This is a genomic window from Marinomonas sp. A3A (genome assembly GCF_018336955.1).
Taxonomy (GTDB): Bacteria; Pseudomonadota; Gammaproteobacteria; order Pseudomonadales; family Marinomonadaceae; genus Marinomonas; species Marinomonas lutimaris.
In genome coordinates this window covers 3934365-3991907 of the sequence record NZ_CP025532.1, presented here as the reverse complement: position 1 = coordinate 3991907, position 57543 = coordinate 3934365, and the positions used below count along the sequence as shown (strand labels likewise).

Annotated in this window: 54 protein-coding genes and 1 other RNA gene (1 of these 55 cut by a window edge); 28 read left to right on the top strand and 27 right to left on the bottom strand. The window is 41.7% G+C overall.

The window, feature by feature from the left end; genetic code table 11:
• Positions 1–147 precede the first annotated feature (147 nt).
• A complete protein-coding gene (gene hslO / locus CYL31_RS18760; protein WP_212916655.1) occupies positions 148–1023 on the top strand; it encodes an Hsp33 family molecular chaperone HslO in 876 nt (291 codons plus the stop codon).
• 24 nt (positions 1024–1047) lie between these two features.
• On the opposite strand, the gene CYL31_RS18755 is transcribed toward hslO, so the two are convergent.
• Entirely contained in the window at positions 1048–1449 is a 402-nt protein-coding gene (locus tag CYL31_RS18755; protein WP_212916654.1) for a CBS domain-containing protein, read from the bottom strand.
• 342 nt (positions 1450–1791) lie between these two features.
• Here CYL31_RS18755 and mqo point away from each other — a divergent pair, with 342 nt between their 5' ends.
• Together mqo and CYL31_RS18745 are read left to right on the top strand one after the other, a co-directional pair.
• A complete protein-coding gene (mqo, locus tag CYL31_RS18750) occupies positions 1792–3342 on the top strand; it encodes a malate dehydrogenase (quinone) (RefSeq protein ID WP_430010744.1) in 1551 nt (516 codons plus the stop codon).
• A gap of 92 nt (positions 3343–3434) precedes the next feature.
• A complete protein-coding gene (locus tag CYL31_RS18745) occupies positions 3435–3707 on the top strand; it encodes a YfcL family protein (RefSeq protein WP_212916653.1) in 273 nt (90 codons plus the stop codon).
• Positions 3708–3803: 96 nt separating this feature from the next.
• On the opposite strand, the gene CYL31_RS18740 is transcribed toward CYL31_RS18745, so the two are convergent.
• Together CYL31_RS18740 and rho are read right to left on the bottom strand one after the other, a co-directional pair.
• Complete coding sequence (locus CYL31_RS18740) at positions 3804–4532, bottom strand: NAD(P)H-flavin reductase (RefSeq protein WP_212916652.1); 729 nt, start codon at positions 4530–4532, stop codon at positions 3804–3806.
• Between the two features lie 132 nt (positions 4533–4664).
• Positions 4665–5930 (bottom strand): transcription termination factor Rho, encoded by a 1266-nt coding sequence (gene rho / locus CYL31_RS18735; RefSeq protein WP_072842412.1) that lies wholly within the window; start codon positions 5928–5930, stop codon positions 4665–4667.
• A gap of 531 nt (positions 5931–6461) precedes the next feature.
• Between rho and CYL31_RS18730 the strand changes: the two genes are divergently transcribed.
• A complete protein-coding gene (locus CYL31_RS18730) occupies positions 6462–7979 on the top strand; it encodes a Ppx/GppA phosphatase family protein (RefSeq protein ID WP_212916651.1) in 1518 nt (505 codons plus the stop codon).
• Positions 7980–8001: 22 nt separating this feature from the next.
• Here the strand turns inward: CYL31_RS18730 and CYL31_RS18725 are convergent, their stop codons facing one another.
• Positions 8002–8292 (bottom strand): hypothetical protein, encoded by a 291-nt coding sequence (locus CYL31_RS18725; protein ID WP_212916650.1) that lies wholly within the window; start codon positions 8290–8292, stop codon positions 8002–8004.
• A 374-nt stretch (positions 8293–8666) separates the two neighbouring features.
• Here CYL31_RS18725 and CYL31_RS18720 point away from each other — a divergent pair, with 374 nt between their 5' ends.
• Together CYL31_RS18720 and amt are read left to right on the top strand one after the other, a co-directional pair.
• Complete coding sequence (locus tag CYL31_RS18720) at positions 8667–10694, top strand: hypothetical protein (protein WP_212916649.1); 2028 nt, start codon at positions 8667–8669, stop codon at positions 10692–10694.
• Positions 10695–10957: 263 nt separating this feature from the next.
• The gene (amt, locus tag CYL31_RS18715) at positions 10958–14014 is read left to right on the top strand and encodes an ammonium transporter (protein ID WP_212916648.1); all 3057 of its coding nucleotides are present in this window, start codon (positions 10958–10960) and stop codon (positions 14012–14014) included.
• Here amt and CYL31_RS18710 read toward each other — a convergent pair.
• The 10 genes from CYL31_RS18710 to CYL31_RS18665 all read right to left on the bottom strand — a co-directional run bounded on the left by CYL31_RS18710 (position 13989) and on the right by CYL31_RS18665 (position 23631).
• On the bottom strand, positions 13989–14366 hold the full coding sequence (locus tag CYL31_RS18710; protein WP_212916647.1) for a Na+/H+ antiporter subunit G: 378 nt from the start codon (positions 14364–14366) through the stop codon (positions 13989–13991). The two genes, amt and CYL31_RS18710, sit on opposite strands and share 26 nt — an antisense overlap.
• 9 nt (positions 14367–14375) lie before the next feature.
• Positions 14376–14645 (bottom strand): K+/H+ antiporter subunit F, encoded by a 270-nt coding sequence (locus CYL31_RS18705; protein ID WP_212916646.1) that lies wholly within the window; start codon positions 14643–14645, stop codon positions 14376–14378.
• Positions 14639–15124 carry a Na+/H+ antiporter subunit E gene (locus tag CYL31_RS18700; RefSeq protein WP_212916645.1) on the bottom strand — a complete coding sequence of 162 codons (486 nt, stop codon included), beginning with the start codon at positions 15122–15124 and terminating at the stop codon, positions 14639–14641. Before CYL31_RS18700 ends, CYL31_RS18705 begins: the two co-directional genes overlap by 7 nt.
• Positions 15121–16632, bottom strand: coding sequence for a monovalent cation/H+ antiporter subunit D (locus CYL31_RS18695; protein ID WP_212916644.1), 1512 nt, complete (start codon positions 16630–16632; stop codon positions 15121–15123). The genes CYL31_RS18700 and CYL31_RS18695 overlap by 4 nt, the downstream gene beginning before the upstream one ends.
• A complete protein-coding gene (locus CYL31_RS18690; protein WP_212916643.1) occupies positions 16633–16998 on the bottom strand; it encodes a Na+/H+ antiporter subunit C in 366 nt (121 codons plus the stop codon).
• Entirely contained in the window at positions 16998–19796 is a 2799-nt protein-coding gene (locus CYL31_RS18685) for a monovalent cation/H+ antiporter subunit A (protein ID WP_212916642.1), read from the bottom strand. The genes CYL31_RS18690 and CYL31_RS18685 overlap by 1 nt, the downstream gene beginning before the upstream one ends.
• Positions 19797–20107: 311 nt before the next feature.
• Positions 20108–20719: a Yip1 family protein gene (locus CYL31_RS18680; protein ID WP_212916641.1), complete on the bottom strand. Its 612-nt coding sequence runs from the start codon at positions 20717–20719 to the stop codon at positions 20108–20110.
• A gap of 270 nt (positions 20720–20989) precedes the next feature.
• Positions 20990–21637, bottom strand: coding sequence for a hypothetical protein (locus CYL31_RS18675; protein WP_212916640.1), 648 nt, complete (start codon positions 21635–21637; stop codon positions 20990–20992).
• 449 nt (positions 21638–22086) lie between these two features.
• Positions 22087–22596: a PBECR2 nuclease fold domain-containing protein gene (locus CYL31_RS18670; protein ID WP_212916639.1), complete on the bottom strand. Its 510-nt coding sequence runs from the start codon at positions 22594–22596 to the stop codon at positions 22087–22089.
• A 279-nt stretch (positions 22597–22875) separates the two neighbouring features.
• Positions 22876–23631: a hypothetical protein gene (locus CYL31_RS18665; RefSeq protein ID WP_212916638.1), complete on the bottom strand. Its 756-nt coding sequence runs from the start codon at positions 23629–23631 to the stop codon at positions 22876–22878.
• 499 nt (positions 23632–24130) lie between these two features.
• On the opposite strand from CYL31_RS18665, the gene CYL31_RS18660 reads away from it, so the two are divergent.
• From CYL31_RS18660 to CYL31_RS18650, 3 genes are all read left to right on the top strand, one after another.
• Positions 24131–25423, top strand: a complete 1293-nt coding sequence (locus CYL31_RS18660; RefSeq protein ID WP_212916637.1) for a tyrosine-type recombinase/integrase — start codon at positions 24131–24133, stop codon at positions 25421–25423.
• Positions 25424–25865: 442 nt separating this feature from the next.
• Entirely contained in the window at positions 25866–26201 is a 336-nt protein-coding gene (locus tag CYL31_RS18655; protein ID WP_212916636.1) for a nucleotide pyrophosphohydrolase, read from the top strand.
• 1 nt (position 26202) lies between these two features.
• Entirely contained in the window at positions 26203–27864 is a 1662-nt protein-coding gene (locus tag CYL31_RS18650; RefSeq protein ID WP_212916635.1) for a DNA/RNA helicase domain-containing protein, read from the top strand.
• 400 nt (positions 27865–28264) lie between these two features.
• Here CYL31_RS18650 and CYL31_RS18645 read toward each other — a convergent pair whose 3' ends face one another.
• Both CYL31_RS18645 and CYL31_RS18640 read right to left on the bottom strand, forming a co-directional pair.
• A complete protein-coding gene (locus CYL31_RS18645) occupies positions 28265–28942 on the bottom strand; it encodes an HNH endonuclease family protein (protein WP_249411628.1) in 678 nt (225 codons plus the stop codon).
• A gap of 137 nt (positions 28943–29079) precedes the next feature.
• On the bottom strand, positions 29080–29271 hold the full coding sequence (locus CYL31_RS18640) for a hypothetical protein (RefSeq protein WP_212916633.1): 192 nt from the start codon (positions 29269–29271) through the stop codon (positions 29080–29082).
• Between the two features lie 258 nt (positions 29272–29529).
• Here CYL31_RS18640 and CYL31_RS18635 point away from each other — a divergent pair, with 258 nt between their 5' ends.
• The 5 genes from CYL31_RS18635 to CYL31_RS18615 all read left to right on the top strand — a co-directional run bounded on the left by CYL31_RS18635 (position 29530) and on the right by CYL31_RS18615 (position 33282).
• Positions 29530–30291 carry an endonuclease/exonuclease/phosphatase family protein gene (locus tag CYL31_RS18635; protein ID WP_212916632.1) on the top strand — a complete coding sequence of 254 codons (762 nt, stop codon included), beginning with the start codon at positions 29530–29532 and terminating at the stop codon, positions 30289–30291.
• Between the two features lie 197 nt (positions 30292–30488).
• The gene (locus CYL31_RS18630; RefSeq protein ID WP_212916631.1) at positions 30489–31052 is read left to right on the top strand and encodes a recombinase family protein; all 564 of its coding nucleotides are present in this window, start codon (positions 30489–30491) and stop codon (positions 31050–31052) included.
• A gap of 131 nt (positions 31053–31183) precedes the next feature.
• A complete protein-coding gene (locus CYL31_RS18625; protein WP_212916630.1) occupies positions 31184–31684 on the top strand; it encodes a GNAT family N-acetyltransferase in 501 nt (166 codons plus the stop codon).
• 162 nt (positions 31685–31846) lie between these two features.
• Positions 31847–32683, top strand: a complete 837-nt coding sequence (locus CYL31_RS18620) for a ParB/RepB/Spo0J family partition protein (protein WP_212916629.1) — start codon at positions 31847–31849, stop codon at positions 32681–32683.
• Between the two features lie 122 nt (positions 32684–32805).
• On the top strand, positions 32806–33282 hold the full coding sequence (locus tag CYL31_RS18615; protein WP_212916628.1) for a hypothetical protein: 477 nt from the start codon (positions 32806–32808) through the stop codon (positions 33280–33282).
• A gap of 132 nt (positions 33283–33414) precedes the next feature.
• Here the strand turns inward: CYL31_RS18615 and ssrA are convergent.
• Positions 33415–33776, bottom strand: a transfer-messenger RNA (tmRNA) gene (gene ssrA / locus CYL31_RS18610).
• 113 nt (positions 33777–33889) lie between these two features.
• On the bottom strand, positions 33890–34369 hold the full coding sequence (gene smpB / locus CYL31_RS18605) for an SsrA-binding protein SmpB (protein WP_212916627.1): 480 nt from the start codon (positions 34367–34369) through the stop codon (positions 33890–33892).
• 181 nt (positions 34370–34550) lie between these two features.
• Here smpB and CYL31_RS18600 point away from each other — a divergent pair, with 181 nt between their 5' ends.
• The 3 genes from CYL31_RS18600 to CYL31_RS18590 are packed head-to-tail and all read left to right on the top strand — an operon-like array spanning position 34551 to position 36628.
• Positions 34551–35909: a sodium-dependent transporter gene (locus CYL31_RS18600; protein WP_212916626.1), complete on the top strand. Its 1359-nt coding sequence runs from the start codon at positions 34551–34553 to the stop codon at positions 35907–35909.
• Between the two features lies 1 nt (position 35910).
• Positions 35911–36342: a type II toxin-antitoxin system RatA family toxin gene (locus CYL31_RS18595; protein WP_212916625.1), complete on the top strand. Its 432-nt coding sequence runs from the start codon at positions 35911–35913 to the stop codon at positions 36340–36342.
• 1 nt (position 36343) lies between these two features.
• The gene (locus tag CYL31_RS18590; protein ID WP_212916624.1) at positions 36344–36628 is read left to right on the top strand and encodes an RnfH family protein; all 285 of its coding nucleotides are present in this window, start codon (positions 36344–36346) and stop codon (positions 36626–36628) included.
• Here CYL31_RS18590 and CYL31_RS18585 read toward each other — a convergent pair.
• Entirely contained in the window at positions 36625–36942 is a 318-nt protein-coding gene (locus CYL31_RS18585; RefSeq protein WP_212916623.1) for an outer membrane protein assembly factor BamE, read from the bottom strand. The two genes, CYL31_RS18590 and CYL31_RS18585, sit on opposite strands and share 4 nt — an antisense overlap.
• A 69-nt stretch (positions 36943–37011) precedes the next feature.
• On the opposite strand from CYL31_RS18585, the gene fur reads away from it, so the two are divergent.
• On the top strand, positions 37012–37422 hold the full coding sequence (fur, locus tag CYL31_RS18580; protein WP_012071629.1) for a ferric iron uptake transcriptional regulator: 411 nt from the start codon (positions 37012–37014) through the stop codon (positions 37420–37422).
• Positions 37423–37537: 115 nt separating this feature from the next.
• Here fur and recN read toward each other — a convergent pair whose 3' ends face one another.
• Positions 37538–39208, bottom strand: a complete 1671-nt coding sequence (recN, locus tag CYL31_RS18575) for a DNA repair protein RecN (protein ID WP_212916622.1) — start codon at positions 39206–39208, stop codon at positions 37538–37540.
• 185 nt (positions 39209–39393) lie between these two features.
• Between recN and grpE the strand changes: the two genes are divergently transcribed.
• The 3 genes from grpE to dnaJ all read left to right on the top strand — a co-directional run bounded on the left by grpE (position 39394) and on the right by dnaJ (position 43284).
• Positions 39394–39972 (top strand): nucleotide exchange factor GrpE, encoded by a 579-nt coding sequence (gene grpE, locus CYL31_RS18570; protein ID WP_212916621.1) that lies wholly within the window; start codon positions 39394–39396, stop codon positions 39970–39972.
• Positions 39973–40075: 103 nt separating this feature from the next.
• Positions 40076–41992, top strand: a complete 1917-nt coding sequence (gene dnaK / locus CYL31_RS18565; RefSeq protein WP_212916620.1) for a molecular chaperone DnaK — start codon at positions 40076–40078, stop codon at positions 41990–41992.
• 164 nt (positions 41993–42156) lie between these two features.
• Positions 42157–43284, top strand: a complete 1128-nt coding sequence (dnaJ, locus tag CYL31_RS18560; RefSeq protein WP_072840194.1) for a molecular chaperone DnaJ — start codon at positions 42157–42159, stop codon at positions 43282–43284.
• Between the two features lie 37 nt (positions 43285–43321).
• Here the strand turns inward: dnaJ and CYL31_RS18555 are convergent, their stop codons facing one another.
• Positions 43322–43933, bottom strand: coding sequence for a uridine kinase family protein (locus CYL31_RS18555; protein ID WP_212916619.1), 612 nt, complete (start codon positions 43931–43933; stop codon positions 43322–43324).
• Positions 43934–44059: 126 nt separating this feature from the next.
• Here CYL31_RS18555 and CYL31_RS18550 point away from each other — a divergent pair, with 126 nt between their 5' ends.
• From CYL31_RS18550 to CYL31_RS18535, 4 genes are all read left to right on the top strand, one after another.
• Entirely contained in the window at positions 44060–44620 is a 561-nt protein-coding gene (locus CYL31_RS18550) for a uridine kinase (RefSeq protein ID WP_212916618.1), read from the top strand.
• A gap of 34 nt (positions 44621–44654) precedes the next feature.
• Entirely contained in the window at positions 44655–44984 is a 330-nt protein-coding gene (locus CYL31_RS18545) for a DUF3392 family protein (protein ID WP_212916617.1), read from the top strand.
• Positions 44985–45246: 262 nt separating this feature from the next.
• Positions 45247–46626, top strand: coding sequence for a glyceraldehyde-3-phosphate dehydrogenase (locus tag CYL31_RS18540; protein ID WP_212916616.1), 1380 nt, complete (start codon positions 45247–45249; stop codon positions 46624–46626).
• A 542-nt stretch (positions 46627–47168) separates the two neighbouring features.
• Positions 47169–48110, top strand: coding sequence for a LysR substrate-binding domain-containing protein (locus tag CYL31_RS18535; protein WP_212916615.1), 942 nt, complete (start codon positions 47169–47171; stop codon positions 48108–48110).
• Positions 48111–48113: 3 nt separating this feature from the next.
• Here the strand turns inward: CYL31_RS18535 and CYL31_RS18530 are convergent, their stop codons facing one another.
• From CYL31_RS18530 to CYL31_RS18520, 3 genes are all read right to left on the bottom strand, one after another.
• Positions 48114–48884: a TSUP family transporter gene (locus CYL31_RS18530; RefSeq protein ID WP_212916614.1), complete on the bottom strand. Its 771-nt coding sequence runs from the start codon at positions 48882–48884 to the stop codon at positions 48114–48116.
• Positions 48885–49005: 121 nt separating this feature from the next.
• On the bottom strand, positions 49006–50493 hold the full coding sequence (gene glpD, locus CYL31_RS18525) for a glycerol-3-phosphate dehydrogenase (RefSeq protein ID WP_212916613.1): 1488 nt from the start codon (positions 50491–50493) through the stop codon (positions 49006–49008).
• Positions 50494–50688: 195 nt separating this feature from the next.
• A complete protein-coding gene (locus CYL31_RS18520; protein WP_212916612.1) occupies positions 50689–51459 on the bottom strand; it encodes a DeoR/GlpR family transcriptional regulator in 771 nt (256 codons plus the stop codon).
• A 170-nt stretch (positions 51460–51629) separates the two neighbouring features.
• On the opposite strand from CYL31_RS18520, the gene glpK reads away from it, so the two are divergent.
• Positions 51630–53114 carry a glycerol kinase GlpK gene (gene glpK, locus CYL31_RS18515; RefSeq protein ID WP_212916611.1) on the top strand — a complete coding sequence of 495 codons (1485 nt, stop codon included), beginning with the start codon at positions 51630–51632 and terminating at the stop codon, positions 53112–53114.
• A 92-nt stretch (positions 53115–53206) separates the two neighbouring features.
• A complete protein-coding gene (locus CYL31_RS18510) occupies positions 53207–53497 on the top strand; it encodes a hypothetical protein (RefSeq protein ID WP_212916610.1) in 291 nt (96 codons plus the stop codon).
• Positions 53498–53582: 85 nt separating this feature from the next.
• On the opposite strand, the gene CYL31_RS18505 is transcribed toward CYL31_RS18510, so the two are convergent.
• From CYL31_RS18505 to CYL31_RS18495, 3 genes are all read right to left on the bottom strand, one after another.
• Positions 53583–54098 carry a DUF501 domain-containing protein gene (locus tag CYL31_RS18505; RefSeq protein ID WP_212916609.1) on the bottom strand — a complete coding sequence of 172 codons (516 nt, stop codon included), beginning with the start codon at positions 54096–54098 and terminating at the stop codon, positions 53583–53585.
• A 37-nt stretch (positions 54099–54135) separates the two neighbouring features.
• Complete coding sequence (locus CYL31_RS18500; RefSeq protein ID WP_212916608.1) at positions 54136–54546, bottom strand: PilZ domain-containing protein; 411 nt, start codon at positions 54544–54546, stop codon at positions 54136–54138.
• Positions 54547–54758: 212 nt separating this feature from the next.
• Complete coding sequence (locus tag CYL31_RS18495) at positions 54759–56171, bottom strand: aminotransferase-like domain-containing protein (RefSeq protein ID WP_212916607.1); 1413 nt, start codon at positions 56169–56171, stop codon at positions 54759–54761.
• Positions 56172–56426: 255 nt separating this feature from the next.
• On the opposite strand from CYL31_RS18495, the gene CYL31_RS18490 reads away from it, so the two are divergent.
• Positions 56427–57543 carry the 5' portion of a methyl-accepting chemotaxis protein gene (locus tag CYL31_RS18490; RefSeq protein ID WP_212916606.1) on the top strand. 860 nt of this gene lie beyond the right edge of the window, so the window shows 1117 of its 1977 coding nt (coding positions 1–1117); the start codon lies at positions 56427–56429; the stop codon falls past the right edge of the window.

Genomic DNA, 57543 nt, shown 5'->3' with positions numbered 1-57543 from the left:
CGAAATAGCAAGCGTGCATATTCCCATTACATATCCCCAGTTAATGACGGTTTTAAAGTGGATGATTGATCAGCTCAAGGGTAAAATGGCTGTAATATTAATTTGAATTCTTTTAGTCAGGCTTTGAGCCTGAACAAGGTGTGCTTTGTGAACAATGTAACCATCAATGAAATACAGCGTTTTTCCTTTGATAATAGTAATGTTCGTGGTGAACGAGTGTTACTGAATGACGCTTATCAAGAAATCATCAAACGTAAAGAATACCCTCTAGCGCTTGAAAAACTTCTTGGTGAGTTTGTTGCTGCGATTGCGCTATTAAGAGACATCGTCAAAATAGATGGAGTATTGTCTATTCAAGCCAAAGGCAACGGCTTTCTGTCGACCTTGATGACGGAATGTGACGAGCAGCAAAACCTTCGTGGTATTGCTCAATGGGATGACAACCAAGAAGTGCCTGAGACTATTTCTTTAAAAGATGTGCTTAAAGGCGGTTACTTGGCAATTACTATCCAACCACGTAATGGTCAGCGTTATCAAGGTATTGTAGAAATTGTTGGTGATACTTTGTCTGAATGCCTTGAGCAGTACTTCTCTCAGTCTGAACAGTTACCAAGTCGCGTTTGGTTGGCGGCTAATGGTGCACAATGTGGTGGTTTGTTTTTGCAGCGTTTGCCAGAAGAGCAGGCAAAAGAAGGCGACGAAGATGCTTGGGAACGTTTGACTCATTTAGCTTCTACCGTGAAAGAAGATGAATTACTTGGCCTTGAAACAGGCGAGTTGCTGCATCGTTTGTACCACGAAGAAGAAGTTCGCTTGTACGATACAAAAGTAATGCAGTTTGGTTGTTCTTGTTCTCGTCAGCGTACTTTAGACGCTGTTATGTCTTTAGGCACTGAAGAGATTCGCGAGCTTCTTATCGAACAAGGTAGCGTGAAGGTCGACTGCCAGTTCTGTGCAGAAAAGTATGAATTTACTGAAGACGATTTGGTTGATTTACTGGGTGATCAAGCCAAAACCCATTAATTTAAAATACAATAGACGCTAAAACTAAAATGTGGCGTGATTGACAAGGTCACGCCACGAAATAATACCAATGACATGATCTTCGTCGTCCGTCACTGGAAGACAGGAAATGTCTACTCGTTTTAGCCAAGCAACAATGTCTTCAATAGGCGTTTCTGCTTTGACCGCAATCGGTTGTCGTGTCATTACTTGATGGGCAGCTCGGTTTAACGTATCTAAGTCTCTAGGTTGCTCTGAAACGCTATCAATAAAAGGGCTGATTAGGCGCAACAGATCCCTATCTGAAATGATGCCAACCAGTTTGCCTTTTTCAACTACTGGTAGGTGATGAAAACCATTCGTTTCCATGATTTGTCTGACATTAGGTAAGCGCTCATCCATTTCGACACAGATGACATTCTTCACCATGATATCTTGTGCTTTCATAGGCACACTCCCTCAGTACATAAAATATAGAATTTAGTATATTTATACTGAACATTATTTTTTTAATATAACAGCGAAATCGAAGCATGTTTTTTCTTAATGTTGTTAACATCGTCTTTCTTGTCGCTAAAGTCAATAAAATGAGCATTATCGTGAAAGTGAAAATGTGAATATATCTACATTCTTATACTAAGGTCTCAAGACATTATTTTTAAAATCCGTATAATTGATTTACACCTGCTCAGAATCCCTTATTAAGCTGATTTTCTATGTACTTTCGGCATACGAGCAAAGGCGTTCTGATGAGAGGGTGGAGAAAGTAAAGTCGTGTGTTCTGACATACTGCTGCTGGTCAAAAGCCCTTTTTCTGCATCACTCTCAAATTCACAATTGGCTATGACACGGCGAAATCATATGACCTCAAATTCTGTAGACGTTTTACTAGTCGGGGGTGGTGCCATGAGTACCACCCTAGGAGTGTTACTAAAGCAACTGGACCCTAGCATGACCATATTAATGGTTGAGCGTTTAGGGAGTATTGCAAAGGAAAGTACCGATGGCTGGAATAATGCTGGTACGGGCCATGCTGCATACTGCGAACTTAATTATACTTCTGAAAATACTGATGGCTCTGTCAATATTGATAAAGCTGTCACTATTAACGCTGCCTTTGAAATCAGTCTTCAGTTTTGGTCTTATCTTGTAAAACAAGGTTTGATGCCAGCGCCTCAGGAGTTTATTCATCGTGTGCCACATCAAAGTTTTGTATGGGGGCAGCGTAACGTCGACATGCTAAAAGCTCGCCATGCTGCAATGAGTGCACATCCTGCTTTTAGAGAAATGCAATATACGGAAGACCGTGAAAAAATGAGAGAATGGATGCCTCTTATTATGAATAACCGTAATGACAGTGAACCACTTGCTGCAACACGTGTTGAACATGGTGCTGATGTAAACTTTGGTGCTATTGCTCGTAATATGAGTAAGCATTTAGAAGGCTTGGACAACTTCGAGTTAAACCTTAATTGTGAAGTTAAAGATTTACAAAAACGATCTGACGGCCGCTGGGACGTTGAGATTGAGCAGAATGGCGCTCGCAAAACCATCGACGCAAAATTTGTCTTCCTAGGTGCCGGCGGTGGTGCTTTGCCTTTGTTGCAAAAAGCAGAAGTGCAGGAAGGCAAAGGTTTTGGTGGTTTCCCTGTTAGCGGTCAGTGGCTAGTGTGTGAAAAACCGGAATTGGTTGAACAGCATTTTGCCAAAGTCTATGGCGCTGCGCCTATTGGTGCACCACCTATGTCTGTACCGCACTTGGATACACGTATCATTGATGGCAAAAAAGCTATCTTGTTTGGTCCATTTGCTGGCTTTACGACGAAATTTCTAAAAACAGGTTCATTTTTTGATTTGCCGAAGAGTGTTCGCTTCGACAATATCAAACCAATGTTAAGCGTTGGTAAAAACAACATGGACCTGACTCGCTACTTGATTAGTGAAGTTATGCAATCTCATAAAGACCGCTGTAACTCATTGCGTCAGTTTTTTCCTGATGCAAAGGATGAAGATTGGGAGCTTGCGTACGCTGGGCAACGAGTTCAGATCATTAAGAAAGACGAGAAACTAGGCGGTAAGCTAGAATTCGGAACCGAAGCAATTACGACTCAAGATGGTTCTCTTGCCGCTTTGTTAGGTGCTTCTCCTGGAGCTTCAACAACAGTGAATACCATGATTGGTATTCTAGAACGTTGTTTCCCTGAGCGTGTCGAGTCGCCTGAATGGCAAGCGAAAATGAAAGAAATGGTGCCTTCTTACGGTGAATCATTGGTAGAAAATACCGACTTACTTCTTTCTATTCGAGCGAACACATTAGAGACTCTAAAATTAAAGCCTTAACGTAACTTACCTTGATAGAATACATTTTTCAAAAGCTGGGAATCCCCAGCTTTTTTGTAGATTAAATTAATACCACCATTGTGAGATTGAATATGACAATAACCTTTGCTGACCGCGCAGATCAGTTGTGTGACAGATTGCGAGACATGGAGCATCAAGCAGAAGAAGGTGATCAGCTATTTTACTGCGCTTATCTTCTAGGGCTTTTGGGCTTGCATAGTAGTACAGAAGGAGAAGGGCGAGAAGAGTTTGATCATGCTTTCACTGGAGTCTTACAAGATACACTGGAAGCCGAAGGCGTAACAGACGGTGATCAAGAAAACATTAAAGCATTGTGGGAAACAGTAATTTCCACAGCGGCTTAATAGTTTATTGCCTCTGCTTGAATAATAAAAAGGGAGCACCAAATAAGCTGGCTGCTCCCTTTTGCTATCCATCACTTTTTATATCAATAAATAGTATTAGAGTACTGGTTTATCTGGGTGTGGTGCATATGCAAAAACGTCAGAAAAGCAGTTTTCTTTGCTAAGACCTTTTAGTTCCAACTGGTCAAGCGTGCCATACACCATGCCAACAGATCCGCTGATAAAAGCTGCGCTTTTACTGAGATCTGGATGATCAGCTAAAACCGCTTCGTATAACCAGCCGCTTCGTCCGTGCCATTCATCGCCTTTCTCATTCACTATGACATCTAATGTAAAAGGTGTGTACTTGTGTGCTTCTTCTAGCCAGCCCTGAGCAAAGACATCTTCTGAGGTTCTTAGCCCCCAGTAGAATGACACATTACCAGTAAAATTTTGCTCGACCAAATGGCTGTACAGGCTTTTTATTTGAGCAAACCCCGTTCCACCAGCAATCAATAAGATATTTTCTGGATTAGAATCTAGAACGCCATTGGCAATATGACAGTCTCCACCTGGTGCTTTTATTGTAATGCTATTGTTGGACTTAATGTGTTCAACGACTTTACTGGCAAGAGATGCAGAATCTGAAACAAGAATATATAGTGTCAAAAATGGCAGCTCATGCGGTGCACTACCGATGGAATAAGGAACTTGCTCGCCTGTTGGTAGTGCCACCATTAGATATTGGCCAGCTTCAAATGTTAGATCATCTACCTTTAAGGTAATCTGATATACATTTTGGTTGATTGATTCAACAGCACTTACCGTCGCGGTAATTTCTTTCATTTAAACGACTCCAATATTAGTCACGCTCCCTAAAGATGGTAGCGGCGGAATTTGGTTGATTATGTAAGTAAAAAAAAGCCACTTCGTAAAGTGGCTTTTCTACCGCAGACTTCTCGCTGCAGAAGTATCTACTTATTTATTTTTGCCTTTCATTGACTCAAAGAACTCATCATTAGTTTGAGTTACTTTTAGACGGTCAATCAAAAATTCTGTTGCTGCAACGTCTTCCATCGGATTCAGTAGTTTACGAAGAATCCACATACGTTGTAGTTCATCTTCAGATGTCAGTAAGTCTTCACGGCGAGTACCTGAACGACGAATATTGATTGCAGGGAAAGTACGTTTCTCAGCAATTTTACGGTCTAGGTGCAATTCGGAGTTACCTGTACCTTTGAATTCTTCAAAGATAACTTCATCCATTTTAGAACCTGTATCAACAAGCGCCGTTGCGATAATAGTTAAGCTACCGCCTTCTTCGATGTTACGTGCCGCACCAAAGAAGCGTTTTGGGCGTTCTAGTGCGTTTGCATCCACACCACCAGTCAATACCTTGCCTGATGAAGGGATAACAGTGTTGTAGGCACGTGCCAAGCGTGTGATGGAATCCAATAGGATAACAACATCACGTTTATGCTCCACTAGACGTTTTGCTTTTTCGAGTACCATTTCAGCTACTTGAACGTGGCGAGTTGGTGGTTCATCGAATGTAGAGGCAACCACTTCTCCGCGAACGGTACGAGACATTTCGGTTACTTCTTCTGGACGTTCGTCAATCAGTAACACAATCAAATGACATTCTGGATTGTTACGAGTAATGGCATTGGCGATGTTTTGTAACATAAACGTCTTACCAGCTTTCGGCGGCGAAACAACCAATGCACGTTGACCTTTACCCATTGGGGCAACAAGGTCAATGATACGAGATGTCACGTCTTCAGTAGAGCCGTTACCAGCTTCCATCAATAGGCGTTCATCAGGGAATAAGGGTGTTAAGTTTTCAAAAAGAATTTTGTTACGAACGCTTTCTGGCTTGTCAAAGTTGATTTCGCTGACTTTTAGTAGAGCAAAGTAACGCTCGCCATCTTTTGGTGGACGAATTTTTCCGGCAATAGTATCGCCAGTACGTAAATTAAAGCGTCTGATTTGGCTTGGTGATACATAAATATCGTCTGGACCTGCTAAGTATGAGCAGTCAGGTGAACGAAGGAAGCCAAAGCCATCTTGTAGAATCTCTAAGATACCGTCGCCATAAATGTCTTCCCCACCTTTTGCATGACGCTTTAGGATTGAGAAAATAACATCTTGCTTGCGAGAACGAGCCATGTTTTCTAGGCCCATTTCTGCTGCGATTTCTAAAAGTTCGTGTACTGATTTCTGTTTTAAGTCGGTAAGGTTCATAAACGGGTTTTGTATTAGCTCATTTGAGGAAAATTGACGGAATTAGAGTTAATCAATTAGTAACAATAATTTGTGTCTGGAAGTATTTTACAATGTATCAGCTACTCGGCACCAAAAACACAGAACAAGATGGTTAAATTTTTGTTCAGGTTTAAACAAGCCCGGATAGGGCAAAAGCCAATACAGCGCGAAACAATTTGATTGGGATCTAAATGTGATCTGATTACTGATTTATCACTATCAAGACCATCCATACTATAGTTCGACTTAAAGGCGAGGTCTATAGTGAAACTCAGGAAAAAAACACTTTCTGGTAATTTTTTGATCAAACTCAGGCTTTTCGCGGCCTCAGCTAGGCGGTTTTTTTGAATTAAGTCATTAATAGGCCTTGCTTTTCATTAAAAGGCGCTAAATTTTATAAAAAATTCATCAAATACTTCGTTGTTTTTGGGGTTTTGTTGCCAATGACATCGATCAGTAACTGATATACTCTTGTCCTTATTAAGACTTCGGCATCATAAGGCTTTTTGAATGCAATCACTCTTTTTGCAACAATCTCATGACTTCCCATTTGAAAAAATTGCGGCCATAGACTTAGGCTCAAACAGCTTTCATATGGTTGTCGCCCAAGTTACTCATGGGCAGTTAAGAATCACTGGAGAGTTTGGAGAAAAGGTTCAGTTGGCCGCTGGTTTGGTTAATGGCCATTTGGATGAAGCTTCCCAACAGCGGGGCTTAGATTGTTTAGCACAGTTCGCGCAAGTCATCGAAGACATGCCGCCTGGCTCTGTTCGTGTTGTTGGTACCAATGCCTTAAGGGTTGCCAAAAATCGCTATGACTTCATCGGTAAAGCGATGGATATCATGAGTCATCCTGTTGAAATTATTGCGGGTCGAGAAGAAGCGCGTTTGATTTACGTGGGTGTATCCAGAACAATGGATCATGGCGATGCAAAACGTTTGGTGGTTGATATTGGTGGCGGCAGCACCGAGTTTATTATCGGTAAGCAGTTAGAGCCAATATTAACGGAAAGTCTTCACATGGGCTGTGTGAGTTTTAAACAGCGCTTTTTTGATGATGGTGTCATCAATAAGTCTAACTTTCAAAAAGCAGTCACTGCAGCTCGTCTAGAGTTACTTAGCATCCAAGACGATTACCTTGATGAAACATGGGATGTGGCGATTGGTTCGTCAGGTACAGTTAAAGCGGCTTTCAATATTGTTAAGGAAAATAATTGGAGTAAGAAGGGGGTTACGTTAAAAGCGCTGAAACAAATTCAAAAAGCGTTGTTTGCTGCAGGGCATGCTGACAATATCGATTTGCCTGGTCTAAAACCTGAGCGAAAAAGCACCTTTGCCGCTGGTATTGCCATATTGACTGCTGTATTTGAATGCTTTGATATTAAGCAAATGGATTTTTCGAACGGTGCATTAAGGGAAGGTGTTCTGTATGACATTATGGGGCGTTACGCTGAAACCGATATCCGTGAGCGTACCGTTAACTATATGTTGAACCAATATCATATCGATACAGAGCAGGCAAAACTCGTCACGCATACCGCATTATCTGCATTAGCCCAAGTGAAAGATGATTGGAATTTAAACAGTATTTCCAGCGAAGATTTATTGCGTTGGGCAGGTCTACTTCATGAGGTCGGGGCAGGTATTTCGCACAGCAGATATCATAAACATGGCGCTTACATTATCCGTGAATCGGACATGCCAGGCTTTTCTCAGCAAGAGCAACAAGCGTTGGCGAATTTAATTCTTCGTCATCGACGCAAGTTTACTCAGTCTTTAGATTACCGCTTTACGAAAAGTGATCAGCAGGACTTAGACCGCTTGTCTATTTTGCTAAGATTATCGATTTTATTGCACCACGACCGAAAAGAAGGCGACATGCCTATTTTTACTTTAAAAGCGGATAACAAAAGTCTTCATGCTGAGTTCTTACCTGAATGGTTAGATAGTAGACCTTTGACTTTGGCCAATCTCCAGAGAGAGGCTGAATCGCTCGTTTCCGATGGGTATACTCTTACTTTTAGCTGAGTGAAAAAAGCGCTGCTTTGGTTTAGGTTAGTTTATCAATAGATCTATACAAAGCAGCGACTTCTTCTCGCTGAAGCCCTGTTACTCGCGATAGTCGTCCAATACTGGACGAAATTTGCACAGACTCTTTCCCTTCATTGTCTTTTTCTTCCGATTTTTCTGGATCTAGTTGTGCGGTTAGTAGCTGTTTAGCACGATCTGACAGTTGAACTGGGTCTTGTTGCCGCGGTGAATCTTGGCGCACAGAAACATCCGCCGACGTTGTGACGCTAGGCAGATACAAAGGTTTGCTAGATACAGATGAGATCGACAAAACATCCACCTGAGATATGTTATTTGAGATACTTTATAGAATAGTACAAAAAATGATCTGTGTGTATGTTTCTTCTCAGTATTATCCACAACGCATCGTGAGTTCAGGAAATAACTTTTTATATCGCTAAATAGCCAGTTGATCTCTCTCAAGAGCGTTTCAAAGTAACCATTTTCCTATTTATTTTGTGCACGCATTCACCATATTAGTGTCATTGTTATGTAAGGATGATATTGTTTGCACAATGTCTATCAGCAATAAAATTAATTAAATAGTGCATTTAACAGGTGAACCTTCTGCTTTAATATCATGTTGTTTGGTTGATAACGTGAATGATTATCTGTTGTAGTTATTTGCTTCAAAAAGGATGCCGCATGAGCCAAGAAAATCTCCCAATAGAACATCTTTATTTTACTGAGACAAACCTAGAACAGATCTTAGAAAATTTGGACGTAGTTCGTAATCGAATACATCCACAAACGACAGACGAAGAAGGCGTAAATGAACAGGTGTTTCCATCTGTATGTCTAATTGGTTTGGGACGTTGTGGTTCTAATATCGCATTGGATGTCGCATCTCTAGTATACGATGCTAGAACAAATTATATGCGAGAAGTAGAAAACCAAGAAATACTAGATAGTGAGCATGAATTTCGACCTATGCGCTGGATTCGTAAGCATTTGCCACTCGAAAGTAAGGACGGATTTAAGCCAGTTTTTTTGATTGAGCCTATCGTTTTACTTGGTGATTTAGATAAAGATATTGAAGGAAGGATTCGTTTTTCTAATCAAGAAGGTAGAACGAAGTTTTTAGAAGAATACACCAAATTACAAATAATGGATTTATCTGAAGTCCATGCTGGTGGTGCGGGTAATGCTCCGATTTTAGGGCAATATCTCGCGAAAATTATTTTAAATAAAGATGCGACGACATTCCGTAACGAAAACTGGAAGCAGATGCATTCTTATTTGGTTGATTCTTGTGGCATTAAGGCCAATCAATCGCGCCTTTATTTTTATATTTTTAGTGCTGGTGGCGGTACCGGTTCTGGTATGGCGTCTGAGTTTGGTTTAGCACAACAATTCTCTTACCTAAGTAAAACCTTTGATTATCGTTCCGACCAGAGTCAAATGGCGGATAAACGTCATAGCTTTGTTTTTGAGCCTATTTTTACTTCTGGCATTTGTATTTTGCCGAACATCTCAGGGAAAAATGTTGAGATTTCGGAAGCATTACACATCAACGCTGGTCGTTTGCTGACCAAATACATTTCAGAAGAATGGAATTTCTCGTACAACGAAGAACGTGAAGACGACGAAGTACCTGCTGATGTGATGGAACGTATTCGCCCGTGGAATTCTATGATGTTGATATCCAACGATATTATGCGTTATGCAGAGGAAGAGAACGGCGGAGATTCTGATAACATTGATGTGAATACTATGGAGAAATACGCTAACCAGTATATTTCTCAGCAAATTTTTAACATCTTGACTGCACAAGCTGTCACAACAGATTATGACGAAGACTACTTCCGTCGTGCTGGCATCGATATTGCTGAAACTATTCGTTTGGACGCTAATGACTTATTTATGAGTTTAGCTGGCCCTGTTGCTGTGGCTTACGCCGAAAGCGTGGTGAACGAAGGGACACGTCAGGATAGTGTTGATATTGATGACTTGTTCTGTCGCTCAATTGAGTTACCACACTTTAATAACGACACATCCGCGATTGAAGGTGTCAGTGTGTTGCCTGTTGAATCGGATCGATACCGAGAAGCGATTAAGAACTATCGTAAAAGTGGTTATGATGCGACGGCATTGAACCATCTGCATTTCTTTAAGAACTGTTCGTCTATCGTTTCTATTATTTCATTGCCTAGAGACTACAAACTGTCTTTCACCGCATTGAATCGCTTAAAAATGCACTTGAACCGTTTATGTCCAAATACAACATTAAAGCGTTACGCGCTTGTTATTGGTGCATCAGCAAACTTGTCATTAACGACACTTATTGCTAAAAGCCCATGTTTAAGCGATGACTTTTTAACGCTAATGGTCGCTTATATGAAGCGTTGTTTTGCTCGTGATGATTACCGATACACGGATGAAATAGACAAAGCGATTATTAAAATGATTCAAGATGATGATTTTGATGACGCCTTGGTAGATAAGTTCTTTACGACTTATGAAAATCCAGCGAAAATTCTAGACACAAACTGGTATGCAATTAAACCTATGTACGAGAAAAAGTACCGTGAACTGATTGATAATAACCAACGTTTTGTCTCTATTAACGATATTCGTCTGGATATAAATAACGTTAAAAATGCGATCAAATATCTTCGTGAAATTTATCGTCATCGCATCAGCAAAACCAATGTTCTTACGCTAAATGGTTAATTTCGTTTAGAGAACCTACATACTGATGGTTGTTTGGAAAGGCTGCTCAATGAACATTTGAGTAGCCTTTTTTTGTCGTCCTGTTTTTTTATGATTTGGTATTTTCAATAGTTGGCTTAACTATTGAATGACTAAGTTAGCGCTTTTATTTTTGTTGCTTGTCTTTACGATTTTGTTCTTGTGCCCTTGTATGGTGTGCGTTATTTGCCCCACGTTATTTAGCATGAGTCTTTTTGGTGCGGTTTTAACTGTTTAGGATGTATATGGCAGAATACTATTGGTTGTTGGTGGCCTCTGCGTTTGTATTTATGATGCAAGCTGGCTTTTTGTGCTTAGAAAGTGGCCGTATCCGCAGTAAAAACAGCATTAACGTTGCCGCAAAAAACATATCTGATTTTATTATATCGACGACGTTATTTTGGTTGTTTGGCTTTGGCATCATGTTTGGTGACTCTGTTGCAGGGCTATTTGGCGCTAGCGATTTCTTTTTTGATGATCAGCACACGCCTTGGGAAATAAGCTTCTTTATTTTTCAGATGATGTTCTGTGGTACCGCTGCGACGCTCACTTCTGGAGCGGTTGCTGAGCGCATGACATTTATCGGCTATTTGGCGATTACTGTAGTATTAAGTGCGTTTATTTATCCGATTGTCGGGCATTGGGCTTGGTCTGGTGTTTATCCTTCAGCAGGGCCGCAGGGGTGGCTTGAAGTACTTGGCTTTATCGATTTCGCTGGCTCTACCGTAGTGCACTCTGTTGGTGGTTGGGTTGCATTGGCTGCGATTATCATTATAGGGCCTCGCATGGGGCGTTTTGAAGAAGGCATCCGTTTACCGCCGGGTAATAATCTCCCGTTATCTGCTCTAGGTACATTACTAATTTGGTTTGGTTGGATTGGCTTTAATGGTGGTAGCACATTAGCGCTAACGGATGCCGTGCCAATGATCATACTAAATACCTTTATTTCTGCTGCTTGGGGCGCTCTTATTGCCGCAGGTATTAATTATTTCCGTGATGGTTACATTGAAGTCGGCTTTGTGCTGAACGGAACTATTGCCGGTTTGGTAGGTATTACCGCTTCTTGTCATGTCGTTTCACCTGGGGCGTCTGTTGTTATTGGCGCTGTTTCTGGTGTGGTGGTGTATTTCGGTAGTGTATTGATGGAGCGCTGTCGCTTAGATGATGCTCTCGATGTGGTTCCTGCACATTTGTTTGCGGGTGTATGGGGGACTTTGAGTGTCGCTCTGTTTGGTCAAGCAGATAAAATTGATAATGGATTAGGGTTTGTAGAACAGCTTGGGGTGCAAGCATTAGGTATTGTTGTTATTGGTATCTACTGCTTTGTGGTGGGTTATGCCTGTATGTGGTTGCTAAATCGCTTTATGCCGCTACGAGCAAGCAAAGAGCAAGAAGAGCAAGGTTTGAACGTCGCAGAGCATAGGGCGACAACTGAGCTATTTGATTTATTGACCTCCATGCAATACCAACAAAATAATGCGGATTTTTCTACACCTGTACCAGAAGAGCCTTTTACGGAAGTAGGCCAGATTGCTCGAAAATACAATCAAGTTATCGACCGAGTAAGCACCGAAATTGCACAACGAGACGATGCTTTGATGCGCTTTCAAGAAAGTGAAATGCGTAAGTCTGCAATATTGAATTCTTCGATGGATTGTATCGTGACCATTAACCGTTTTGGCTCTGTCATGGAATTTAATCCAGCGGCAGAACGAACATTTGGCTGTCTCAAAAAACAAGTTGAGGGTAAGAGCTTTATTGGTCTTTTTGTCCGTGAAGAAGATAGGAAAAAGATTTTTGAGAGCTTGAACTCCGGCTTCTCAACGTCAAATGGCTTGATTCTTAATCGACGAAATCCATTTCGATTACAGCGAAGTCCTAGCAATGATTTTCCAGCTGAAATTGCGATTACTAAGGCGAATGCAGACTCTTCACAAGAAAGTGAGTACACACTTCATATTAGGGACATGACTCGTCATGTAAAGTTACAGGAGCGCTTGAAGTTTCTAGCGTACAGCGATCCTTTGACCAGTTTATATAATCGAACTTATTTAATGGATTCCCTTATTAGCGCTTTGCTCTTTGCAACTAAGCAGAAAACGTCCGTTGGATTGCTGTTTTTAGATTTGGATAATTTCAAGATTATTAATGATACGTTAGGGCATAAAGCGGGTGATGAGTTGTTGTGTGAAGTGGCAAGGCGTTTAATTGCAGTGTCTGATCAGTTTGATGTTATTGCTCGTTGGGGCGGCGACGAATTTGTCTTTATGATGACGGAAGATGTCACCGAAAGTCGTTTGGCGAAGCGAGCGCAACAAATTTTAGAGGCCATGCGAGCTCCTGTACATTTGAACGAGCAATATTTCACGATCCCAACGAGTATCGGTATTGCCTATACCGGCGAGCAAAGTTTGGATGCCGACAAGCTTATTCAGCAAGCCGACATCGCTATGTATTGGGCGAAGGAAAAAGGCCGTGATAATGCACAATTCTTTACTCCTGAAATGGCCAATATCGTTACGAAAAAATTTGGCTTCGAGAAAGAAATTAATGATGCGCTTGCATCTGAGCAGTTTTCTTTGGTTTTTCAACCCAAAGTCTTTATGGAGAAAACTAACATCCTTGGTTTGGAGGCGCTGATCCGTTGGAATCATCCGACCAAAGGCCTTATTTCTCCCGCTGACTTTATTCCAATGGCGGAAGAATCTAACTTGATCTCTAGAATTGATGAATGGGTGATTGACCAAGCGTTACAGCAGCAAAAAGCATGGCGTGACCAAAGTTTGCTGATTGTCCCTATTGCGGTGAATCTTTCTGGTCGCCATCTGGTGTCCGAGTCTCTCGTGCCTTATATCTCACAGAAGCTGAGCGATTACGGTATTGATGGATCTTTACTAGAGATTGAAATTACCGAAGGGGTTCTGCTGCAGGATATTCAGCGTTGTATTGAAGTAATGGCAGAGCTGAAAGCACTAGACATCAGAATCTCAGTGGATGATTTTGGCACAGGGTATTCATCGCTCAGTTATTTGAAGCGCTTACCACTGGATATTTTGAAAATTGACCAATCATTCGTTGACGAATGCGATACTCATACCGAAGATGCTAAGATCTGCGAAACCATTATTCATTTGGCGCGTAGTTTAGAACTAGTGATTGTTGCGGAAGGTGTTGAAACCGCTCCGCAAGCTGAGATGTTGAAATCTTTAGGATGTGAGATCTTTCAGGGTTACTACTATCATAAGCCCATGATAAGTTCAGATATTGCCAAACTTCTTATGGTTGATCCTGCGGCGCTTTAGGTGTTTCTCGGTCGCGGATCGTTTCCATAAGCTCTTGGTTTCGAGTTTTTTCAATGGGGTTAATACGATAGTGCAGCGCTGTCTTAGCTATCATATTTGCCGCTACAGGTGCTGTAATTAGCAGAAATAAAGTAATCAAAAACTCTTGGATGGATAGGAATCCTTTCAAGTGGCTTTGAAAAATCATCGAGGCTACCAAAACACCAGTAATTCCCAATGTTGATGCTTTTGTTGGACTGTGCAAACGCATATATATATCAGGCAAACGAGCAAGCCCGTATGAACCAATCAAAAGAAACGCACCGCCAATAAGTAAAGACACACAGATGATAATTTCGAGATAAAAAGGCATAACTGATCCTTATTCTATAATGTCGCCGCGAAGTAAGTATTTACATAGAGCTGCTGTACTGACAAACCCTAGCATGGCAATTAATAGCGCCGCTTCAAAATACAATGCGCTTTCTACATAAATGCCGTAGAGCAAAATCAAAGCAATAGCGTTTATATACATGGTATCTAGCGCCAAAATCCTGTCTGATAAAGTTGGGCCTTTTAAGAGGCGCCATAAATTCAAAATCAACGCGATGCAAATACACACCGCCACTATGGTGATGGTTATCTTTAGCATCCAAATATCTCCTTGATTGGCTTCTCATAGCGTTGCTTAACCGATTTAATCAGTTCAGCTTCGTCATCTAGGTGAAGTGAATGGACATATAGCCACGCTTTGTCTTTCGATACTTCTGCGCTCACGGTTCCTGGTGTAAGAGACACGGTACTGGCTAAAATTGTGATGCCTAAGTCTGAATCGATATTGATCGGAATCGCGACAAAGCCAGGTGTTAGTTTCTTGATTGGGCCAATAATCAGTAACGCCACTTGCACATTGGCGGTCAAAATATCTTTTAACACCATGAGTACATAACGAATCGCCAGCCAAGGTTTAAGAATCTTTGGGTGTTCATCACGCATACTGTTTACTAGTAACGGAATGGTGATCGCAAAGAAAACCGCCAGCACCATATGGCCAGCACTAACCGAATTGTTCAATAACAGCCAAACTACAAACAGTAGTAGGCTGTGGAATGGCATAGGGAATAACTTCATTGTGCTACTCCTGGTAATAAAGCATAAGCAGAAGCTTGGATGTCGTGAAGATAATGTGCTGCTTGTTGAGTGAATTCACTGATATCGTCACCAAATATAACCAGAATTGGAGACGCTAGTAACAATAATCCGATACCCATTATTTCAGTGGTTTTAGCAGGTTCTGCTTCTGCAGCTACATTGCCATTGTGACGCCAGAATAGCGTTGTGCCAGCTCTTGAGAAAGTAATCAATGCTGCCAAGCTACCAATTAGAATCAACGGCCAAACCCACATAGTTTGCGCCGAAGACTGTGTTGCTTGCAGTATCATAATTTTGCCAACAAACCCAGATAATGGTGGCATACCTATTAACGCTAAGGCAGAAATTGCAAACGCAAAGCCTAGTAATCTAGGTTGAATAAAAGGACGAGATCGAACAAAACGGTCTTCAGCTTTGCCGCGTTGGCGAGACATAACATCGGCTAGTAAAAATAATCCTGCTGATGCTAAGGTGCTGTGCACCATGTAATACAGAGCCGCAGAGGTTGCGGCTTCAGAATTGATTGCAGCACAAGCAAGCAAACTGCCACTGGAGATAATAACTAAATTTGCGCTAAGCGTTTTGATTCCAGGACTTGCGAATACACCTATGGTACCAATGGTGATAGTTAACAAAGCCATTGGCCATAACCAAGGAGTGGCAATATTGGCTAATTCGCCAGCATCGTCGCCAAAAATCACTGTGTAGACACGGAAAATGCTGTAAATCCCCACCTTAGTCATAATGGCAAATAGCGCCGCGACTGGCGCACTAGCGCTAGCGTAAGTTTTCGGTAACCAAAAATGCATTGGTAACATGGCCGCTTTTAAGCCAAATACAACTAATAATAACAATGCACCGGTTTTTGCTAATGTCGCGGTTTCACCTTGCAGTTGGCCGACTTTGATTGCCATGTCTGCCATATTCAGTGTTCCAAGCGTGCCATATAAAATGCCAAGACCGAACAAGAATAGGCTAGAACCAACAAGGTTAAGAATGACATAGTGCAGAGCGGCTTGAGTTTTCTGCTTGCCACCAGCATGGATTAATAGTGCATAGGAAGCGATTAACAGGACTTCGAAAAAGACGAATAAGTTAAAGATGTCGCCCGTTAAGAAAGCACCGTTGATGCCCATGATTTGGAACATAAACAAAGGATGAAAATACGCACCGCCTTTGTCTTGTCCTGCTACTGAATAAAGCATCACGCAGAAAGCCAAAAAAGCAGTTAATAGCACAAGAAGGCTAGAAACTTTGTCTGCAACTAATGCAATACCAAAAGGCGCTTGCCAGCCACCTAGGGCATAAAGCTGAACTCCTTCGGTATTTATTTGATAAAGCAAAGCGGCTGATGAAATCAGTAAAAATAAGGTGCCGACAATCGATGTGATACGTTGTGAATTGATATCCCGAGATATTGGCGGCAACAGCATGATGGCGCCAAATAGCAAAGGAATCAGAATTGGAAAAATGCTCAAGTGCTGCATTTATTGGTTTCCTCCTGATTTTTGCGAAGCATCGCCGGGTTGTGCTGGCAAAGTGCCATCAACATGGTCATTGCCTAAATCAGCACGAGCACGCATTGCTAAAATCACTGCAAAGGCTGTCATCGCAAAACCAATAACAATAGCCGTTAGCACTAACGCCTGAGGAAGTGGGTCGCTGTATTGCTCAGACTCGCCCAGAACAGCTGCGGCATTGAGTTTTAGTCTGCCGCTGGCAAACAAGAACAAGTTCACTGCGTAAGACAATAGAGTTAAGCCGATAACGACGGAAAAAGTGCGGCCTCGTAATGCAAGAAAGATTCCGCAGGCTGTTAATAAGCCAACGCAAAACGCGTATAAACCTTCCATTAATCATGCTCCTTTTGAATAGGACGCTCACTGGTGGTCAATTGACCTAGATTGGCAAGAATCAACATAGTTGCACCAACCACAGTAAGGAAAACACCAAGATCAAAAACCATGGCACTGGCTAATTCGAATTTGCCAATCACTGGTAAGTAGAAGTAATCAAACCAAGATGACAAGAAAGTATGACCAAAGACCCAGCTACCCAAACCACTTAGGGTTGCGATACCAATGCCTGAACCAATCATGATTTGATAATCCAGCTTGAGACGAGTCTTAATCCAGTCAACGCCGTGCGCCACATACTGCTGAATAATGGCAACCGATGTAATTAAACCGGCGATAAAGCCACCCCCCGGCATGTTGTGCCCGCGTAAGAAAATATACGCAGATACTAAAAGTGCTAATGGCAACAAACTCTGTGAAATCACAGCTAAAAGAATCGGGTAGCGATCTTCCGACCAAGCCAAGCCATTATCGTTGCTAGAAGGCATATAAAGACGCATTTTAGCGATTAACTTGTAAATCCCTAGTGCGGCAATCCCCAATACGGTTATTTCACCAAGGGTATCAAAGCCACGGAAATCCACCAAAATCACGTTTACAATATTGGTCCCACCGCCACCAGTTTTACTGTTCTCGGTAAAAAAGGTCGAAATCGTATCGAGAGGGCGAGTCATCAAGGCATAAGAAATAGTACCGACCACGCCACCAATTAACGACGCGAGACTCAAGTCGCGAACGACGCGACGAGGAGAGGATTCTTTTGGTGTATTTTGTGGCAAAAAGAACAGCGCCAAAATCAATAAGATCACCGTCACAACTTCAACCGAAAGCTGAGTAAGCGCCAAATCAGGGGCTGAAAACTGAGCGAATGCTAACGAAACAATCAAACCTACAACAGACAGGGTGAGCAAAGCGATAACCCGTCTTCTGTGCCATACCACGGTAGCTAAAGCGGAAACGCATAGAAGCACAGCGCAAGTGATAGACAATGCATCAAGAGGTATCTCAGGACGTTGTCCTGCAGTTGTATTTAGCTTCATCAAGGTCGATGCCGTCATCACGATGGCGAAAGCTAAGACAAAGAAAATATAGCGCTGCAGCGAGCCATTTTCTGTGAAAGTAATAATGCGACTGGCTTTATTAGTCAGGTATTGGATTATCCCCTCAAACACCAGCTTAGGATCACTGGTTGGAAACTGCGCTTGGAACTTAAACATATGAGCACGGTTGTGATACATGTACAAGCCGCCAGCCAACGCGATGACACTCATCAATAATGGGAAGTTAAAACCATGCCAAATAGCAAGGCTGTAGCTTGGTGCTGGCCCATTAAGCGTCGCACTTGCCGCCGCAAACAATAGGTCGCCAACAACTAAACTTGGGAAAATGCCGACTACTAAGCAAAGGGCGACCAAGATCTCTACTGGTACGCGCATGTAACGTGGTGGCTCATGAGGGGTTTTAGGTAAGTTAATTGGCTCACCATTAAAGAACACATCGTGAATAAAGCGCATTGAGTAAGCAACGGCAAATACGCCGCCTAAAGTCGCCAGTACTGGAATAAACCAAGACAAAGAGCCAAGCGATGCCTGATGCAAGGTTTCAGTGAAGAACATCTCCTTCGACAAGAAGCCATTCATCAATGGCACGCCAGCCATGGATGCAGATGCCACCATAGCCAAAGTCGCCGTATAAGGCATGTATTTCCAGAGACCATTTAACTGACGCATATCGCGGGAGCCAGATTCATGATCAATAATACCTGCCGCCATAAATAAAGACGCTTTAAAAATGGCGTGGTTGATAATATGGAAGATGGCCGCTACGGCGGCAAGGTCTGTCCCCATGCCGAGTAATAAGGTAATCAAACCTAAATGACTGATGGTCGAGTTAGCCAACAGCCCTTTTAAATCATGTTGGAATATCGCGATGTAAGCGCCGACAAGGAAAGTAGCAAGACCAGTAAGGCTCACGATCAAGAACCAAAGGTCAGTATCCGCCAGCGCTGGATAAAACCGCGCCATCAAGAAAATACCTGCTTTTACCATTGTGGCAGAATGTAGGTACGCACTTACTGGTGTTGGTGCAGCCATGGCATTAGGTAACCAGAAGTGGAATGGAAACTGCGCAGACTTAGTGAAAGCACCAAGTAAAACCAAAACAACAATAATTGGGTAATTAGCGCTGGCTTTAATTAATTCTCCATTGTCTAAAACATCTTGAAGGCTAAAACTGCCAACCGTATTACCAAGAATCAGCAAGCCGGCTAATAAAGCCAAGCCCCCAGCGCCAGTAACCGTCAGCGCCATTCTAGCGCCTTTTCGCGCTTCCGTTTTGTGTCCCCAGAAGCTGATCAACAAGAAGGAACTAATGCTTGTTAATTCCCAGAAAAACCACAGCTGAATCAAGTTATCAGACAGCACCACACCGAGCATGGCGAACATAAAAAGGATTAGGTAAGAGTAAAACTTACCAATGGAATCTTTCGCTGATAAATAATAGCGGGCATACAGAATAACCAGTAAACCAATGCCCAGAATCAAAATAGAGAATAACAGCGCCAAGCCATCCAAACGGAAGGCCAGCTCTAATCCGATGGCTGGTATCCAAGGAATTGCCGCGAGAAAACGTTCCCCTTGGAAAATATCACCAGCATGAGTAAGGACTAAAAAGAGAGTTAAAGCAGGTAATGCAGCTGTCATAAACGCACAAGCGGTGCGACTAAAGCGAGCGGTAATAAGCGGGATTAACGTACCTAATAAAGGAAGAAAAGGTAGCCAAATAAGTGAGCTCAAGGGCAAAACTCCTTTCTAGTGAGCGGCAATATAGTTTGAATGTACTGTGCGAGCATGGTTGTTGTCCTAACAATCGTTCTCTAAATGTGATTATTTAACAGGGTTCATTCTACAAATAAGAAGAGTAATGATCCTGTAAGCATAGCCTTTTATCAATCTAATCAATAGCCTAAAACCACTGGCATATGAAAAGTATCATAAATTAGTGACAACAATAAGTAAGCATAAGAAAGCAAGCAGCAGAAAAAGTTCCGCTGCTTGCTAAAGAAAGGCGCTGGTTTTGTCTGCCTATCAGACTAAATAAAGAGTCGTTATTGGAAGAAGCTCCACACAATGCTGTGTTCAGAACCGAGACTCCAAAGTAGTACCACAGCAGCCAACAAAGCCTCTAACACTAAAACCCCTATACCAAGCGTGGTACTAGAAAGAATAAAACCTTGTTTATGGCTGATGCCCAAGAAGCTCGGCGTGCCGCGATACAATAGGTAACCTGTATAAGCGACACCTGTCACACAAGCGAGCAAACATAGCCAAATGATTGGATAAATAGCAAAGATACCGCTTAAAAACATGGGTGTAGCAATATACCCCGCAAACACTATACATTCTTGACGAGGAGGGCGATTCGGGAAGTTTCGCGCCATCCAGTGAATTAGACTACCGACCATCGCTACAGCGACAAGAATCAGAGCATAAAACAGTACGCCTAAACCAAGGCCATCCATAAAAGACACCTTGATGGCTTCGTCACCTCCGAACGTCCAACCAAACTGTGTCGTCCCAATAAAGGTACTGACAACAGGAATGGCCGCCATCCAAAGAACATGATGTAAGTACAGATGGCTTACTGACTCATGCTCCTTATTTATTTCGCGCCACTCTTTATCTGGATGATGAATAAGACCCCAAACATGATTGATCATGGATTCCCCCTGTCTCACAACGTGAGCATAATGGATTTGGAAAAAGTCCTGATACAGCCACGCCCAAACAAAAGTGGCTTATATACAGTATAGATGGATACGCAGAAATAGACTGAAAAGATGATAACGTTTTTTTATAAGTACTCAGTTGCTCAGACTATTTAGTAGTAAACGGAACGAGCAGGAAAGCACAGTAGATGGAGAAATAGATAAATAATAAACTCAACAAGCTAGGTGAGCCGCACCTAGCTTGTTGTTTCTAGATAACTTTTATTGGCAGTTATAGTCTTCTTTCATTTCAACTGCATAAGGTTTGTCGACAGGGTCATTGAAATTGGCTCTGGCAATTGTTTCTTTTGCCAAGAACTCGAACATTTTCCATTTCGAACAAGTTGGGTGAACCACAGTATTGCTAGAATCTAAAATTAACTTGTTTTTCTTATCCGTCAGCTTGTACTGAAATGTATAAACTTTAGTCGGTGTATCTACCTTATCGTAACCGCTAACAATAGGCTCCATAAATTGACGGTAGCGTGTAACACAGGTTCGTGCGTCTGTGCTTGGGTTTCTACGGCAAACAGTATAAGGAATATTTCGCTCGTTATTAAACACAGGAACCTTCTTGGTTTCTGTGGTTTCTTCTGACGTAAAGTTAACCGATAGGTGATAGTCAGGATTGTTTTGAGAATCCGAGACATTAGTAAAGCCGCGCTCTTTCAATGCATTGATAATATCGGGGATGTATCGCTTATTCGTCAGATCATCGCCTTCTTTGCTTGGAACCACAGCAATCGTAGCGGATTTATCAATATCTACATTTGAGTCAACATTACTAACATTTTGTCCTGCCAACTTCACATTGGATGAGCAGCCCGAGAGAAGAGCCGAAAACAGCACAAAAAAAGTGAAAAGTCTCATAGTCGCGTTCTCCATTGCGTATCAAAAAACAATTATCCAACAGACATGAAAACATAGATAGAGAGTAAAACCGAGATATGTCCTTCGCCTTTTACGTATTTTTCAAAAACCTTACTTTAAAGTGGCAGTAATGCGATGGTATTGAAGCAGGTTATATTCGTGTTTTGGAATCTGAATGACGTTTTCTGGGTGACGATTTTTTACTGTTTAAAAGTGTGATTTGGTGCCTGTATTTGCACTGCTAATGCCGTTTTGTACACTAATAGGAAATATCAATTTCAATTTTTTGGTGTTCGTACTATCATTAATATCGAAAGCGAGAAGCGAGTTGGCCTTACTGCCCATAACTTGTGGAAGAACCCCATAGATAGGTAAGTATCTGTGTTAGGGTGCGACCTTTCTCCATTGCCCATGGATAATTAGGGCTTAGATTTTAAAAGGGTAGCAGTTCATTCTGTTACCCTTTTTCTTTGGTAAATTAGCTTTCCACATCTGTGTTTGTTCAACTTCTTAGCGTCTGTATGCATGAAGTTCCATAGTGTTTGATTTTCATATTTGGCAATGACCACAAGCATTTGGGCTTTAGTTTTGAAGCTGCCAATAAACTGAAAACGTTGGGTTTTATCTTCATATTCTGATAGCCAGATTTCGAAAGGGTCGTGGATAGTCGTCAAAGCGTAATGAACGAAGCGCTCTCTTGCATCACTTCTTTTTTCGACTATGTGCTTTAAATCGTTGCCTTTTATATCAACTAAGCCAATGTGTTGAGTCTCCAGCTTAATTGAATCTGATCGGCCTTCTAGACTAAAGGCTTCCAGTAAAATCTGAAAGGCGGAGTCAAAATCTTGAGCTGCATCTATCAGCCCTGGGCAAGGAAGGCGTTGCTCGGATTCTAGCGATCTAAGGTCATCTAGTCCTAGCTCATTCCATTGGGACTGTGATTTGTCGCGCTTAGACATTAAAGTGTATTTTCCTTAATAGGCAGACAAGAGATTCAATCTACTTTTTCCTTAAAATAGATTATTTGCGATAAAAGCGAGTATCCCATGGTTGTTTTTATAAGGCTACCATGGCTTTAGAAACTAATGGTTTACATCGGATTGGGTTACAAGCTGGGCAATGGTTAACGTTGGAACCGCTCTTACTCGGTCTTAGTAGAAAAGACTAGCTTGTGCTAACGACTACCGCGACTATTAACTCGAAAGGGGACTTCTTAGCCCGTAGATACTTTTTTATGCTCACATTTCTTCCCCTATTCTATGAGCATTTAGGTATCCATTTTTTTGATCAAAATCAATATCAATTGTCAGTATGTTATTATGCAGTGCTCCTAGAATGGAAGCTGTTACTTTCCACTGAGAATTCTCATTATCTATAAAGCGTAAAGTAATTTTCTTAGCGATTTCTACATGTTCAAAGTTTTCAGCTGTTATGCTTATAGCTCTTGCCTCTAGTGTATAAAGGTCTGTTTCTGTTGTTACTGTAATAGCCTCTCTTTCTGAATTAGGCCACTTTTCTATGATTGAACTTGCTCCAAAGTCAAGAAAACTAAATTTATTAATGTTTAAAGTAGACACCTCTTTAACACTTGCTCCAATGTTTTTCATAGTTACTTTTAAAGAGTGGCTGCCTATTATTTTGAAGTCTGATTGAACAAATATTGGCATTAGTTTTCTTTTTCTGTCGTCTAGTTCTTTCTCATAAATTATTTTTTGAAATTTAAGTTGATCGCTAGCTAAATTGTATGCTTTTTGTGATTCTGCAGTGTTGCTTTTCAATTCTTTATTTTGCATCCAATAGCCATAAGCGAGCCATGCAAATGCAAGAGGGCTAAAAGAACCAGCTAGAAAGTCACCTACTTCATTTAATGGCATTGAACCACTAAAGCCTGAGAAATATTGATCTTCGATTAGGAGCCAGGAAACTCTGATACTCCAAATAATAGATAGAATTAGAAATACCCAAAATCGCCAATCTTTCTTTTTATCTTCCATGAAGCTCTCCCTAAATCATCGGATGACCAGACCAGACCACACGCTGTGCTAATTATTTTAAGTTTGCTCAAGTATTGAACGGGTATGGTCATGTCTCGGTAGTTCTATAATCAAGCCGTTTCGCTATTTGCGTAGTGTTTTATTTAGTTCAAAAGTGTAAAGGTTTTCTTGGCGGGAGTCGCTATTTCGATGCAGACTTATAACGGGGTGTTCGTATATTGGTTGAATAGATAAAAGGTGATCGCGGATTTTGAGCAATAAAAAAGGGAAACCGCTAGGCTTCCCTTTAATATTTGACCTACAAACAGTGTGTCGTTTGTGTGTCGACTTCATTTTAAAAAGTGCAAACCCTTTTAAAATCAAGCCTTTAATTGGTGGAGGCGGGGGGGATCTAAACTATACCGTTTTAACCTACTGAAAGTGTTGATTTTTATGGATTATCTTATAAAAATGTGGGGGTAATACGTGGGGGTAATTGGTTTATTTTAGGTATATCAAGATGGGCTATTTAGAGAAAAAACGAAATCTATATTATGCAGTTCTAAAAATTCCTAAAGAGCTACATGAGCACTTCGGCAAGACCAAATTCTCGAAGAGTACTGGTGAAGCAGACAAACGAAAAGCCACTAATATCGCGATGGGTTATGTCTCTGACTGGAAGAGGCAAATAGAAACAGCAAGAAGGATATCGTTTGATCAGGACACGATGTTTGCCTTAAGTCTACGAAAAGAACTAGAGAATCCAACTAAACATAATGACGATCCTCTGGTGATACATGAAGTTGTTTTTGACATAGTTGATAAGCTGAGAATGCAAGGAAAGGAGGCTAAAGCTGAGAAAATAGCGGGTATAGCTTTTGGTAAAGATATAATTCTCTCGGAACACTATCATGACTGGGTCGCTTCGATAAAAACAACTAAGGTGAAAACTCGAAGTTCTTACGCAAGTGTTGGTCGAGAAGTCATGCACTTTTTCCCAACAGTAGGCTCAATCACAGCTAAAGGAGTAAGGAACTGGGCTAGACTGATGGTTGAGGGGAGAGAGTATTATCCAGAGCCTCTTTCAAAATCCAGTATCGATAGAAGGTTTAAAGCTGCTAGAAACTTTTGGAATTATTTGGAGTATCGCGACCTTGTACCTTTAGACTCCTGCCCTTTCAAAATGCCGCGGTTTGTTGCTGAGGAAGAGAAGAAAAAAAGAGCAATGCTTCTTAAAAACAAAGGGCGCACCGAAGAGCGTCTCCCTTTTGAGTCTCATGAGCTTGTTTCGATTTGGAAGGAAGCGTCTAAGAAAGACCAGCAGCTAGCTGATTTGATATTTTTGGGGATGTTCACTGGTTGTCGAATTGAGGAGTTATGTCAGTTAAAAGTGGACTCATGCAGTGAGAAGCTTCTAAAGGTAACAAGCAGTAAGACAAAAGCTGGATATAGAGATATACCAGTACATCCGAAGCTCAGCCCTTTAATTAAGCGGCTTTTGAACGAGTCGCAAGATAGTTACGTACTATCAGGTCTTAAAGCTCCCCCAAGTACAGGTGATAGGTCAAGTGCTATAGGTAAGAGGTTTGGTAGGCTTAAAAAGCGTATGGGATTTGATGGTGCGAAAGTATTTCACTCAATTCGTAAAACAGTAGCTACTCTCTTGGAGAATGCTAATGTTCCTGAGAACCTATCCGCACAGATTATTGGTCATGATCATGATACGTTAACTTATGGGCTCTACTCGGGTGGCTACACCTATGAGGCAAAACTTGAGGCAGTATTAAAAATTGACTATCCATTCGAGAAATAACTAGGAGAGAAGGCTAGTATTAGTTTGCGTGTGTTTTGACATTCTTTGTCTTTATCAACCCAGCTATGCTCGAACTTATCAAGGTTGTACTTAGTTGCTTTAGAAAAACTCGTTGCTATGGCTTTTGAGGAGCTCTAAAAAGGCTTTAAACACTGACCTTTGATACTTATGAGCTTGAGGGTGAAATCACACTTGATCTTACAAAGAGCAAGGTTATCCTGAGAAGGCCTCCAAATCTTGGAGTAGACTTTTAGCTAGTGTTACAGTTGTAGCTTAAGAAACTTTTAACGTGCTGACTCAATGTCAAGTGAACTCTATTATTGATGGTTGAAAGAAGTCTTTGGAATAGTAAGATCAATCATCAATAAGTATGTTATTCATGATGCGCACAAAAGAGCAAAGCTTACAAAAAGCGATGCAATTAAATTAGAGCCTAATACTTATGGAAACTAAAAGAATTGAACACCTGATCGAGAAGTTGAGAGCTTTTCGAGATGAGAGGGACTGGGCACAATTTCATAACCCCAAAGATCTGGCAATTGCCTTGAATATTGAAACAAGCGAATTGCTTGAAGTATTTTTATGGAAAGACCCAGAAGAAGCCAATCTTGAAAAAGTCAAAGAGGAGCTCGCAGATGTATTTTGCTATGCACTTCTGATTGCAGATAGGTTTGATCTTGATGTTTTTGATATTGTTGAAAAAAAGATTCAATTAAACGCTGAGAAGTATCCTATTTCACAGTCAAAAGGCTCTTATAAAAAATATACGGACATTTAAAATGGAATTAAAATCTTTTCCATTTTCCTTTGACTCTTTAGAAGCACTGAAGAACTCAATTGGAAAATTTGAAAACAGGCCAGTTGTTTATTTTCTTGTTGGAACTAAATCATTTTATGTTGGAGAAACTACTCGTGTTCTTTCTAGAATGAGGTCTCACCTTAAAAATAAGTCAGAATGTGGTTTCAAAAAAATATATCTTATCCTAGAAGATAGATTTAATAAGTCAGCTGCTTTGGATTATGAGTCAAAGTTTATCAGGTATATTTCTCCAATCTTTGATGGGAAGTTCATGAACGGTAATCTTGGCGTTGTTAATCATGACTATTATCAGAAAGAGGATCTATATGAAGAGCTATTTCATGATTGCTGGAGATATATAAAGCTTGAGTTTTCATTTAAGCAAACACTTGCTGAAATCGAGAATATGGATTTTTTCAAGTTTTCTCCTTACAAGTCTCTAAACGAAGATCAATTTGAGGCTCTTGGCGATATCCTTGATTTTATTTTGAGTAAAGATCCGAATCAAATTGTGAGAGGTGGTGCTGGAACAGGTAAATCCATATTAGCAATTTATCTAATCAAGCTATTAGCTGACTCCAAAGATGAGTTTGAAGTTTTTAATACAGAGCTATCTCATGAAATTTTAATGAAGATTGTCGCTGTTAGAGCCAAGTATACTAACGGTATTCGGGCAGCAATTGTTGTACCTGTTGCACCATTAAGAGAGACATTAAAGAAAGCATTTAGAAAAATTAGCGGGCTAAGTGCTGATATGGTTCTTGCTCCAGTAGATGTTTCAAAGTCAAAGGAACCCTACGATATTTTAGTAGTTGATGAAGCTCATCGATTAAAGAGAAGAACTAAGATCACGGGCTATAAAGCATATGACGATGCATTAATTAGGAGTGGTCTTACTGTCGGTGCGCATGATGAGCTAGATGTTCTAAATGTTAAGTCCAAGAAGAAAGTTTTATTTTATGATCATGCGCAAACAGTCAAAGCATCTGATCTGCCTAAAGAAAGGTTTAAAGACTTAATGAAAGAGCGTCCCCCTTTATCATTACTACAGCAAATGCGAGTTCAAGGTGGGGGGGATTTCATAAAATTCGTACAAGACCTTTTTAATGGCGATCTTCAAGGTTGTGGAAACTATAAACTTGAAAATTACGACTTCAAGGTTTTTGATGACGTTAACGAAATGGTTCAAGCTATCAAAGCGCGTGATGAGGAGCATGGTTTATGCCGGACTGTTGCAGGCTTCGCTTGGCCTTGGAATAAGAGTGATAAAGAAGTAAACGACATCTCTATTGGTGGATATAGCTTTAAATGGAATACGACTAATATCGATTGGGTTAATTCTAAAGGTGCAGTGAATGAAATAGGATGCATTCATACGCTTCAGGGATACGACCTTAATTACGTTGGTCTTATTATTGGGTCAGACCTACAGTATTCAAAACAGACAGGGAGAGTTGAGGTTGTTGGTGAAAATTTTAAAGATACTAAAGCGAAACCGATAGTAGGTACAGAAGAGGGTGTGACCTTGGATGAGGTAGTTAAGAACGCATATAAAACCCTAATTCTTCGGGGCATGAAGGGGGCATACATATATTGTGTTGATCGAGAGCTTTCTGCATATCTGAAAGAAAATTTAGCTTAAAGGTTTTTTTGTTCTTCTGCTTTGTTCTGTCACATGTGTTGAGCTCTTCTAAGCCCTAGTAGAGCCCATTATTTGTGCAAATAAGAATTGATCTGACATTATTCATTTGATTTCAAGTGTACTAAAACACGAAAAACTAGCTTAGAAAAGCCACTTATTGAAAATCAATCTGTGGTCAAAGCTGATTATTGGTTTAGGCCTGCTACAATCGCTCTGGGGGAGCAGTAAGCTCTATGACGGCTTTAAGCTAATGGATCAGAAGTTGATGTGATTGAACTGCATTAAATGGTGACAAATAATTCATAAACAGGCAAAAGATATACTGGTGTATGTCCTTGCTATTGTTAGAGATCCTCTATGATTTAATAATACAGAAGGTATGCCTGAAAAGCTTCCTGAGCTATTTTAAGCCATATTTCAAGGTCACCCTTTGAAATCGTGCTTTGTACTGCTCCCGATTCTTTGGGGGTAACCATTCGTCTAATCCTTTAGCACCTTTCTGCCGATTTAATGATGCTTCTACAGCAACAAGGTTGACCGGATCGTTAGCAAATTGTTCTCGCTTAGTCTTACTCCAAGACTGAGCTCCATGTTCCCATGCCCATTTCAGTGGAACTATATGATCAATATCTAACTTAGATGCGTCAAAGATAACTTCTCCCGAGTACATTGAGATCCAACGCCCAAATGTCACACGACATTGCCGGTCATCTGCGAATCTCACTGGGTTTGTGGACATTGAAATGAGAACTTCTTGGCGAGTGTTCTGACAGTCTTTATCTTCATCATCCCAACCATTACCGAACTGATTGCGGCTATATTTTTCAGCCTTAGAATTACTTGTTGTAGATGCTTTAGAGGGATTCTGAGAAGGAGTTAAGGATTGGCCTTTAGGTAATCTCCCCCCACTACCAAGACAGGCTTCAATCGTCTCATAAGCTGTAAAGTTCTTTGTTCGAGAGTAATACTCTGTGTTTGGTCTGTGACATATGGAAGATTTAGACTTCTTTATTGGTTGAACAGCCCAAGCTGGTTGGAGTAGGCATAGAAGTAGAAGTGATGTTAGTAGTGTCTTCATGAATTGCATTTCGTGGCGCTCACAATGATCCATAAGTGATGGATAGAGTGTAATCGATTGGAGCACTCAAAGTAAGTTAAGAGTGCGCACAGAGGTTTTACAGATGAACCACCTGTACACACTCAGAGTCTAGTTATTTATTGGGGCTTAGAAGGCGCGAGCATTGCAGAGTCATCTGAAAAACAAGGTTCACTGAGTATTGTTTTTAGTTGATCTTGTAGCTCTTCAATGTTGTTTACTAAAAGGTGCTGTTCTTCGGTTGGTACTTGAGAAATGTCTTCGATACGAACTGTAAGAAGCGTAGATAATAGGTTTTCGAGTCTGTTCATTGTGTTCCTCCTTGAACTTATGAGCTTCAAATTAGTCGGGCTGATTGTTAGATTAGCCTTACGATAAAGCATAGCTCATAGTGGAGGATAACTGGAAATTTTCAGAATAAATTTTTGAGCCTAGATACGTAATAAGTACAAAGCACTTTTCCCCCTTAGCCCTGTCTTCTCGGTTAACTTGTGGGTATGGGCGGGTCAAACTAAATAGTATGAACCTCTATGTTCATGCTAAGTCACGATACTCAATTGGAAGCACTTATGAAGATTGTTACATGGAACTGCAATGGAGGCTTTAGGAATAAGCTTGAACATATAGATCAACTTGAAGCTGATATCTTAGTCATACAAGAGTGTGAAGACCCGTCACAGTCATCGAAAGCATATCAAGACTGGGCAGGTAACAACTACATCTGGAAGGGAGAGTCTAAAAACAAAGGGATTGGAATTTTTTCTAAGAATGGATATTCCGTCCAATCACTGGAATGGACTGGTATGTTTACAATGAAAGGGCTTGTTAGTAAGAGTAAAGCACTAGAGTGGAGCTCAAAAGAGCTTAGACTTTTCCTACCAGTCTTGATCAATGAAGAGTATACGTTGCTAGGTGTATGGACAAAGGGAGGTAAGGAAAGTGATGTCTTTGGTTACATGGGGCAGTTCTGGAAATATTTGCAGATCCATAGAGACAAGCTTTCGGGACAAAAAACTATAATTGCTGGTGATTTCAATAGCAATGCAAGATGGGATAAGCCTGATAGATGGTGGAATCACTCTGATGTAGTAGTTGAGCTAGGTGAGCTTGGAGTTCAAAGTTTGTATCATCACTTCTATGGTGAGGAGCAGGGTGGTGAATCTCGGCCTACTTTTCACCTTCACCGAAATCTCATAAAGACTTACCACATAGATTATGTCTTTCTTTCGGAAGATATTTTGAGCGCATCAAGTATGGAAATGCCTTGTGGAGAATGGCTTAGTGTCAGTGATCACTATCCTATATCTGTGTTTATGACTACTAACTTATAATATGTGCCTTTATAAGACTCTTTGTTTGAAGCACTCGTGGATTGAACAAATCGCATAATCTTTATTGTTAGCTCAAAGGGTATACCTTTTGACCCACCCTAAAGATCCTACCTAATAAATGGCTCAAAGCTGTTGACAAGACTATGATCCACATTAATATAATGATCCATACCTTTTGATCTATTTGTGGAGTATTTATGGCCGTAGTCGCTTATGTTCGTGTTAGTTCTGATGGACAGTCTACAGAGAGTCAGCAATATAAAATCAGTGAGCTTTACTCTATTGATAAATGGTTCATTGATGAAGCTGTCTCAGGTGTGGTGAAGTCATCTCAAAGGGAGGGAATGAAGGCACTCTTAGCTTATGTTCGAGAAGGCGATACAGTGATTGTCAGCGCAATTGATCGTTTAGGTAGGGATACGATAGATGTTCTTGAGACCGTCTCCCTAATGCAGTCTCAGAGCGTCTCAGTGGTGTCTTTGAGAGAGGGGTTTGACCTATCAACACCGATAGGAAAAGCCATGCTAACAATGCTATCAGCAGTCGCGGAGCTAGAGAGATCAAACATTAAAGCTCGACAGATGGCTGGCATTGAAAAAGCTAGGTCTGAAGGAAAAAACTTAGGGAGAGATAAAGTCATTAATGATGAATCTGTGGCTTCATGGAGAGCTTCAAACCAAGCTTCAATCAAGGCCACAGCTGAGTATTTCAAGATATCAACAGCATCCGTTAAGAGAGCATGTAGAAAGGTCGCCAGTTAGTTTAGATGGTTCTAATATTAAGGGACAGTTTTGGGGGGGGGAGATAAAAATAGACCCTTTATTAAATATGCTAAAAGACATTGTTTTACAATAAGTTACCTTTGAAAAAAAGAATGATTTGTGGAGTTATTATGAGCCATTCAACTGCTTTTAATTTTTCAACTACTTTGAATCAAACCTCCAAGAAAGAGTGCTTGGGATGCATTAAGGAATTTAACAGCGAACACGACGGTCTTCATTTTAAGGAAAACCATTTTTTAGCTGAAGGGCTAGATCGTATTGAACTCTGGTGCGAGGCTAAGTGTATTGGTCTGGTGTCATTCAGGGTTAACGTTGGTGAACCTAATAAAGAAATACCCGGTGTGGGAGTAGAGCTCCACATTGAAGGTGTGATTATTCTAAAAGAGTTTCGAGGGAAAGGGTTAAGTTGGTATCTGCTTGATAAACTTATAGATGTATTTTGTGAAAAGTATGAAGACTTTTTAACTGAAAAGGGAGATCAGGCAAGGTTACTTGTCCACGCACAACCTTACTCAGATGAAGGACAAGCATTTGTTTCAAACCTTTCTGACAGCATGGCAGCAATATTTGAAGAGGTTGGAGTGGAAGTGATCGAGCTTAATGAGGTTTGATCTTACAGCTTTTCATTGGTTATTTATTTTTTAATGACTTATCGGTTACCTAAGTAGACTGCTTTTGCCTTTTATTGTTTGGATGATATTCGTTATTCAATTAGGGGTCAGTATTGGAGTAATACTCCATTCACTAACCTATATGAATATCGGAGAATGATAATGACTGATTTAAATGAAACATTTCTAGAAACCTATAGCTGCCTTGAGAATGATCTTAAACAGGGCAAAGAAGCCCCTAAGATCAATGGAAGTCTTGAACTTAATGAAATACATGAAGCTCTCTTAGTGTTCCAACCAAGAGACATACATACAGATGTTTCATCCAAGGAGCAGCACATTCAGAACCTTCTTGGGGCTATCCGTAATGAGCCAACTAACCGACTCGATCCTATCGTTGTCTGGTGGTCAGGCTCAATGTGGTATGTATTGGATGGACATCATCGTTTAGCTGCCTATAGAGAGTTTGCTAAAGAAAAGGAACTGATGAAGGTGATGATCCCTGTGAAAGCCTTCAATGGGAGTTTAGTGCAAGCAATGGGTGAAGCTACAAGGCTGAACTCAAAGGATAAGCTAGCGATGACCAAGGATGATAAGAGCAATAGAGCATGGAAATTTGTGGCTTTGAGGGCTGAAGGTCTATCTAAAGGCTCTATATCTAAAGTCTGTAAGGTTAGCACTGCCACCGTTGGACGTATGAGAAAGAAGCTGAGGGAGGTTCAACAGTACCATCCTGATGACTGGCATGAAGTTGCTCTAGAGATGACTTGGGCGGAAGCTATTGATTATCCTCATAAGGAAAAGTCATATGATGATGACTGGCAGAGAGCTCAAGCAAAAGATTGGGCTAAAAGACTTAGCACTACTTTTGGAAGGAAACTTATAGCACAACCCGAAGTGTTCATTGATGCACTAGGGATGTACTCTCAGAAGCTACTTAGAGATGTGACAGAATATCTTCAATATAGCGTTGATGATCTCGAAGAGTTTGACTTCTAGTTGGACTCAAGGTGTATCTTCCTTATGGGTGTATCTTGATACAGGTACGCCCCATAGCATTACATTTCCACTACATTTAAGGTGACAGTTCGTTGTTTCTAGGTGCGTCAGGAGGATAGGCTGTGATTAAAGTGGTTAGGTTAGTCGTTATTTATTTTTTGATATCAAGTTCTATTGCTTTTGCAGTAGATAAAAAATATTCCTTAGATGATTTTAAAACTGAGCCAGACTTTAGTGAGATGCTTGCTAAAGCAGGGCTTGCTGCTAAATGCTTTGGTTTTGCTAATCAAGTAGGGTGGAAAATAAAAGCTGAACTCTTGGTAAAGATATCTCTTATCAACTTTAAATCCTCCGATATGAGTAATGATGAGGCTATGAGGTCTCTCTTATTGTACCAAAGAATGGCAGTTGAGATGGTGAAAGGGTACACAATGGGTAGGGCTTCTGGAATTTACGATGGTATTAACAGTTCTACTATGGATGAGCAATTGAAGAAACAATTGATTAGCTCTTGGAATATAGCTAATTCTGAGAAATTCGGCGCACTAACACTCTATAAGGATCATCTTTGCGATGAAACTTTTATAGAGCATCTGTGAAAACACTTTTACAGATGACTTGTATAGAATTAGGTGTTCGGGAATTATGTGGGGGAAAAACGTGGGGGAAATAAAAAGGCGGCCAGTCCATAAGTTGTTGAAAAATATGGAAATCTGACCGCCTTTTGCAGTTGGTGGAGGCGGGGGGGGTCGAACCCCCGTCCGTCAGTCCTCTGCCATCGGCTCTACATGCATAGTCACTTCTATTATTTGACCACGAACCGCCCGAAGGACAGGGTGTTAATGGCGAGCCTACTTAGTCTTAGAACCTTATCCCTAGGCGGGGCATCAGTTAGCATCTTGTAATTTATGATACTGCAGAATCTCTGGCTACAAGCAACCTGAGGGCAGCACACTAGCAGCGGTTTAGGCTGCTAAAGCGTAGTTTTCGTCGTTTGCGACTATAAAATTGATGCGGGGGATTAACGAGATCACGCATCACTCTCGACATGCACCTTTGGGTTTGTAACCGACGTCGAAACCATGTCGCCCCCAAAAAGGTAACGCTAGTCTATCGCAAACAATGTGCTTACGCTAGAGATAACGCTGAAATGCTTAGTGTGTTCATATTCATACCGTATTAAGTATAGCCTATGAATCTTAAAGACTAAGCACTGTGTTTCATTAGTCGTTCTTTGTCTCTTGACCAATCACGATCACGCTCGGTATCACGTTTATCGTGTTCTTTTTTACCGGTTACCAAGGCGACTTCGCATTTTATCTTGTTGCCTTTCCAGTACAGCGCCATGGCCGCACAGGTTTTGCCTTTTTGCTCGGTGACTTGGATGATCCGGTCAAGTTCTTTGCGATTCAGCAAAAGCTTGCGTTGTCGCATCGGTTCACAAACGACATGCGTTGAGGCGCTAAGCAGTGGCGTAATACGCGCACCGACGAGCCACGCTTCGTTTTGGTGAATGATAACGAAGGAGTCTACTAATTGGGCTTTGCCTTCGCGCAGGCTTTTTACTTCCCAACCAGATAAAACCAAACCGGCTTCGAACTTCTGGTCGACAAAGTAGTCGTATTTTGCACGTTTGTTAAGCGCGATGGTGCCCGTGCTGCTGGATTTTTTCTTTACTTTACTCATAGTTGGAAATTATACGGTCGATAGTGGCAAAAACCTATGCTTTTCTTGAGGTATGCGCCTGAATGTTGGAAAATTCGCACTTGTTAATTAATTTGTCTGGTTAGGTAGCGCTTATGTGTTGGCCACGTATGCGTTTTATTCCTATCCTTAAACACATCTTGTGTATTTAGAGCCTAAATTTATGCCTGAAAGTCGATGTTTACAAGGTATCTGGTCAAGTCCGTGGATATTTATTTTTGCGGCCAGTGGGTCGGCGGTGGGATTGGGGAACATTTGGAAGTTTCCTTATGTGCTCGGGCAAAACGGCGGCGGTGCATTTTTGTTTGTGTATTGCTTGTGTTTGTTGCTGGTCGGCTTGCCTGTATTGATGGCTGAAGTAGCTTTGGGCCGTACGGTTCGTTCTAATCCTATTGATACGGTAAACGATTTAAGTGAGCGTCGTATTGTTCACCCAGCTTGGGTGTTTGTGCCTTGGTTAGCTGGTATAACGGGCTTTTTAATTCTTACTTTTTACAGCGTAATTGCGGGCTGGTCTCTGGCTTATTTAGATCGTGCTGTGTCTGGTGATTTTAAAGACATTACGCAAGTTGGCGCATCCAGCATGTTTGATACTTTATTAGCGACACCAACAGAAATGCTGTTGTGGCATTCTGTATTTATGGCATTAGTGGTATTAACGGTTGGGCAGTCGGTTACTCGTGGTTTGTCTGCCGTGGTACGGATTTTATTGCCAGTGTTGGTAGTGACGTTATTGTTGCTGGCGTTTTATTCTATGAGCATTGGTAATATGAATGCAGCGCTGGACTTTATGTTTCGTTGGTCTTGGCAGGATATTACCTTTGAAGTTGTCTTGTCTGCTGTTGGGCTAGCTTTGTTTAGTTTGAGTGTGGGAATGGGCGCCATGTTTGCCTATGGTGCTTATATGAGCAAGCGTATGTCGATTGCTCGCGCATGTAGCATCGTTGTGGGAGTGGATTTGCTGGTGGCTATTTTAGCTGGTTTGGTCATTTTTCCATTGGTGTTTTCATTTAATATTGATGTACAAGCTGGACCAAGTTTGACCTTTGTATCCCTGCCTATCATTTTTGGTGGCTTGCCTGGTGGTCAATTTTTCGCGGGCGTGTTCTTTTTATTGTTGGTAGTTGCGGCTCTTACGTCGGCCATATCCATGTTAGAATTGTTTGTTGCTTGGCTGCATGAAAAATTTTATATCGCCCGCTTGAAAGCTGCTCTATTGATGGGGATTGCCGTTTGGTTTGTTGGTATTGCGGTGCTTTTGTCTTTTAATCATTGGGACAGCAAAATTGTCTTCGGATTGAATTTCTTTGAATTGTTAGATGAATTTACGTCTTTGATTCTTTTGCCTGTGGGGGCTATTTTGCTGTCTGTTTTGGTGGCTTGGTTTATTCCACATTCCATGTTGCAAAATGAGATGATTACAAAACAAGCAAATCATTTTCAATGGTGGTATAAGACATTGAAATACATAAGTATTCCAGCAATGATTGTGATTACTCTTGCTGGCTGGATAGGAGTGTAGTTTGAGTCATATAGAACGCTTCGCACATGTTAACTACAGTTGCGAGCAAATGTTTGCTTTGGTAAACGATATTGATGGTTATCCTGAGTTTTTACCTGGGTGTTTGAATTCTACATTAATTTCAAAAACGCCAACGGAAATTGTGGCGTCTTTGGAAGTAGGCAAAGGGCCAGTGCGACAATCGTTTACGACAAAGAATTTTTTGGAAGATTTTAGTCGAATTGAAATGACCTTGGTGAAAGGGCCATTTAAGAGTTTGCACGGCATATGGACTTTCACGGAGTTATCTCCGACAAGTTGCAAAATTATGCTGAGTATTGAGTTTGAATTAAGCGGTATGCTGAAGTTCGCTTTTGGTGGCGTGTTTAGTCAAATTGCCAATACGATGGTGGATTCTTTTAGCAAGCGTGCAAAAGTAGTATACGGTGAATAGTATGAGAGTTGAAGTAGCGTACGCTTTACCTGAGAAGCAAAAAATTATTGCTTTAGAGGTTGAAGAAGGTTGTACCGTGCGTGATGCAGTACGCCGTTCTAATATTCATGTTTTTTTTCCTGATGTGGATGTCGAGACAGTAAAAGTTGGCATTTTCGGTAAAGCAGTGCGAAATGCGGAAGAGCAAGAATTAAAAGAAGGCGAGCGAGTCGAGTTGTATCGTGAGCTGAAGGTTGACCCAAAGCAAGCTAGGGCCAACCGTGCAGCGAAAACAACAAAGGATTAGTTGTTTTTGATTTGTGTTAAAACGCCGTCGCTAAAAATTAGCACCAGGTCGTTTGCATCACTTTTCTTGGTATCTGGTGTTGCGTATAGAGCTGTATATAGGTAATGCCATTCGTTTGGCTTGAAAGTGTCTCTTAGCATGGGAGTACCCAGTAGGTAAGTGACCTGAGATTCAGACATGCCAATTTGTAACTGTGATAGTTGTTCCTTCGTTACAAGATTTCCTTGTGTTACTGGAACCTTGTAAGGTGGTGGAAATAAACTGCATGCGCTAAGTGAAAGTGCTGCGCATAATATTAAAACTGATTTTTTCATTTGTATTATCCTTACTCTGGTGTGCTAATGATAAAGTAATTATCAACAAGATCGAATAGAGAATGACTCATGACTAGCGAAAATCAAGAGCTAAAGAAAGCGGGACTCAAGGTAACTCTACCACGAGTGAAAATTTTACAAATTCTTGAAGGTGCGGGTGACCGCCACATGAGTGCTGATGATGTCTATCGCACTCTGCTTGATCAAGGTGAAGATGTTGGTTTGGCGACAGTTTACCGTGTGCTAACTCAGTTTGAAACTGCAGGTTTGGTGCAACGTCACCATTTCGAAGCAGGAACAGCTGTTTTTGAGTTGGCGAAGGGTGATCACCACGATCACATGATTTGTCTAGAAACTGGCAAAGTCATTGAATTCGTAGATCCAATTATTGAAAAACGTCAGCGTGAAATCGCGGAAGAGCATGGTTTTGATATTGAAGATCACAGCTTGATTATCTACGTGCGTCCAAAGAAAAAATAAATATTCGTTTACCTAAGGGGGATGAATGGGAAGGGCCTAAATCGCAGAATTTAGGCCCTTTTTTTATTTTTACTTCTGGTGGCAATGTTTTGACGATGCCATTTTTACTATAATGCTATTGCAGTTGAACGTTGCCAAGCATTTCACGAGCATGAGCTAGGGTTTGCTCGGTCAGTTCTAATCCACCGAGTAGGCGTGCAATTTCTTGTGTTCGATCTTGATCCTTAAGTAGCTCGACCTGAGAGGAGGTTGCTTCATCTTCAACCAGTTTACTGACTCGTAGATGCTGATTGCCTTGAGCTGCCACTTGCGCAAGGTGAGTAACGCAAAAGACTTGGCCTCGTTTGCCCACAGAGCGCAGCATACGACCAACGACTTCCGCGATACCACCGCTGATGCCTACGTCTACTTCATCAAACACCAATGTTGGGATAATTGATGTGTGAGCGGTCACTACTTGAATACCTAAACTAATACGTGACAACTCACCACCTGAGGCGACTTTACGTAATGGCTGAGCGGGTTGTCCTGGGTTGGAAGCGATCATGTATTCGATGTCTTCAAAACCATTTGCCGAAACTTGTGTAAGTGGCTGACATTGAATAAAGAAGCGCGCATGTGGCATGCCCAATCCATGTATTTGTTCTTCGACTTTCTGCGCTAGCTCATCTTTGGCGGTAATGCGCTTTTCTGTCAATGTGGTGGCAAGCGCGGTGAGTTTTTCATAGGCTTGCTCTTCTTTTTCTTTTAGTGACTCTAGGCTTTCTTCACTACCTTGTAAGCTGTCTAGTTCTGCTTCGACACTCTCTCGTAAGGATAAAAGGCCTTCTGGCAAGGTTCGGTGCTTGCGAGCCGTATCATAAATGTCCGATAAGCGTTGCTCTATATCCATGAGGCGCTCGGGATTTTGTTCTAGCGTGTCTTGATAATGATGTAGGCTGTCGGCCGCTTCCTGTGCCTGTATTAAAGCGACATTCATCATTTCTAATGCATTTTCCAATTCTTTGGTGGCTGGACGAATTTGGCTAGCGCTATTGATTGCTTGGTGTAATAAAGAGCAAACATTGCCTTCGTCGCTGTCGATCAAAATACCGCTGGCTTGATAGGCTTTAAATTGTGAGTCGGCAATGTTCGACAAGAAAGCTTGCTCGTTTTCTAACTCTTCGATTTCGCCTTCTTTTAGATCAAGCTGTTGTAGCTCTTGTGCTTGGTAAGATAGTAGCTGGATCTTGGCATCTTGTTCCGAGGAGCGATTCTGCTGAGCAGACAGTTCTTCTTTGAGTTGTCGCCATATTGAATATTGCTGACTGACTTTTTTACTCAAGTCAGTCAGACGTCCATACTCGTCGAGTTGTTGTCTTTGGGCGTTCTTTTTAAGTAACGATTGGTGTTCGTGCTGTCCGTGGATATCAACCAGCTGACTGCCAACGTCTTTTAGATCGCTTAATGTGCAAGGGCGACCATTGATGTAAGCCTTGGAGCGACCTTCTTTGCTGATAACACGGCGCAATATACAATGTTGATCGTGTTCTAAATCTCTTTCTTCCAGCCATTTGTGTACGTGTGGATAGTGTTGAATATCGAAGCTGGCGCTGATGTCGGCTTTTTTTTGCCCATGTCTTACGACAGCGGCATCGGTACGATCACCTAAACAAAGTGACAAGGCATCCACCATGATGGATTTACCTGCCCCTGTTTCACCTGAAATCACGGTCATGCCTTTTTTGAATTCTAATTCTAGAGATTCAACAATGGCGAAGTTGGAAATAGCGATGCTGGTCAGCATAGAGTGCTCCAAGAAAGAGAAAATATTTATATGGTTATTTATACAGTACTTGGTTGTTTTTTGACAAGTCTAGTTAGTAAATTTAATTCCCATGAAATTAATGCGGCTTTAGTGTTGAAAGGTCAAAAGCTGACCCCATATACCCTGCACATAGGAAGCATTGTTTCTGTTATTTGGAGTTGAAAATGAGTGAGCAGCAAAAAAATCCTAATCTAGACGCGGAGCATGATTTGAAAAGCGAAACGCAAAACGAAACAGTAGAAGAACTTTTAGAGCCTGAAGTAGAGACTTTAGAAGAAGTTACTGCAAATGATGAGCTTGCAAAAGCATTGGAAGAAGTCGCTCAGTATAAAGAAGCGGCACTTCGCGCTCATGCAGATGCTCAAAACGTACGTCGTCGTGCAGAACAAGATGTCGAGAAAGCGCACAAATTTGGTTTAGAAAAGTTTGCTAAATCCATTGTGAACGTGGCGGACAATCTAGAGCGTGCTTTGGCTTCTGCGCCAGACACAGGTGAATCTGACCCTGTACGTGAAGGTGTTGAGCTAACGCTAAAAGATTTGCTTGAGACTTTGGCTCGTTTTGAGGTGAAAGTGGTTGATCCACATGGCGAACCATTCAACCCTGAGTTGCATCAAGCCATCACTATGGTGCCAAACCCTGAACTAGAAGCGAACACCGTTATGGATGTTGTGCAGAAGGGTTACACCATTAATGGCCGCTTATTACGTCCTGCAATGGTAGTGGTTTCAAGCGCAGCTTAAAAAATACTGTCATTTTTTTGACACTGGACGCTTGAAATACTTTTAAGCGTACCCAAATACAGAATTATCATCGTCATAAACGAATTTATTGGAGATACAAACCATGGGTAGAATCATTGGTATTGACTTAGGTACAACGAACTCTTGTGTTGCCGTATTGGATGGCGAAAAAGCTCGCGTTATTGAAAACGCTGAAGGTGATCGCACCACACCTTCCATTGTCGCATTTGCGGAAGATGGCGAAGTACTGGTTGGTCAATCAGCTAAACGTCAAGCGGTAACAAACCCAACAAATACTTTGTTCGCGGTTAAGCGTTTGATCGGTCGTAAATTTAAAGACGACGTGGTTCAAAAAGACATCTCTATGGTGCCTTACAAAATTATTGCTGCAGATAATGGCGATGCGTGGGTAGAAGTAAAAGGCGACAAAAAAGCGCCACCACAAATCTCTGCTGAAGTTCTTAAGAAAATGAAGAAAACAGCAGAAGACTACCTAGGCGAGAAAGTAACAGAAGCGGTTATTACTGTTCCTGCTTACTTCAACGACTCTCAGCGTCAAGCAACGAAAGATGCGGGTAAAATCGCTGGTCTAGAAGTTAAGCGTATTATCAACGAGCCAACAGCGGCTGCCTTGGCTTACGGCCTAGACAAGAGCTCTGGCGACTCTACTATCGCGGTTTATGACCTTGGTGGTGGTACATTCGATATTTCTATCATCGAAATCGCTGACGTAGATGGCGAGAAACAATTCGAAGTATTGTCTACAAACGGTGATACTTTCCTAGGTGGTGAAGATTTCGATATGCGTGTTATCGAATACTTGGCAGCTGAATTCAAAAAACAGTCTGGCATCGATCTACACAATGATCCACTAGCGCTACAACGTTTGAAAGAAGCCGGTGAGAAAGCGAAAGTTGAGTTGTCTTCTTCTTCTCAAACAGAAGTTAACTTGCCTTACATCACTGCAGATGCGACTGGGCCTAAACACTTGAACGTAAAATTGACTCGTTCTAAGTTGGAGTCTTTGGTTGAAGAGCTAGTATTGAAATCTCTTGAGCCTTGCCGTCAAGCATTGAAAGATGCTGATTTGACTGCTTCTGATATCGACGAAGTTATCTTGGTCGGCGGTCAGACTCGTATGCCACTAGTTCAAGCGAAAGTAACTGAATTCTTCGGTAAAGAGCCACGTAAAGACGTGAACCCAGATGAAGCGGTTGCAATCGGTGCGTCTATCCAAGGTGCGGTACTTTCTGGTGATGTGAAAGACGTTCTTCTTCTAGACGTTACTCCACTGTCTCTAGGTATCGAGACAATGGGTGGTGTTATGACAGCATTGATCGAGAAAAACACGACGATTCCTACTAAGAAATCTCAGACTTTCTCTACAGCAGAAGACAATCAAAATGCGGTAACTATCCACGCATTGCAGGGTGAGCGTAAACAAGCGTCTCAGAACAAATCTCTAGGTCGTTTCGACTTGGCTGACATTCCACCAGCTCCACGTGGTGTGCCACAAATCGAAGTAAGCTTTGACATTGATGCCAACGGTATCTTGAGTGTGTCTGCGAAAGACAAGGCGACTGGTAAAGAACAATCTATCGTTATCAAATCTTCTTCTGGTTTGAGCGATGAAGAAGTTGAAAAAATGGTTCAAGACGCTGAAGCGAATGCGGAAGAAGACCGTAAGTTCGAAGAGCTTGTACAGGTTCGCAACACTGCTGACGGCATGATCCACGCAACTCGTAAAACCTTGACTGATGCTGGCGATAAAGCAACGGCTGAAGAGAAAGAAGCGATTGAAACTGCGATCACTGAACTTGAAGAAGCGCTAACGTCTAACGACAAAGAGAAGATTGAAGAGAAAACCAATGCGTTGACTCAAGCATCTGGTACTTTGGCTCAGAAGATGTATGCAGAAGCTGACGCTGCTGGTGCACAACCAGCTGAAGGTGAGCAAGCTAAATCTCAGGATGATGCGGTTGACGCAGAATTCGAGGAAGTGAAAGAAGATAAAAAATAAGCGCTAAGCACTTATTTTCCCATTAATAATGGGGTTGTTTATAGCGAGCACGGTTTTAGACCGTGCTTTGCTATTTGCAAAATATAAGATTGACGATTTTTAAAATTTAGTTTTTTTAGATTTAGACTTTTTAATTCAGACTTTTCAATTCAGGAATGCTTGCGATGAGCAAAAGAGACTATTACGACGTTCTTGGGGTGGCCAAAGACGCGGATAAGAAAGACATTAAAAAAGCTTATCGTTCTTTGGCGAATAAGTACCACCCAGATAAGAACCCAGACAATCCAGAAGCACTTGATAAATTCAAAGAGCTGGCTGAAGCCTATGAAATACTGTCTTCTGATGACAAGCGCGCAGCCTACGACCGATTCGGTCATGACGGCGTAAATGGTCAAGCAGGTGGCTATGGCGGCGGTGCTGGAGCTGGTGGTTTTAGTGATATTTTTGGTGATGTATTCGGTGATATTTTTGGCGGTGGTGGTGGCGGTCAAAGCCGAACTCGTCGCGGTTCCGATTTACGTTACACTTTAGAGCTTGACCTTGAGCAAGCCGTTTGGGGATGTGAAGAAAAAATCCGCATTCCAACTTTGGTGAACTGTAATACCTGTGATGGCTCTGGTGCTAAGAAAGGTTCAACACCTAAGACATGTGGAACCTGTGGCGGTGCTGGTCAAGTACGTATGTCACAAGGCTTCTTCTCGGTTCAGCAGGCTTGTCCAGAATGTCACGGTGCTGGTCAAGTGATCAGTGATCCTTGTAGAGATTGTCATGGCCAAGGTCGTGTTCAAGAATACAAAACGCTTAATGTAAAAATTCCTGCTGGCGTAGATACAGGCGATCGTATTCGTTTGTCTGGTGAGGGTGAGGCAGGAACTCATGGCGGTCCAGCGGGCGATTTGTTTGTTCAAGTCTCTGTTAAACCGCACAGCATTTTTGAGCGCGATGGCGCTAACCTCTATTGTGAAGTGCCAATTAGCTTCACAACAGCGGCATTAGGTGGCGAAATTGATGTGCCGACCCTAGATGGTCGTGTGCGTTTGAAAGTGACTGCAGAATGTCAGTCTGGCAAGTTGTTCCGCCTGCGTAATAAAGGTGTGAAGCCTGTTCGTGGCGGTCCAGTAGGTGATTTGATTTGCAAGGTTGTTGTTGAAACGCCAGTAAATCTGACTTCTCGCCAAAAAGAATTGTTCACTGAATTGGCTGAAAGTATGGGTGAAGGAACTGATCATTCACCTAAGCAGAAAAGCTGGTTTGATGGTGTGAAGCGCTTCTTTGACGATATTAAGAAATAAAACTTTGTTGTTTCGGCAATATAAAAGAAAAAGGCGCCTATTTGGCGCCTTTTTCTTTTAGTAAGTAATCAATGTGGTTGCGTAATAAACTCGCGGCATTGGTGAAGCTTTTATTGTTCGGAATAATGAAATCTGCTTTGTTACGAATATCGATGGTTTTTAGTGATGCTTGACGTACATGACGCATGTAGCGGCTGGTGACTTCATTGACGTCACGTCCGCGTTCTGCAATGTCGCGTTTCAAGCGTCGCACAATGGCAATGTCCATATCGGTATCGACATATAGAAGGTAATCAACCGCATCGCGAATACCTGGATCCTGGAACATCATGTGACCTTCCACGAGAACGACATGTGTTGGATCTAGATTGCGGTAGCCAATGCGTCTGTGTTGCGAATGATCGTAAACTGGAATTTCATTAGGCTGCTGGCGGTTTTTGCAGTTATGAATCGCTAGAGTGAGGCTTTCAATATCTAGTGAGCTTAGATCGTCAAAGTTATAAACGTCTGGATCAATACTGCCGCATCCATTGTAGAAACTGTCTTGGCATAGGACGGTGATTTTGTCACCTTGACCTTCCGCTAATAAAGAACAAAGTCGGCTTTTTCCGCTGCCGGAAACGCCTGTGATGCCAATAACAAGAGCCATGTATTACCTCAGAAAATAAAGTTTTGATGCTCCTTGAGTTTAAGGAGTTTATAATGTTGTATTATATATCAGGTTTGATCATTTTTGCCCGTCAAACTAGTGCATGACATCTCAAAGGAAGGATTAATGCCTACTAAAGTTGCCTCAGCGTTGATTATATTTATTTTTGGTCTTTCCATGGGGGCTGCGACGTTAGCTAAGGCTGAAGAGAGTAGCGTTCCTGCGCGATCTAATATAGCGGAATTGTTTGGTTTGCCATTGAATGATTTAAGCGTATCTCGGCTAGAGAAGCAGCTTAATAGTATGGGGATGCATAGCTATCCATCTTATAAAGATGGTGTAGTAAGTTATAGTTTAGGGCCTGAAGGTATTTTGGGTGTAACCAGTGCGACAATTTATTCAAACGGGTCGGGCTATGTTCGTCAGGCGCTGTTATCTGGGGTTGTGGAGAGCAGTGAAAAGCGTAAGGCGCTAGGGGAGTTGCTTGCGCGAAAATACGGTAAGCCTAGTGAAGGTTTTCTTAATAATGGTATTGGACGTTCAAAATGGTTGTTTCAAGATGGCACCATGATTGAGCTTCATAATACGACTTATGACGTATCTCTTATGTACGTTGATGAAAATCCAAAAGTGGCGACTCGTTCTGGTCAAATTGATGTTGAGGCCTTGTCTCGTAAAAATCAATAATCCTCTAGTTTGTTTATCGTGTAGTTAATTATTTATGTTTATTCTTGATCTCAATCTTCGTTTTGCGCACTTTCTCCAGCCTTATCTTCAGGATATCTCTTTAGCTTTGGTAGCGACCTGTTTGGTGGTTTATGGGGATAAGGTGAATGGCTTTCTTAAAAACTTGGTATCTTCTTGGGTGTTTCTTGCTCGAGTAATAGCGTTTATTTTGATGTGTACTTTTGGTTATGGGCTCTTAACCTTATGGGGTCAGCCATTAGTTTATTGGGGGATTACCCGAGTGGATTTGGTTTATCGTCCAGCGCTGATTGTATTTTGCTTCTGTCTTTTGGGCGTTTTAGCTGAAAGAAAGCGTCATTTATAAAATAATTCATGAAATTTCCTGTCAGGTTTCGTTGCCAAATTACAACATAATCATGCTATTTACGTAGATCCTTCGAGTATTTGTGTGATTATGTAGTAAAGTTTCTAGACCTTCTTTTTTATTTCGTTATTTCTATAAAAAAATACTCTAAATGCCCGATTTTAAAGGTTTTTTGTAGTCTTCTTACAATTTGTTTTTGTCCTGATCTGCCGTTAGACTGCGCTCATATTGATACAACAGAGTCTTTTTTCGGGGGCAGAAAATGACAAGCACTTGGTTACAAGCACTTTCACAAGCAGAATCTATGATTCCTCTTTTAGGTAAACTTGGTCGTGAAAAAGCGGTAAAAGTTCAGTTGGCAGGAAACACCTTGATGGCGGATTCTGTAACTGGGTTAATGGCTGCGTTTGATCAGCATCCTGAATTAGACCTTGTCCAAGTTTATCAAGTGTTAGAGCAAGTGTTGGCAAGTGATACCGCTCATACCGTTGTAGAACTAGAGTCTTTGATTGCTGAAGCGGATGTTGAATCTGTATTGGCTGCTCAGCCAAATGATGGTACTGAAACGCCGGTTGTCTTATACGGATTTGGTCGTATTGGTCGTTTGCTTGCACGTCGTATGTGTACACTTGGTCATACCACTCCAGGCATGGCATTGGCAGCGATTGTGGTACGTAAAGCGTGCGACAACGACCTTTCTAAACGTGCTAGCTTGCTGAAGTACGATTCTGTTCATGGTGTATATGACGGTTTAGTAAAAGTGGATGAAGAGAATCAAGCTCTGATCATCAATGGTTCGCCAGTTAAAGTGATTTATGCTTCTGATCCTGCTGAAGTTGATTACCAAGCCCATGGTATTAACAACGCTTTGCTTGTTGATAACACAGGGCGCTGGCGCGATCATGACGGTTTGAGTGTTCACTTGAATCGTCCAGGCATTGAGCGTGTTGTCCTAACGGCTCCTGGTAAAGAAATGAAAAACATCGTTTTTGGTGTAAACGATAATGATGTAACAGACGCTGATCGTATTGTTTCTGCTGCCTCTTGTACGACAAACGCGATTACACCTATTTTGTCAGTACTAGAAAAAACATTCGGCATTGAGTCTGGTCACGTAGAAACTGTTCATGCTTACACGAATGACCAAAACCTAATCGATAATATCCATAAAGGTGATCGCCGTGGTCGTGCTGCGGGCATGAACATGGTAATGACTGAAACGGGTGCAGCAAAAGCAGTATCAAAAGCGATTCCTTCTTTAGAAGGTAAGTTGAGTGGCAGCGCAATCCGAGTTCCTGTTATCAACGTTTCTATCGCTGTTTTGAGTCTGAATTTGAAGTCTGCAGCGTCGGTTGAAGCCATTAACCAGTTGTTAAAATCTGCATCAAATAGCGCTGAATTAACAGGTCAGATTGGTTACAGTGAAGAATGTGATGCGGTTAGCTCCGACTTTATTGGCTCTCAGCAAGCAGGCATTCTAGATTCCTTGTCTACGAAAGTTCGTGGTAATCAAGCGACTCTATATGTTTGGTATGATAACGAATACGGCTACAGCTGTCAGGTTGTGCGTTTGATGGAGAAACTTGCACAGGCAAATTTTACCAAGGTTGAATTGCTTGAGAGTAAAGCAAAAGCAGCTTAAGAAATGACCGGACACATTACGTGTTTGTTATTTAACGGCGACCCTTTGGGTCGCCGTTTTTTTTGCTTTAACTCTGTGTAATTTGAGATTTTAAGCAAAAAAAAAGCCGGACAAGGTCCGGCTTCAACAAAAGTAACTAGCAGTTGCGAATAACATCATCCTGTGGGGAATGGTGATATTCATCTAAAACATGACTGTGGGACAAGTTTTAGAGGCAATACAGTTAGGGCTGTATCGATAAATATTAGGTCGCTGTTCAACCTAAGAGATGCGAATATTTTATATTTTTGCTTGTGTGTTACAAACGATATAAATTGATTTGTTGGATTAGACAAATTAATGCAAAATACCCGATCTATTTAATAAATGCAGTCTTTGTTATTAAAAAATGAGAGTCTGTTTTTGTTAAATTGTTGTTTTATATGTATTTATCTATAGTTGGTTATACGCTTTTCGCTGTTTTTGGCTTATTTTCATTCTTTTTTTGATTTTGCGTTTTTTAAATTTTGCAGTAGCTGAGATCGTCTTATGGTGATTGTTTTATGAAGTCTGTTCCATTAGCAGGGTTAGGTACCTTTGCCATCGCGGCAAGACATTTGAGTTTTACAAAAGCCGCGCAAGAAATGCACCTTACACAAGGCGCTGTGAGCCAGAAAATTCGGCAGTTAGAAGAGCGTTTAAAGCTGACTTTGTTTGTCCGTTATCATCGACGTCTTGAGTTGACGGTGGCGGGTGCGCGTTTGGCCGTGCAGTTGAATCATAGTTTTACTGAAATTAATGACTTGGTTCTAGAATTACAGGAAGAAGAAACGTCTAATATTTTGTCGGTTTCTGTTATGCCGTCCTTTGCAACCAAGTGGCTGATTCCTCGATTAGGTAGTTTGCAAGAAGCTTACCCTGATTTACAGCTTCGTATTCAGGCTAATGATAGAGAGGTGAACTTTCAGCGCGACAGAATTGATGTGGCGATAGTGCATAGTCATGTCCATAGCTCAAAAGGGCATATTGTTCCTTTGATGAAAGATAAGGTGTTTCCAGTTTGTAGTCCCGCATTTGCAGAGCTGAGATCGTTAGCTGAACCTAGTCAATTAGCACAAGTGCCTTTATTAAATGATGACTCTGAATGGCGTTTTTCTAGCCCTTACGCGGAATGGGAAAAATGGCTGCTACTCGCTAATGCAAAAGGTATTAAACCTTCTCGTGGTATCAGTTTTAACCGAGGCGATCTTGCCGTGCAGGCCGCTATTGCTGGGCAAGGTGTTGCTTTAGGTAGAACACCTTTAGTCATGGATGATATTCAGCATGGGCGATTGATAATGCCGTTTGCAGAAATATTGGATGAAGGGCATGCGTATTTGTTTGTGTGTCCTGAAATGCAGCGTCAACGAGAGCCAGTTCAGCAGTTGCTTAGTTGGTTAGTAGCGCAGTGCTACGAATACTCACAAGAGGATGCTTTGACGACGCCCGATGATCTGATTTCATGAAAATTAGTTATCTAATAGTAATTTAACCGAAATTGCCAAGCACATAATAATCACCATTGGGCGAATAAGTTTCGCACCTTTGGTGATGACGAGGCGTGAGCCAATTTGTGCACCAAACCATCCTCCAATTCCCATTACGATACCTAACGCCCAAATAAGGTGGCCACTAAAGGCAAACATGGCTAGAGAGGCTAGGTTGCTGGTCGCGTTAAGTACCTTGGTATGTGCCGTTGCTGACACGACTGTAAGCCCCATCAAACACAAATACGCAGTTGAAAAGAAGGCGCCTGTTCCTGGTCCAATCAAGCCATCATAAAAACCAATACTAGTGCCGATAATCACTGCAAACTGTATATGAGTAAGTGAAAATTTACTGGCAATGTAAGGCTGAACCTTGGGTAAGAAGAAAAAGAAAATAGCCACTGCAATTAAGATAATTGGAACCGCTTTGAGTAGCAGGCTGCTGTCTAAATAAGACACCAATAGCGCGCCGCAAGTAGCACCAATTGCCGTCATTATAATAGGTAGCCACATATCAGACAGTTTCACTTGGCCTTTTTTTATAAAGTGATAAGACGCCGATACTGTACCCGCGCAGCCTTGTAACTTATTGGTAGCAAGTGCTTCGGCTGGTGACAGCCCTGCCGCTAATAAAACCGGCACAGTAATTAAACCACCACCGCCTGCAATAGCATCAATGACACCTGCAAAAAAAGCGGCAGCAAAGAGAGCAAGGTAGATCCAAATAGAGATATCGAAAAAAACAAAGTCCATTGAGTTTAGGTTCCTGTTAGGTGCGGGCTTGATGCTTTTTAGTAGATCAAAAAAAGCCTGTCCAAACAATCGTTTGGACAGGCTAAAGAGTAGTAATTATCGAGTTTTCTATTGGGCTAGATTAAATTTTGGTCTGTATGTAGCTTTCAAGTGCGTTTACTTGATCTGGTGTGAATTCAAGACCAAGTTTAGTGCGGCGCCAAAGAATGTCTTCTGCCGAATGAGCCCATTCATGGTTGATCAAATAATCCACTTCCACTTGATAGAGCTGATTACCGAAGTGTTGGCCAAGATCGCTCTCTGAATTGGTTTTATTTAATAATATGTGGGCTAGTGAGCCGTAGCTATTAGCAAATCTATGAGCAAGCTGTGCACCTATAAAGGGATAATCTTGCTGTAACTTCATTGCAAAACCATCTAGAGACATGCCTAAGTCACCGCCTGGCAACGGTTTGCTATGAGTCCATTCGTCTCCAAGGCTATCAAAGTAGGGCGTAAGCTTCTTCATCGCAGACAACGCTAGTTTACGGTAGGTAGTGATCTTCCCGCCAAAAATACTTAGCAACGGTGCCTTATGATTTTGGTCGTCAAGGTGCAGTGTGTAGTCACGAGTCACGGCAGACGGATCAGAAGACTCGTCTTCTAACAACGGTCTTACGCCAGAATAGCTCCAGACAACATCCGTAGGCGTGAGTGCCTTTTTGAAATGATCGTTTGCCACTTTCAATATGTACTGCGTTTCATTTTCTGAAATAGCAACATCGTTCGGGTCACCTTTGTATTCGACATCAGTTGTACCTAACAATGTGTAGTGTTCGCGGTAAGGGATTGCAAAAACGATACGCTTGTCGGTGTTTTGCATAATGAAGGCGTTGGAGTGTTGATACAGTTTTGGCACAACAATATGGCTGCCTTTGATCATACGAATGCCGTAAGGGGCTTTTTGTTCTAGTTTCGTTTCTATGAACGAAGACACCCAAGGGCCCGCTGCGTTTACCAAGGCTTTGGCTGTTATTTCATGAGTTTCTTTGGTGATTTGATCTTCTAGACAGATATGCCATTGGTTGTCGATACGTTTAGCAGAAGTGCAGCGAGTGCGAGCAAAAATAGAAGCGCCATTTTGTTGAGCGCTCAGTGCATTGGTCACTACCAAGCGTGCATCGTCCACCCAGCAATCTGAGTATTCGAAACCTTGTGTAATATCATTTTTTAATGGGCTGTCTGCGCCGTATTTGACGCCTTTAGAGCCTAACAGTGTTTCGCGTTTACCTAAGTTGTCATATAGAAATAAGCCAATACGTATCAGCCAAGCTGGACGTAGGTGCGGTCTATGAGGCATTTGAAAGCGCATTGGTGTGACAAGATGAGGCGCGACTTTGAGTAATACTTCGCGTTCTGTTAGGGCTTCTTTTACTAGGCGAAACTCGTAATGCTCTAAATAGCGTAAACCGCCGTGGATTAACTTGCTGCTCGATGATGACGTGGCATGAGCCAAATCTCCCATTTCACAAAGGCCAACATCTAGGCCTCGTCCTGCTGCATCGGCGGCTATTCCAGTGCCGTTAATGCCGCCGCCAACAACAAATAGGTCAAAATGGGAGTGATTCATGCTAAGCCTCACGATTAAAATACGAATGTTTATGTTCGAAAATGAACATTTGTTTTCGATATTAAACCTCTAAACCTATTATGACAATAACGCTTTGTGAAGTTTTGGTGAATATTTAATCTTTTTTTGGTCTGAAGAAGAGTCGAAATGGCTGTTTATTGCGTTGAATTTGAGGCGTGGTGCGACGCCTAAGGATTACTTAGGCGTGCAAAGTTCTAATCGAACTTTATGTTCTTTCATCAATTTCATAATGGCTTTTGGTGGTTGTTCGTCAGTAAACAACCTGTCGACTTGGGTGATGTTGCCTAATCTAACGACAGCATTACGACCGAACTTCGCGCTGTCAGCAGCCAGAAAAACGGTACGAGAATTATTGATAATACTTTGAGCTACTCGAACCTCTTGGTAATCGTAATCCAATAGTGAGCCATCGTTAGGATCAATACCACTGATACCTATGATGCCAAAGTCCACACGGAATTGATTGATGAAGTCTATAGTGGCTTCACCCATAACACCACCGTCTCGAGCACGAACGGTACCGCCTGCAATAATAACAGTAAAGTCTTCTTTTCCGCTTAAAATGGCGGCAACGTTAAGGTTATTGGTGATAACTTGCAGGCCTTGATGATTCAACAACTCCCGTGCAACGGTTTCGGTTGTGGTGCCAATGTTGATAAACAAGGAAGCATGATTGGGGATTTCTGCAGCGATTCGTTTGGCGATTTTTTCTTTTGCTGGAAGTTGCAAAATTTGTCGAGTGGCATAAGCCACATTGGTAGTACTGGAGTCGTAGCTTGCTCCACCATGGTGTCGGCGTATTTGCCCAGCTTTAGCCAGCTCATTAATATCGCGACGAATGGTTTGCGGTGTAACGGCGAATTGGCTGGCCAGTTCATCGATGGTCACATAACCCTTTTCTTTCACTATGGCGACAATATTGTCTTGGCGAGAGAGTTGGCCCATATTGTTTTCTTCTCCTAATAAAAGACATTACTTGTTAAGCGAGGCTTGCTAAATGAGTGTGCATTGGTTTTTAATAGAGAATATTCGTATTTGAATATTCATGTTCAAAAAACAAAACAACAATTAAGTCGCTTACTTTTGAGTGGCTGTGATTTCAAAGAGAATTCACCATGACGCATTATATTCTTGCTATTGATCAAGGCACCACCAGTTCTCGGGCTATTTTATTTGATGAAAAAGGCACTCGTGTTGGCCAATCTCAACAAGAGTTTCCGCAAATTTTCCCTGATGATGGCTGGGTTGAGCACGATCCAGAGGATATATGGTCATCTACTTTAGCTGTGTGTCGCTCTGTTCTCAAGGATACAGGCATCGATGCGCAAGCGATAGCAACCATAGGTATCACTAATCAACGTGAAACTACCATTTTATGGGATACCGAAACAGGCAAGCCGGTTTATAACGCGATTGTTTGGCAAGATAGACGTACTAGTGGATTCTGTCAGTCATTAAGCGATAAAGGTTTAGGTGAAAAAGTACAAGAAAAGACCGGATTATTAATCGATCCATATTTTTCTGCCACCAAAATTCGTTGGATTTTAGATAATGTTGATGGTGCGCGTGAAAAAGCCCAAGCAGGGCGTTTGGCTTTTGGTACGGTCGACAGTTTTTTATTGTGGCGATTAACTAACGGAAAATCTCATAAAACTGATGCGACCAATGCGGCTCGTACTATGGCATTCAACATTCATACTCAAGAATGGGATGACGAACTGATCGAGCTGCTAGGAATCGGTGATGTATTGTTCCCTGAAGTATTGGACTGTAGCGCAGACTTTGGTGTTATTGATGCTTCTTGGTTGGGGGCTGAAATTCCTGTGAATGGTGTTGCTGGTGATCAGCAAGCCGCCTTAGTTGGGCAAGCATGTTTTACGCCGGGTATGGTAAAAAGTACTTATGGTACTGGCTGTTTCATGATTTTGAATACTGGCGATAAAGCTATTCGATCTGAACATAAGCTACTTACGACTGTAGGTTATCGTTTAAACGGAAAAGTCACGTATGCGCTTGAAGGTAGTATCTTTGTGGCTGGTGCGGCGATTCAATGGTTGCGAGATGGCTTGAAGCTATTTTCTGATGCCAAGGAAACACAAAGTCTCGCGCAGCAAGCATTGAATGATGATTCTGTTTATTTAGTGCCAGCCTTTACTGGCTTGGGTGCACCATATTGGGATCCAGATGCCCGTGGCGCTATGATTGGATTAACGCGTGATACTAGTGTTGCGGATATCGTTAGCGCTGGTTTGCGTTCTGTGTGTTATCAGACAAAAGACCTAGTAGGTGCCATGGCACAAGATGGCGCAACATTTAGCTCTTTACGTGTCGATGGTGGAATGGTAATAAATGATGTGATGGTGCAGTTCTTAAGTGATTTGTTAGAAATTACGGTGGAACGTCCTTGCGTCACAGAAACGACAGCATTGGGCGCTGCATTTTTGGCGGGTTTGCAGATTGGTCTTTATCAGTCTCTTAATGAGGTTGAAGCCTTGTGGAAAGCAGATAAATGTTTTGAACCCACAATGGCAGAAGGCACAGGTGATAAGTTGTATCAAGGTTGGCAAAAAGCCGTGGATCGTGTTCGCACTCGAGACTAGCTTTTTACGATTTGATACATGCTTTGTCTTGTGTGATAAGGCAAATATGGCTAACTTTAACAAAGGATGTTTATTCACAAAGGGTTTAGAGAATGTCGAAACAGTTTGCCGAAGTACAGCAAGATGATTTTATGAAGTTTGGTGGTGAGCGTCCAAGCTATTTAGAGATCGAAGATGCATTGATGTCGCTAGGCGGGCATGGTGTTGGTGGTAATCATTTCAAAAATGAAATGGTTAAGTTGGCAGGTTGGACTGGTGGTGCATTAACTACTTATGCACAGCGTGCTGCTGTTGCTCAGGCTGCGTTCAATCGTATCCGTGAAGTCTTGCCAAAGGTAACAACTGCAGAAGAATTAAGAGCTACTCTAAAGAGCTTGAAATAAATCGTTGCTTTAAGCTTCGTACTTACAAAAAGGGGAGTGACATGATAGGTCATTCCCCTTTTTTATGTGCGTTTTTTAATTGAAGTTATTCAGCGTCAGCGATGGCTTTCATGCCATATTCTTCGTCGAGAATACGACCAATAATGTTGTTACCTGCCAAATGATGAGCATATTGCATATGTAGGCATCGAACTTGATCCCAATTTGCAATGCCGCCAATTCCCAGCTTATCAAATAAAGGCTTGAAGCCTTTTTCTTCAATAATGGCTTTGTGCTCAGCGCTCATGACTTCCCAACGCCTTGCGATGTAATCGCGGTGAGAAGCATGATGTGCTTCTCGTAATGTTTCGTCGTCTTTTATGCGCTGTTCAAGCTCTTTTACAACACCATGGCTTTCTATTTTTGCCAAAGCTTTGTCGATAGCTTTGCTGGAAAGCCAATAAAGAGTAGGAAATGGTTGCTCGAAAACCCAAGTTTCCATTTCTAATACTTGAGGAATACCGTTAGGTGAATAATGTGCAATGGCGCTAATGCCGCTTGGAGTACGTCCGAGCTGTGCGGTGATGATATCGATATCACGCTGAGAAAGTGTTGTTGTCATAGTGTCTTATTGAATCGTGTCTTCTACAAGAGAAGAATTAAATAGTAAACGCAGGGAAGCTGGCAGCGAATTTTTGTATCCATTCAGCGGCGGCTTCATTGTAGTTGAGTCGTCGGCCTTCGATTTTAGCTTGGCGTCGGTAATGTTCTATCTGAGAGAGCTGCTCGATCATGCGAACACAGTAACACTCTTCTTTGGTTGGGAATTCAATGGCAATACGATAGCCGTCAGTCTCTTTATTGCACCAAACGATACGGCCAGACACGCAAAAGTTTGGGTCAATCTCTTCCAATGTAATTCTTACCGAGCGTCCATTGTCAAAAGGACGAAGGGTGACATATGTGATACCGACAAACCCAGCTCTATCTTCAGTAATTTGAGGAAAGGGCTGATCTTCTATTAGCGTAATGTCTAACGGAAGGTCTCTCGGATGTGCAACAAATTCCATCGCAACAAGCCAGCTACTATTTCAGATATTCATGTTATCGGCCAAGAAGGCAGAGTGTTTAAAAAAGAATGCGAATTGTACGCTTTTTGCCCTGTCTGTACAGACGAATTTTAGGATGTCTGAGAACAAAATCATAACTTCTACTTATATGTAGAAATGCCTTACGCAATGCTGTGCATTTAGTAACACTAAGCTCATATGACTAGCTTAGATCAGCTTATTTGTTGTTGGCAAAGTTTACCGAGCTCTTTTAGTGCGGCGTCGGTTTTATTATCCCAATTTAGTGCGTAATTTAGACGAAAATGATGGCTAAATTGTGCTGTTAAGCTGAAGGCTAAGCCCGGTAGTAAGCCAATGCTAATCTCTAACGCTTGAGCATGAAGTGTCATCGCGTTTACCGTGTCTGGTAAAGTGACCCATAATAAAAATCCACCCTTTGGGGTAGAGGTTTGAGTACCTGCAGGAAAGTGATCCTGAATGAGCGCCTGACAGCGAGCTAAGTTGTCTTGATAAGATTGTCGGGTTTTTCGTAAATGACGATCATACGCGCCGTTTTCTAGAAAATTGGCGATAGCTGTTTGCGTTAATGTGGGAATCGCCAGGGATTGAACATAAGCGTAATGTTCAATCTGAGTTTGAAAAGGGCCACCAACAATCCAACCAATGCGAAACCCAGGCGCAATACTTTTGGAAAAAGAGCTACAGTAAATAACGGTGTTATGTTTGTCGTCTGCTTTTAGAGACCTTTCTCGCTTGTCTTTATAACTCAACTCTCCGTATACATCGTCTTCAATCAGAGTGAAACCGTATTGAACGGATTGATTAATAATACGTTGCCTTGCTTGGTGGTTGAGTGTGGCGCCAATTGGGTTTTGATTATTAGGTGTCACCACGCACGCCTTTATACTCCATTCTTTGGCGGCGTTTTCTAGAATATCTAAGTCTATGCCTGTTCCCGCAGAACATGGAATTTCAACTGCCTTTAAGTTCAACACTTCAATGATTTGTAATACACCATGATAAGCAGGGCTTTCGATGGCGATAGTATCGCCAGCTTTTGCAACCGCTTGTAATGAAAGCATCAAGGCGTTTTGACAACCCAGAGTAATGGTTATGTCGTCGGGTTGTAATTGGCAGCCGCTATCGAGCATGCGGATGGCAATCTGTCGGCGCAAGCTAAGTGATCCTGGCGTGAACTCATAAGCTGCGCATATTTCAGGTTCTAAGCGCATCAGGCGGCCTACAGAGCGCTGTAACTGTCTTATTGGTAAGAACTGGCTTTTGGGTATGGCCGCGCCAAATTGAATGATATTGCCGTCCTGCGAAGCGTGCAGTAAGCGTCGCAGCAGCGCATGTATGGTGCCATCATTCTTAGTCGGTTCAATTTTTGCAGGCTCTTTAGGCTGTAATTGGTTTTCTTGAACGAAATAGCCTTTCTGAGGACGTGCTTTTATGACTCCTCGATCTTCTAGCAAGCTGTAAGCTTGTAGTACGGTGGCGACACTGACTTCCATTTGTTTGCTGGATTTACGAACTGATGGGATCTTTGCGCCTGGTAAGAAAATACCTTCATGAACTTGGTGTTCAATTTGGTTGGCGATTTTTTCGTATAAGGGGCAATCCATAAAGTGCAGGTCGCATTCAAAATGAGAGGTACTCAATCTACCAGATTGGCGGATTGAAAGAAATCTATGCTGTTTAGATGGTGTTAGAGATCAGCATGCTAAGTAGCATTTTTTGCCGCTCTGGAATGGACACTAATTGTAAACAAAGTGTTATGGTATTCCTGTATATTTGGTCAGATTTCCGTAAACTCGAATGTCTTGCCTTAAGATAGGCAAATAAAAAATTTAGTGCAGATTTTAATTTAGAGGTCGATTATGTCGTTGTCCGTTATTCAAAGGATTTTATTTGGCTTTGGTATTTTACTGCTGCTTTTGTTGATGATTGCTGCATCTGGATTTGTTGGCATCAACAAAATTGAAGATAGATTAAATGTTGTGACAGGGAAAGTGGCAGATATTTCATCTACCAGTAATGCACTTAAAGAAGATGTGAGCTTAGCCAACGCTGCGGTTTTACAGTACTTACTTAGTAAAACCCCCGATTCGTTAGAAGATTTATCCGCACGTTTTTTGAAGCATAAACAGGAATTTAGTGAAGTGTCTGAGCAGTTGTCTGCGCAACTTCAGGACCTTCCTGTGATGAATCAAGCTTTAGAAAGCATCAATGTAGAAGTTGCCAAATTTTTTGGTTACACCGATGTGGCTTTTTCTAACCATAAAACGATGCTGCAACTGCAGGCTGTGGTGCCAGATGAGAAACTTGATCTAAAAGATGCCATTAATTTTGCAGCTGAAGACTTGGGCATACTAGTGACGGATGGCGATACCTCTGAAATTCAATTTGCTGCTTCTTATATGCACAGTCAAATAGAAAGTCTTCAAGTATCCATTAATGATTATTTTGATGTACGTAGCCTAGATAAAATGCAGGAATTGCGCGAGGGCATGGCATCTATAATTTCTAGTCTAAAAGACAAACAATCTTATTTAAATGATGACAATATCAATGATTTAGTGAGTGAAATAGAAATCAGTGTGATATCTGACGATGGTGTGGTGGCGAAATTTTACGAGAATGCTCGTCTGGTGCAAGAATCTGAAGTACTTGCGAAACAGCTGTCAGATAGCATGGAGTTGGTTAATGCGTCTGTGCAACAGTTATTGTCTGAAGCAACTTTGATGGGTGCTAGTGCTAAAGCAGAAGCGACGAATGCAGCGTCATTATCTACCCTTATTATTGAAGTAGTGTTGGTGATATCTATAGTCATTGCTGTGCTGGTGACTTTATGGGTGAGTAGAAGTATTCGCCTTCCATTGAAAGAAGTGATGACAGTATTAGGCGAGATTTCGGATGGGGATTTTACTCAGCGGAGTAAAGTGAAAACCAAAGATGAGTTTGGTGAGTTATCCGCTTGGGTAAATGGGTTGGTGG

What these genes read in the sequence shown, in the direction of transcription:
- CYL31_RS18755 (WP_212916654.1), bottom strand. Translation starts at nt 1,449, where the DNA reads ATGAAAGCACAAGATATCATGGTGAAGAATGTCATCTGTGTCGAAATG.
- CYL31_RS18745 (WP_212916653.1), top strand. Translation starts at nt 3,435, where the DNA reads ATGACAATAACCTTTGCTGACCGCGCAGATCAGTTGTGTGACAGATTG.
- CYL31_RS18740 (WP_212916652.1), bottom strand. Translation starts at nt 4,532, where the DNA reads ATGAAAGAAATTACCGCGACGGTAAGTGCTGTTGAATCAATCAACCAA.
- rho (WP_072842412.1), bottom strand. Translation starts at nt 5,930, where the DNA reads ATGAACCTTACCGACTTAAAACAGAAATCAGTACACGAACTTTTAGAA.
- CYL31_RS18730 (WP_212916651.1), top strand. Translation starts at nt 6,462, where the DNA reads ATGCAATCACTCTTTTTGCAACAATCTCATGACTTCCCATTTGAAAAA.
- CYL31_RS18720 (WP_212916649.1), top strand. Translation starts at nt 8,667, where the DNA reads ATGAGCCAAGAAAATCTCCCAATAGAACATCTTTATTTTACTGAGACA.
- amt (WP_212916648.1), top strand. Translation starts at nt 10,958, where the DNA reads ATGGCAGAATACTATTGGTTGTTGGTGGCCTCTGCGTTTGTATTTATG.
- CYL31_RS18710 (WP_212916647.1), bottom strand. Translation starts at nt 14,366, where the DNA reads ATGCCTTTTTATCTCGAAATTATCATCTGTGTGTCTTTACTTATTGGC.
- CYL31_RS18705 (WP_212916646.1), bottom strand. Translation starts at nt 14,645, where the DNA reads ATGCTAAAGATAACCATCACCATAGTGGCGGTGTGTATTTGCATCGCG.
- CYL31_RS18700 (WP_212916645.1), bottom strand. Translation starts at nt 15,124, where the DNA reads ATGAAGTTATTCCCTATGCCATTCCACAGCCTACTACTGTTTGTAGTT.
- CYL31_RS18695 (WP_212916644.1), bottom strand. Translation starts at nt 16,632, where the DNA reads ATGCAGCACTTGAGCATTTTTCCAATTCTGATTCCTTTGCTATTTGGC.
- CYL31_RS18690 (WP_212916643.1), bottom strand. Translation starts at nt 16,998, where the DNA reads ATGGAAGGTTTATACGCGTTTTGCGTTGGCTTATTAACAGCCTGCGGA.
- CYL31_RS18680 (WP_212916641.1), bottom strand. Translation starts at nt 20,719, where the DNA reads ATGATCAATCATGTTTGGGGTCTTATTCATCATCCAGATAAAGAGTGG.
- CYL31_RS18675 (WP_212916640.1), bottom strand. Translation starts at nt 21,637, where the DNA reads ATGAGACTTTTCACTTTTTTTGTGCTGTTTTCGGCTCTTCTCTCGGGC.
- CYL31_RS18670 (WP_212916639.1), bottom strand. Translation starts at nt 22,596, where the DNA reads ATGTCTAAGCGCGACAAATCACAGTCCCAATGGAATGAGCTAGGACTA.
- CYL31_RS18665 (WP_212916638.1), bottom strand. Translation starts at nt 23,631, where the DNA reads ATGGAAGATAAAAAGAAAGATTGGCGATTTTGGGTATTTCTAATTCTA.
- CYL31_RS18660 (WP_212916637.1), top strand. Translation starts at nt 24,131, where the DNA reads ATGGGCTATTTAGAGAAAAAACGAAATCTATATTATGCAGTTCTAAAA.
- CYL31_RS18655 (WP_212916636.1), top strand. Translation starts at nt 25,866, where the DNA reads ATGGAAACTAAAAGAATTGAACACCTGATCGAGAAGTTGAGAGCTTTT.
- CYL31_RS18650 (WP_212916635.1), top strand. Translation starts at nt 26,203, where the DNA reads ATGGAATTAAAATCTTTTCCATTTTCCTTTGACTCTTTAGAAGCACTG.
- CYL31_RS18645 (WP_249411628.1), bottom strand. Translation starts at nt 28,942, where the DNA reads ATGAAGACACTACTAACATCACTTCTACTTCTATGCCTACTCCAACCA.
- CYL31_RS18640 (WP_212916633.1), bottom strand. Translation starts at nt 29,271, where the DNA reads ATGAACAGACTCGAAAACCTATTATCTACGCTTCTTACAGTTCGTATC.
- CYL31_RS18635 (WP_212916632.1), top strand. Translation starts at nt 29,530, where the DNA reads ATGAAGATTGTTACATGGAACTGCAATGGAGGCTTTAGGAATAAGCTT.
- CYL31_RS18630 (WP_212916631.1), top strand. Translation starts at nt 30,489, where the DNA reads ATGGCCGTAGTCGCTTATGTTCGTGTTAGTTCTGATGGACAGTCTACA.
- CYL31_RS18625 (WP_212916630.1), top strand. Translation starts at nt 31,184, where the DNA reads ATGAGCCATTCAACTGCTTTTAATTTTTCAACTACTTTGAATCAAACC.
- CYL31_RS18620 (WP_212916629.1), top strand. Translation starts at nt 31,847, where the DNA reads ATGACTGATTTAAATGAAACATTTCTAGAAACCTATAGCTGCCTTGAG.
- smpB (WP_212916627.1), bottom strand. Translation starts at nt 34,369, where the DNA reads ATGAGTAAAGTAAAGAAAAAATCCAGCAGCACGGGCACCATCGCGCTT.
- CYL31_RS18600 (WP_212916626.1), top strand. Translation starts at nt 34,551, where the DNA reads ATGCCTGAAAGTCGATGTTTACAAGGTATCTGGTCAAGTCCGTGGATA.
- CYL31_RS18590 (WP_212916624.1), top strand. Translation starts at nt 36,344, where the DNA reads ATGAGAGTTGAAGTAGCGTACGCTTTACCTGAGAAGCAAAAAATTATT.
- CYL31_RS18585 (WP_212916623.1), bottom strand. Translation starts at nt 36,942, where the DNA reads ATGAAAAAATCAGTTTTAATATTATGCGCAGCACTTTCACTTAGCGCA.
- fur (WP_012071629.1), top strand. Translation starts at nt 37,012, where the DNA reads ATGACTAGCGAAAATCAAGAGCTAAAGAAAGCGGGACTCAAGGTAACT.
- recN (WP_212916622.1), bottom strand. Translation starts at nt 39,208, where the DNA reads ATGCTGACCAGCATCGCTATTTCCAACTTCGCCATTGTTGAATCTCTA.
- grpE (WP_212916621.1), top strand. Translation starts at nt 39,394, where the DNA reads ATGAGTGAGCAGCAAAAAAATCCTAATCTAGACGCGGAGCATGATTTG.
- dnaK (WP_212916620.1), top strand. Translation starts at nt 40,076, where the DNA reads ATGGGTAGAATCATTGGTATTGACTTAGGTACAACGAACTCTTGTGTT.
- dnaJ (WP_072840194.1), top strand. Translation starts at nt 42,157, where the DNA reads ATGAGCAAAAGAGACTATTACGACGTTCTTGGGGTGGCCAAAGACGCG.
- CYL31_RS18555 (WP_212916619.1), bottom strand. Translation starts at nt 43,933, where the DNA reads ATGGCTCTTGTTATTGGCATCACAGGCGTTTCCGGCAGCGGAAAAAGC.
- CYL31_RS18550 (WP_212916618.1), top strand. Translation starts at nt 44,060, where the DNA reads ATGCCTACTAAAGTTGCCTCAGCGTTGATTATATTTATTTTTGGTCTT.
- CYL31_RS18545 (WP_212916617.1), top strand. Translation starts at nt 44,655, where the DNA reads ATGTTTATTCTTGATCTCAATCTTCGTTTTGCGCACTTTCTCCAGCCT.
- CYL31_RS18540 (WP_212916616.1), top strand. Translation starts at nt 45,247, where the DNA reads ATGACAAGCACTTGGTTACAAGCACTTTCACAAGCAGAATCTATGATT.
- CYL31_RS18535 (WP_212916615.1), top strand. Translation starts at nt 47,169, where the DNA reads ATGAAGTCTGTTCCATTAGCAGGGTTAGGTACCTTTGCCATCGCGGCA.
- CYL31_RS18530 (WP_212916614.1), bottom strand. Translation starts at nt 48,884, where the DNA reads ATGGACTTTGTTTTTTTCGATATCTCTATTTGGATCTACCTTGCTCTC.
- glpD (WP_212916613.1), bottom strand. Translation starts at nt 50,493, where the DNA reads ATGAATCACTCCCATTTTGACCTATTTGTTGTTGGCGGCGGCATTAAC.
- CYL31_RS18520 (WP_212916612.1), bottom strand. Translation starts at nt 51,459, where the DNA reads ATGGGCCAACTCTCTCGCCAAGACAATATTGTCGCCATAGTGAAAGAA.
- glpK (WP_212916611.1), top strand. Translation starts at nt 51,630, where the DNA reads ATGACGCATTATATTCTTGCTATTGATCAAGGCACCACCAGTTCTCGG.
- CYL31_RS18510 (WP_212916610.1), top strand. Translation starts at nt 53,207, where the DNA reads ATGTCGAAACAGTTTGCCGAAGTACAGCAAGATGATTTTATGAAGTTT.
- CYL31_RS18505 (WP_212916609.1), bottom strand. Translation starts at nt 54,098, where the DNA reads ATGACAACAACACTTTCTCAGCGTGATATCGATATCATCACCGCACAG.
- CYL31_RS18500 (WP_212916608.1), bottom strand. Translation starts at nt 54,546, where the DNA reads ATGGAATTTGTTGCACATCCGAGAGACCTTCCGTTAGACATTACGCTA.
- CYL31_RS18495 (WP_212916607.1), bottom strand. Translation starts at nt 56,171, where the DNA reads ATGGATTGCCCCTTATACGAAAAAATCGCCAACCAAATTGAACACCAA.